Annotated in this window: 50 protein-coding genes and 2 pseudogenes (1 of these 52 cut by a window edge); 37 read left to right on the forward strand and 15 right to left on the reverse strand. The window is 71.1% G+C overall.

What is annotated here, in order from left to right:
* Positions 1–228: 228 nt before the first annotated feature.
* The 6 genes from ACFY16_RS35995 to ACFY16_RS36020 all read left to right on the forward strand — a co-directional run bounded on the left by ACFY16_RS35995 (position 229) and on the right by ACFY16_RS36020 (position 5,899).
* Entirely contained in the window at positions 229–1,665 is a 1,437-nt protein-coding gene (locus ACFY16_RS35995) for an NAD(P)H-hydrate dehydratase (protein ID WP_390651421.1), read from the forward strand.
* Between the two features lie 157 nt (positions 1,666–1,822).
* Positions 1,823–2,506 carry a L,D-transpeptidase family protein gene (locus ACFY16_RS36000; protein ID WP_390651422.1) on the forward strand — a complete coding sequence of 228 codons (684 nt, stop codon included), beginning with the start codon at positions 1,823–1,825 and terminating at the stop codon, positions 2,504–2,506.
* 71 nt (positions 2,507–2,577) lie between these two features.
* Positions 2,578–3,858 carry an alanine racemase gene (gene alr / locus ACFY16_RS36005; protein ID WP_390651423.1) on the forward strand — a complete coding sequence of 427 codons (1,281 nt, stop codon included), beginning with the start codon at positions 2,578–2,580 and terminating at the stop codon, positions 3,856–3,858.
* Positions 3,855–5,102: an alpha/beta fold hydrolase gene (locus tag ACFY16_RS36010; RefSeq protein ID WP_390651424.1), complete on the forward strand. Its 1,248-nt coding sequence runs from the start codon at positions 3,855–3,857 to the stop codon at positions 5,100–5,102. Before alr ends, ACFY16_RS36010 begins: the two co-directional genes overlap by 4 nt.
* Entirely contained in the window at positions 5,068–5,580 is a 513-nt protein-coding gene (tsaE, locus tag ACFY16_RS36015; protein WP_390651425.1) for a tRNA (adenosine(37)-N6)-threonylcarbamoyltransferase complex ATPase subunit type 1 TsaE, read from the forward strand. The genes ACFY16_RS36010 and tsaE overlap by 35 nt, the downstream gene beginning before the upstream one ends.
* Positions 5,581–5,752: 172 nt before the next feature.
* Entirely contained in the window at positions 5,753–5,899 is a 147-nt protein-coding gene (locus tag ACFY16_RS36020) for a hypothetical protein (RefSeq protein ID WP_390651426.1), read from the forward strand.
* Positions 5,900–6,001: 102 nt separating this feature from the next.
* Here the strand turns inward: ACFY16_RS36020 and ACFY16_RS36025 are convergent, their stop codons facing one another.
* Positions 6,002–6,556: a hypothetical protein gene (locus ACFY16_RS36025; protein ID WP_390651427.1), complete on the reverse strand. Its 555-nt coding sequence runs from the start codon at positions 6,554–6,556 to the stop codon at positions 6,002–6,004.
* A 198-nt stretch (positions 6,557–6,754) separates the two neighbouring features.
* Between ACFY16_RS36025 and tsaB the strand changes: the two genes are divergently transcribed.
* The 5 genes from tsaB to ACFY16_RS36050 all read left to right on the forward strand — a co-directional run bounded on the left by tsaB (position 6,755) and on the right by ACFY16_RS36050 (position 9,552).
* Complete coding sequence (gene tsaB, locus ACFY16_RS36030) at positions 6,755–7,411, forward strand: tRNA (adenosine(37)-N6)-threonylcarbamoyltransferase complex dimerization subunit type 1 TsaB (protein WP_390651428.1); 657 nt, start codon at positions 6,755–6,757, stop codon at positions 7,409–7,411.
* Complete coding sequence (rimI, locus tag ACFY16_RS36035; RefSeq protein ID WP_390651429.1) at positions 7,408–7,923, forward strand: ribosomal protein S18-alanine N-acetyltransferase; 516 nt, start codon at positions 7,408–7,410, stop codon at positions 7,921–7,923. Before tsaB ends, rimI begins: the two co-directional genes overlap by 4 nt.
* Positions 7,916–9,001: a tRNA (adenosine(37)-N6)-threonylcarbamoyltransferase complex transferase subunit TsaD gene (gene tsaD / locus ACFY16_RS36040; RefSeq protein ID WP_390651430.1), complete on the forward strand. Its 1,086-nt coding sequence runs from the start codon at positions 7,916–7,918 to the stop codon at positions 8,999–9,001. The genes rimI and tsaD overlap by 8 nt, the downstream gene beginning before the upstream one ends.
* Complete coding sequence (locus ACFY16_RS36045; protein WP_390651431.1) at positions 8,998–9,261, forward strand: hypothetical protein; 264 nt, start codon at positions 8,998–9,000, stop codon at positions 9,259–9,261. The genes tsaD and ACFY16_RS36045 overlap by 4 nt, the downstream gene beginning before the upstream one ends.
* A 114-nt stretch (positions 9,262–9,375) precedes the next feature.
* A complete protein-coding gene (locus ACFY16_RS36050) occupies positions 9,376–9,552 on the forward strand; it encodes a hypothetical protein (RefSeq protein WP_390651432.1) in 177 nt (58 codons plus the stop codon).
* Between the two features lie 88 nt (positions 9,553–9,640).
* Here the strand turns inward: ACFY16_RS36050 and ACFY16_RS36055 are convergent, their stop codons facing one another.
* Positions 9,641–11,932, reverse strand: a complete 2,292-nt coding sequence (locus ACFY16_RS36055; protein ID WP_390651433.1) for a glycoside hydrolase family 3 N-terminal domain-containing protein — start codon at positions 11,930–11,932, stop codon at positions 9,641–9,643.
* 119 nt (positions 11,933–12,051) lie between these two features.
* Here ACFY16_RS36055 and ACFY16_RS36060 point away from each other — a divergent pair, with 119 nt between their 5' ends.
* From ACFY16_RS36060 to ACFY16_RS36080, 5 genes are all read left to right on the forward strand, one after another.
* Positions 12,052–13,107: a LacI family DNA-binding transcriptional regulator gene (locus ACFY16_RS36060; RefSeq protein WP_390651434.1), complete on the forward strand. Its 1,056-nt coding sequence runs from the start codon at positions 12,052–12,054 to the stop codon at positions 13,105–13,107.
* An 82-nt stretch (positions 13,108–13,189) separates the two neighbouring features.
* On the forward strand, positions 13,190–14,578 hold the full coding sequence (locus ACFY16_RS36065) for an endo-1,4-beta-xylanase (RefSeq protein ID WP_390651435.1): 1,389 nt from the start codon (positions 13,190–13,192) through the stop codon (positions 14,576–14,578).
* A gap of 61 nt (positions 14,579–14,639) precedes the next feature.
* On the forward strand, positions 14,640–15,725 hold the full coding sequence (locus ACFY16_RS36070) for an LCP family protein (protein WP_390651436.1): 1,086 nt from the start codon (positions 14,640–14,642) through the stop codon (positions 15,723–15,725).
* A 182-nt stretch (positions 15,726–15,907) separates the two neighbouring features.
* Entirely contained in the window at positions 15,908–16,264 is a 357-nt protein-coding gene (locus ACFY16_RS36075) for a YciI family protein (RefSeq protein WP_390651437.1), read from the forward strand.
* 46 nt (positions 16,265–16,310) lie between these two features.
* Positions 16,311–17,561 (forward strand): RNA polymerase sigma factor, encoded by a 1,251-nt coding sequence (locus ACFY16_RS36080; RefSeq protein ID WP_390651438.1) that lies wholly within the window; start codon positions 16,311–16,313, stop codon positions 17,559–17,561.
* Here ACFY16_RS36080 and ACFY16_RS36085 read toward each other — a convergent pair.
* A complete protein-coding gene (locus ACFY16_RS36085; RefSeq protein WP_390651439.1) occupies positions 17,558–18,727 on the reverse strand; it encodes a methyltransferase domain-containing protein in 1,170 nt (389 codons plus the stop codon). The two genes, ACFY16_RS36080 and ACFY16_RS36085, sit on opposite strands and share 4 nt — an antisense overlap.
* A gap of 90 nt (positions 18,728–18,817) precedes the next feature.
* Here ACFY16_RS36085 and ACFY16_RS36090 point away from each other — a divergent pair, with 90 nt between their 5' ends.
* From ACFY16_RS36090 to groL, 4 genes are all read left to right on the forward strand, one after another.
* The gene (locus ACFY16_RS36090) at positions 18,818–19,753 is read left to right on the forward strand and encodes a polysaccharide deacetylase family protein (protein WP_390651440.1); all 936 of its coding nucleotides are present in this window, start codon (positions 18,818–18,820) and stop codon (positions 19,751–19,753) included.
* Positions 19,750–20,613 (forward strand): polysaccharide deacetylase family protein, encoded by an 864-nt coding sequence (locus ACFY16_RS36095; RefSeq protein WP_390651441.1) that lies wholly within the window; start codon positions 19,750–19,752, stop codon positions 20,611–20,613. Before ACFY16_RS36090 ends, ACFY16_RS36095 begins: the two co-directional genes overlap by 4 nt.
* 258 nt (positions 20,614–20,871) lie before the next feature.
* Positions 20,872–21,180 (forward strand): co-chaperone GroES, encoded by a 309-nt coding sequence (groES, locus tag ACFY16_RS36100; protein ID WP_055493212.1) that lies wholly within the window; start codon positions 20,872–20,874, stop codon positions 21,178–21,180.
* A gap of 109 nt (positions 21,181–21,289) precedes the next feature.
* On the forward strand, positions 21,290–22,915 hold the full coding sequence (gene groL / locus ACFY16_RS36105; protein ID WP_390651442.1) for a chaperonin GroEL: 1,626 nt from the start codon (positions 21,290–21,292) through the stop codon (positions 22,913–22,915).
* 97 nt (positions 22,916–23,012) lie between these two features.
* Here groL and ACFY16_RS36110 read toward each other — a convergent pair whose 3' ends face one another.
* From ACFY16_RS36110 to ACFY16_RS36120, 3 genes are all read right to left on the reverse strand, one after another.
* Entirely contained in the window at positions 23,013–23,720 is a 708-nt protein-coding gene (locus tag ACFY16_RS36110; protein ID WP_390651443.1) for an ester cyclase, read from the reverse strand.
* A gap of 96 nt (positions 23,721–23,816) precedes the next feature.
* Entirely contained in the window at positions 23,817–24,590 is a 774-nt protein-coding gene (locus ACFY16_RS36115) for an SDR family NAD(P)-dependent oxidoreductase (RefSeq protein WP_390651444.1), read from the reverse strand.
* A 97-nt stretch (positions 24,591–24,687) separates the two neighbouring features.
* Positions 24,688–25,356, reverse strand: coding sequence for an MOSC domain-containing protein (locus ACFY16_RS36120; protein WP_390651445.1), 669 nt, complete (start codon positions 25,354–25,356; stop codon positions 24,688–24,690).
* Between the two features lie 80 nt (positions 25,357–25,436).
* Between ACFY16_RS36120 and ACFY16_RS36125 the strand changes: the two genes are divergently transcribed.
* Positions 25,437–26,333, forward strand: a complete 897-nt coding sequence (locus tag ACFY16_RS36125; protein ID WP_390651446.1) for a LysR family transcriptional regulator — start codon at positions 25,437–25,439, stop codon at positions 26,331–26,333.
* Between the two features lie 78 nt (positions 26,334–26,411).
* Here ACFY16_RS36125 and ACFY16_RS36130 read toward each other — a convergent pair whose 3' ends face one another.
* A complete protein-coding gene (locus ACFY16_RS36130; RefSeq protein WP_390651447.1) occupies positions 26,412–26,741 on the reverse strand; it encodes a WhiB family transcriptional regulator in 330 nt (109 codons plus the stop codon).
* Between the two features lie 381 nt (positions 26,742–27,122).
* Between ACFY16_RS36130 and ACFY16_RS36135 the strand changes: the two genes are divergently transcribed.
* The 4 genes from ACFY16_RS36135 (at position 27,123) to ACFY16_RS36150 (ending at position 31,516) form a co-directional block, all read left to right on the forward strand.
* Positions 27,123–27,734, forward strand: coding sequence for a response regulator transcription factor (locus tag ACFY16_RS36135; protein ID WP_003948568.1), 612 nt, complete (start codon positions 27,123–27,125; stop codon positions 27,732–27,734).
* A gap of 298 nt (positions 27,735–28,032) precedes the next feature.
* Positions 28,033–28,620, forward strand: coding sequence for a sigma-70 family RNA polymerase sigma factor (locus ACFY16_RS36140; RefSeq protein WP_390651448.1), 588 nt, complete (start codon positions 28,033–28,035; stop codon positions 28,618–28,620).
* Between the two features lie 142 nt (positions 28,621–28,762).
* Positions 28,763–30,265: an IMP dehydrogenase gene (gene guaB, locus ACFY16_RS36145; RefSeq protein WP_390651449.1), complete on the forward strand. Its 1,503-nt coding sequence runs from the start codon at positions 28,763–28,765 to the stop codon at positions 30,263–30,265.
* Positions 30,266–30,391: 126 nt separating this feature from the next.
* Positions 30,392–31,516 (forward strand): GuaB3 family IMP dehydrogenase-related protein, encoded by a 1,125-nt coding sequence (locus ACFY16_RS36150; protein ID WP_390651450.1) that lies wholly within the window; start codon positions 30,392–30,394, stop codon positions 31,514–31,516.
* Between the two features lie 310 nt (positions 31,517–31,826).
* Here the strand turns inward: ACFY16_RS36150 and ACFY16_RS36155 are convergent, their stop codons facing one another.
* Positions 31,827–33,035 carry a nucleotide sugar dehydrogenase gene (locus ACFY16_RS36155; RefSeq protein ID WP_390651451.1) on the reverse strand — a complete coding sequence of 403 codons (1,209 nt, stop codon included), beginning with the start codon at positions 33,033–33,035 and terminating at the stop codon, positions 31,827–31,829.
* Positions 33,036–33,308: 273 nt separating this feature from the next.
* On the opposite strand from ACFY16_RS36155, the gene ACFY16_RS36160 reads away from it, so the two are divergent.
* A complete protein-coding gene (locus ACFY16_RS36160) occupies positions 33,309–35,015 on the forward strand; it encodes a glycerol-3-phosphate dehydrogenase/oxidase (protein ID WP_390651452.1) in 1,707 nt (568 codons plus the stop codon).
* 193 nt (positions 35,016–35,208) lie between these two features.
* On the opposite strand, the gene ACFY16_RS36165 is transcribed toward ACFY16_RS36160, so the two are convergent.
* Entirely contained in the window at positions 35,209–36,252 is a 1,044-nt protein-coding gene (locus ACFY16_RS36165; protein WP_390651453.1) for a serine hydrolase domain-containing protein, read from the reverse strand.
* A 239-nt stretch (positions 36,253–36,491) separates the two neighbouring features.
* On the opposite strand from ACFY16_RS36165, the gene ACFY16_RS36170 reads away from it, so the two are divergent.
* The 4 genes and pseudogenes from ACFY16_RS36170 to ACFY16_RS36185 all read left to right on the forward strand — a co-directional run.
* Complete coding sequence (locus ACFY16_RS36170; RefSeq protein WP_390651454.1) at positions 36,492–38,549, forward strand: serine/threonine-protein kinase; 2,058 nt, start codon at positions 36,492–36,494, stop codon at positions 38,547–38,549.
* A gap of 165 nt (positions 38,550–38,714) precedes the next feature.
* On the forward strand, positions 38,715–41,297 hold the full coding sequence (locus ACFY16_RS36175; RefSeq protein ID WP_390651455.1) for a protein kinase: 2,583 nt from the start codon (positions 38,715–38,717) through the stop codon (positions 41,295–41,297).
* A 181-nt stretch (positions 41,298–41,478) separates the two neighbouring features.
* Positions 41,479–43,284: a protein kinase gene (locus tag ACFY16_RS36180; protein WP_390651456.1), complete on the forward strand. Its 1,806-nt coding sequence runs from the start codon at positions 41,479–41,481 to the stop codon at positions 43,282–43,284.
* A gap of 204 nt (positions 43,285–43,488) precedes the next feature.
* Positions 43,489–44,148, forward strand: a pseudogene (locus ACFY16_RS36185) (serine/threonine-protein kinase); the annotation flags it as partial.
* 119 nt (positions 44,149–44,267) lie between these two features.
* Here the strand turns inward: ACFY16_RS36185 and ACFY16_RS36190 are convergent.
* Complete coding sequence (locus ACFY16_RS36190) at positions 44,268–44,552, reverse strand: pentapeptide repeat-containing protein (protein ID WP_390651471.1); 285 nt, start codon at positions 44,550–44,552, stop codon at positions 44,268–44,270.
* Positions 44,553–45,140: 588 nt separating this feature from the next.
* Between ACFY16_RS36190 and ACFY16_RS36195 the strand changes: the two genes are divergently transcribed.
* Positions 45,141–46,775 (forward strand): serine/threonine-protein kinase, encoded by a 1,635-nt coding sequence (locus tag ACFY16_RS36195; protein ID WP_390651457.1) that lies wholly within the window; start codon positions 45,141–45,143, stop codon positions 46,773–46,775.
* 9 nt (positions 46,776–46,784) lie between these two features.
* On the opposite strand, the gene ACFY16_RS36200 is transcribed toward ACFY16_RS36195, so the two are convergent.
* Together ACFY16_RS36200 and ACFY16_RS36205 are read right to left on the reverse strand one after the other, a co-directional pair.
* A complete protein-coding gene (locus tag ACFY16_RS36200) occupies positions 46,785–48,776 on the reverse strand; it encodes a glycosyltransferase family 2 protein (protein WP_390651458.1) in 1,992 nt (663 codons plus the stop codon).
* 79 nt (positions 48,777–48,855) lie between these two features.
* On the reverse strand, positions 48,856–50,856 hold the full coding sequence (locus ACFY16_RS36205) for a glycosyltransferase family 2 protein (RefSeq protein ID WP_390651459.1): 2,001 nt from the start codon (positions 50,854–50,856) through the stop codon (positions 48,856–48,858).
* Between the two features lie 454 nt (positions 50,857–51,310).
* On the opposite strand from ACFY16_RS36205, the gene ACFY16_RS36210 reads away from it, so the two are divergent.
* Positions 51,311–51,946 carry an integrin alpha gene (locus tag ACFY16_RS36210; RefSeq protein ID WP_390651460.1) on the forward strand — a complete coding sequence of 212 codons (636 nt, stop codon included), beginning with the start codon at positions 51,311–51,313 and terminating at the stop codon, positions 51,944–51,946.
* Positions 51,947–52,183: 237 nt separating this feature from the next.
* A complete protein-coding gene (locus tag ACFY16_RS36215; protein ID WP_390651461.1) occupies positions 52,184–52,507 on the forward strand; it encodes an Imm53 family immunity protein in 324 nt (107 codons plus the stop codon).
* Positions 52,508–52,819: 312 nt separating this feature from the next.
* Here ACFY16_RS36215 and ACFY16_RS36220 read toward each other — a convergent pair whose 3' ends face one another.
* Positions 52,820–52,999 carry a DUF397 domain-containing protein gene (locus tag ACFY16_RS36220; RefSeq protein WP_390651462.1) on the reverse strand — a complete coding sequence of 60 codons (180 nt, stop codon included), beginning with the start codon at positions 52,997–52,999 and terminating at the stop codon, positions 52,820–52,822.
* 10 nt (positions 53,000–53,009) lie between these two features.
* Positions 53,010–53,720, reverse strand: coding sequence for a DUF5753 domain-containing protein (locus tag ACFY16_RS36225; RefSeq protein WP_390651463.1), 711 nt, complete (start codon positions 53,718–53,720; stop codon positions 53,010–53,012).
* 98 nt (positions 53,721–53,818) lie between these two features.
* Here ACFY16_RS36225 and ACFY16_RS36230 point away from each other — a divergent pair, with 98 nt between their 5' ends.
* Entirely contained in the window at positions 53,819–54,274 is a 456-nt protein-coding gene (locus tag ACFY16_RS36230; protein ID WP_390651464.1) for an ATP-binding protein, read from the forward strand.
* A 92-nt stretch (positions 54,275–54,366) separates the two neighbouring features.
* The gene (locus tag ACFY16_RS36235; RefSeq protein ID WP_390651472.1) at positions 54,367–54,975 is read left to right on the forward strand and encodes a Uma2 family endonuclease; all 609 of its coding nucleotides are present in this window, start codon (positions 54,367–54,369) and stop codon (positions 54,973–54,975) included.
* On the opposite strand, the pseudogene ACFY16_RS36240 reads toward ACFY16_RS36235, so the two are convergent.
* A pseudogene (locus ACFY16_RS36240) lies at positions 54,935–55,207 on the reverse strand (helix-turn-helix transcriptional regulator); the annotation flags it as partial. The gene ACFY16_RS36235 and the pseudogene ACFY16_RS36240 sit on opposite strands and share 41 nt — an antisense overlap.
* On the opposite strand from ACFY16_RS36240, the gene ACFY16_RS36245 reads away from it, so the two are divergent.
* Complete coding sequence (locus ACFY16_RS36245; protein ID WP_390651465.1) at positions 55,158–55,403, forward strand: hypothetical protein; 246 nt, start codon at positions 55,158–55,160, stop codon at positions 55,401–55,403. The pseudogene ACFY16_RS36240 and the gene ACFY16_RS36245 sit on opposite strands and share 50 nt — an antisense overlap.
* Positions 55,404–55,540: 137 nt before the next feature.
* A protein-coding gene (locus ACFY16_RS36250; protein WP_390651466.1) for a succinic semialdehyde dehydrogenase crosses the window boundary here: on the forward strand, positions 55,541–56,673 show its 5' portion. It continues 505 nt past the right edge of the window; 1,133 of the gene's 1,638 nt are visible here — the first part of the coding sequence; its start codon is at positions 55,541–55,543; the stop codon falls past the right edge of the window.

Genomic DNA, 56,673 nt, shown 5'->3' on the forward strand with positions numbered 1-56,673 from the left:
ATGGGCAGGCTGGAACCCGCGTGGCGCGGCCTGGGGCATGGGCAGGCTGGAACCCGCGCGGCGCGGCATGGGGCACGGGGAGGGCTGGAACCTGCGTGGCGCGGCATAGGGCATGGGCAGGGGCCGGTCCCCGCGTGGCGCGGCATGGGCAGGGCCGGCCCCCGCGTGACGCCTGTGGGGACGGTTAGAACCTGCGTGGTGCGTGTGGCGTAGGGAAGACTCGGTCCCATGCGTACTGCGTACAGCGTGGAGACGGTAAGGGCTGCCGAGCGTGAGCTGATGGCGCGGCTTCCGGAGGGTGCGCTCATGCAGCGTGCCGCCGCCGGACTGGCCGCCGCCTGCGCGGACTTGCTCGGGCGGGTCTACGGCAGCCGGGTCGTGCTGCTGGTCGGCAGCGGCGACAACGGCGGCGACGCCCTGTACGCCGGAGCCCGGCTGGCCCGGCGCGGCGCGGGCGTCACGGCGGTGCTGCTCGCGCCCGACCGCACGCATCCGGGCGGGCTCGCGGCGCTGCGCCGGGCGGGGGGCGTGACGGTTGCCCCCGGCGCGGCGAAGGAGCCGATCCTGCGGGCCGGCCTCGTCCTCGACGGCATCGTCGGGATCGGGGGCCGGGGTGGTCTGCGTCCGGACGCGGCGGCGCTGGCGTCGCTCGTCGAGGAGTCCCGGGCCGCCGTCGTCGCCGTGGACCTGCCGAGCGGGGTGGAGGCCGACACCGGGGAGGTGCGGGGGCCGGCCGTACGCGCCGACCTGACCGTCACCTTCGGGACGCACAAGCCGGGGCTGCTGATCGACCCGGCGCGGGAGTACGCCGGGTCCGTGCGGCTCGTGGACATCGGGCTCGGGCCCGAACTGCCGGACGAGGCGGAACTGGAGGCGTTGCAGCACGCCGACGTACGCGCGTTGCTGCCCTTGCCCGGCGCCGAGAGCGACAAGTACCGGCGCGGTGTCGTCGGCATCGCCGCCGGGTCGGCGCGCTATCCGGGGGCCGCCGTACTGGCCGTCGCGGGAGCGCTGCGGGGCGGCGCCGGGGCCGTGCGGTACGTCGGGCCCGCCGGGGACTCCGTCATCGCCCGCTTTCCCGAGACCCTCGTGTCGGACCGGGGGCCCAAGCACGCGGGCCGCGTGCAGGCGTGGGTCGTCGGGCCGGGGGCGGGGGACGACGCGGCGACCGTGGCGGAGGTGCTGGCGGCGGACGTGCCGGTGCTGATCGACGCGGACGGGTTGCGGCTGGCGGACGCCGGGGCGGTGCGGGCGCGTACGGCACCGACGTTGATGACGCCTCATGCGGGAGAGGCCGCGGCGTTGCTCGGGGTGGCACGTGAGGAGGTCGAGGGGGCGCGGCTGGAGTCGGCGCGGGAGCTGGCGGGGCGGTACGGGGCGGCCGTGCTGTTGAAAGGGTCGACGACGTTGGTCGCCGACGCCGCGGGCGGGGCCGTGCGGGTGAATCCGACGGGCACGTCCTGGCTGGCCACGGCCGGGAGCGGGGATGTGCTGTCGGGGCTGGGCGGGTCGTTGTTGGCGGCCGGGCTGAGTGCTGTGGACGCGGGGAGCGTGGCGGCGTATCTGCACGGGCTTGCGGGGAGGTTCGCGTCGGACGGGGCGCCGGCCGGGGCGCATGACGTGGCCGCGGCGATTCCGGGGGCCTGGCGGGATGTGCGGGAGTGAGCGCGCAGGGGACTGGCGGGAGTGAGCGCGCAGGGGAGTGGGGGACGGGTGCCGCCCCTGGCGGCACGACTGCCCGCAGCTGAGCGGGTTCCTCAATAAGGGTGACCCCTCCGCGCGCCACCCCTGCCCTGTCTTCTCCCCACGCTTCGCTGATTGCATGATCAGCGTACGAATGCGCAGTGTCGCCGTCTTGCTCACCGCAGTGACCGTCCTCCTTCCGGGGGCCGCCGCCCACGCCGCACCAGCCGCGCGCGTGAGGTGCAGCAAGCAGGCCGGGCCGTATCAGCGGCAGGTCGAACGGTGGCTGAAGCTGAAGGCGGACGGGAAGCAGTCGGCGGCCGACTGCCGGGCCGTCCGCGCGTTCCAGCGGAAAGAGAAGATCAAGCCCGCGACGGGGTTCGCCGGGCCCGTCACCTGGGCGCGGATGATGCTGAAGTCCGCGAGGAAGAACCCCAACGCGGCCAAGAAGTGCCCGGTGCGGACGTACCGTGTGGCCTGTGTGGACCTCAGCCGGCAGCTGACCTGGGTGCAGAGGGGCGAGAAGGTGGTCTTCGGGCCCGTGCCGATGCGCAGCGGGCGGGCCGGGTACCGGACGCGGACCGGATGGCACACCATCTACTGGCGGCACAAGAACCACTGGTCGACGATCTACCACACCTCCATGCCGTACGCCCAGTTCTTCAGTGGCGGGCAGGCCTTCCACGCCGTGCCCGACAGCATCTACACGACCGTCGGTTCCTGGGGCTGCGTGAATCTGAGGCCGGCCGACGCGCGCAAGCTGTGGGGCGTGTTGAAGAAGAACGACCACGTGTACGTGTGGGGGCGCAGGCCGGGGACGTAGCCCGGGGCCACAAGCCGGACCCGACCGGGGGCCGGGGGGCGGTCACACCCCTCTGAGACACTGGGGGCGCCATGAATGAGACAGCACCTTCGCCGACCGCGCCTTCGCCGACCGCACCCCTGCGTGCCCGCGCCGAGATCGACCTGGCGGCCCTGCGGGCCAATGCGCGGAGCCTGCGCGCCCTCGCGCCGGGCGCGGCCCTCATGGCCGTCGTGAAGTCCGACGCGTACGGCCACGGGGCGGTCCCGTGCGCCCGCGCGGCCGTCGAGGCGGGCGCGACCTGGCTCGGTACGGCCACGCCCGAGGAGGCCCTGGCGCTGCGTGCCGCCGGGCTGCCGGGGGACGTGCGGATCATGTGCTGGCTGTGGACGCCCGGCGGGCCCTGGCGGGCGGCGATCGAGGCCGACCTGGACGTGTCCGTCAGCGGGATGTGGGCGCTGCGGGAGGTCACGGAGGCGGCCCGGGCGGCCGGCGCACCCGCGCGCGTGCATCTCAAGGCCGACACCGGGCTCGGGCGCAACGGCTGCCAGCCCGGCGACGACTGGGCCGAACTGGTCGGCGCGGCCCTGGCCGCCGAGACCGAGGGGCTCGTCCGGATCACCGGGCTCTGGTCGCACTTCGCCTGCGCCGACGAACCCGGGCACCCCTCCATCGCCGCCCAGCTCACCCTCTTCCGGGAGATGGTGGCGTACGCCGAGGCGCGGGGCGTCCGCCCCGAGGTGCGGCACATCGCCAACTCGCCCGCCACGCTCACCCTCCCCGAGAGCCACTTCGACCTCGTCCGGACCGGGATCGCCCTCTACGGCATCTCACCCAGCCCCGAGCTCGGCACCCCCGCCGACTTCGGGCTGCGCCCCGTGATGACGCTGTCGGCGTCCGTCGCGCTGGTGAAGCGGGTCCCGGCCGGCCACGGCGTGAGCTACGGCCACCACTACGTCACCCCCGGCGAGACCACCCTCGGCCTGATCCCCGTCGGCTACGCGGACGGCATCCCGCGGCACGCCTCCGGCAGCGGCCCGGTCCTGGTCGACGGCAAGTGGCGCACGGTCGCGGGGCGGATCGCGATGGACCAGTTCGTCGTCGACCTCGGCGGGGACGAGCCCGGGACCGGCTCCCGCGCCGTGCTCTTCGGCCCCGGCGACCACGGCGAGCCCACCGCCGAGGACTGGGCGCAGGCCGCGGGCACCATCGCGTACGAGATCGTCACACGCATCGGAACGCGTGTTCCTCGCGTCTACCTGGATGAGGAACCGGCAACCAGTACTACGACGACTGCGGCTACTCCGGCGACCGCGGCAGGTACGGCGACCGCGGCTGGTACGGCCGACACGGCAAAGAGGAGCGGTACGTGAGCGAGAGCAGTGCGGAGGCCGTCGGGAGCGCCACAGCGGCCATCGCCTCCGCCGCGGCGGCGTCCGGCGGCTGGCGCAGGACGACCGGCCTCGCGGGCGCCGCGATAGGCGTGCTCGCGGCGGGAGCGGCCGCCGGTGTAGCCATCGAACGGATGACGGTCGGCCGCGGGATGCGCAGGCGGGCCCGGCTCGCGCTGGACTCGACGGGGCCGTACGGCGCACTGCGCGGCACGCCCGGCAAGGCGTACGCCGACGACGGCACCGAGCTGTACTACGAGGTCGACGACGTCGAGCCCGAAGGCGGCCCGGCACCCCGCCGACGCCGGCTCTTCGGCCGCAAGGCGCCCCTCCCCGTCACCGTCGTCTTCAGCCACGGCTACTGCCTCAACCAGGACTCCTGGCACTTTCAGCGGGCGGCGCTGCGCGGCGTCGTACGGACCGTGCACTGGGACCAGCGCAGCCACGGCCGGTCCGGGCACGGGGCGGCGCAGGTCCGGGACGGAGTGCCGGTCACCATCGACCAGCTCGGGCAGGACCTGAAGGCCGTCATCGACGCCGCCGTGCCCGACGGGCCGATCGTGCTGGTCGGCCACTCCATGGGCGGGATGACGGTGATGGCGCTGGCGGCCCAGTTCCCGGAGCTGATCCGTGACCGGGTCGTCGCCACCGCCCTCGTCGGTACGTCGTCCGGGCGGCTCGGCGAGGTCAACTTCGGGCTGCCCGTCGCCGGCGTCAACGCGGTGCGGCGCGTACTCCCCGGTGTGCTGAAGGCGCTGGGGCAGCAGGCCGAACTGGTGGAGAAGGGGCGCAGGGCGACGGCGGAGCTCTTCGCCGGGATCATCAAGCGGTACTCGTTCGCGTCCCGGGACATCGATCCGGCGGTCGAGCGGTTCGCCGAGCGGATGATCGAGGGCACGCCGATCGACGTGGTCGCCGAGTTCTACCCGGCGTTCACCGACCACGACAAGACCGAGGCGCTCGCCCTGTTCCAGGAGATGCCGGTGCTCGTGCTGGCCGGGGTGCAGGACCTCGTCACCCCCAGCGAGCACAGCGAGGCCATCGCGGACCTGCTGCCCGAAGCCGAGCTCGTCCTCGTACCGGACGCCGGGCACCTGGTGATGCTGGAGCACCCGGAGGTGGTCACCGACCGCCTCGCCGACCTGCTCACCCGCGCGGGTGCCGTGCCCGCAGGAGCTACCGTGGGTGGCTATGGAAGCACCAGCAGCACCGCACAGCCCGGCTGACCTCGAACTGACCATCATTTCGCCCGACCAGATGCGGGAACTGGGCCGCCGTCTGGCCAAGCTGCTGCGCGCGGGCGACCTGGTGATGCTCAGCGGGGAGCTCGGCGCGGGCAAGACCACGCTCACCCGCGGGCTCGGCGAGGGCCTCGGCGTGCGCGGCGCCGTCACGTCCCCGACCTTTGTGATCGCCCGCGTGCATCCCTCCCTCGGCGACGGTCCGCCGCTCGTGCACGTCGACGCCTACCGGCTGGGTGGCGGTCTGGACGAGATGGAGGACCTCGACCTCGACGTCTCGCTGCCCGAGTCGGTGATCGTCGTGGAGTGGGGCGAGGGCAAGGTCGAGGAGCTGACGGACGAGCGGCTTCAGGTTCAGATCCACCGGGCCGTGGGCGACACGACCGACGAGGTGCGGCATGTGACGGTGACCGGGCTGGGAACGCGGTGGGAGACGGTCGATCTGAGCGTGCTCGCGGCCTGAGACCGATCTGAGACGGTCGTAGCGGTGCGAGGGTTCCGCGGACGTTCGTATGAACGTTCCGACAACCTGTCGGCAAGATATTGCGCCAGGTGCTCCGAGCGTGATCACATGGTATCCAGTTCGTAGTTAGGTGTACCTAACTACGTCCGCCCCCGACCCTCAGGAGGCGTCCATGCCGGCTTCGGAACCCCAGACGCAGCCCATGCAGCCCGGGCTCTCCATGCGCGAGTTGCTGGCGTCGTGCGCGGCGGCGGACGCGATCTCCACGCCGCCGCGTGAGCCGGACGAGCTGGTCGAGGACCACCGCGAGGCCGCATAGGTCTCCGCCGGATCGGAGGATCCGCCGGATCCGCCGGATCCGGAGGACCCGGCGGTTCTACCGGTTCTACCGGTTCTACCGGATCCAGCGGATCCAGCGGATCTAGCGGATGACGACGATCTTCTGGCCGATCGTCGCGAACACCCACATCGCGTCGCCGTCCTTGCGGGACTCCCGGATGCCGCCCGTCTTCACGGTCGAGTCGGGGGCCGTCGTCGTGCCGTTCACCGCCGCGCTGAAGCCGATGACCACGCCACCCACGCTGGTGAAGCGGACCACGTGCTCGATGGGGGTGCCGTCGGTGCCGGTGACGGCTTTCGAGCGGGAGGTGACGGCGTAGGTGCCCGGAAGCGGGTCGACGCTGCCCGGCGTGACCTTGAAGGTGCGCTCGACCCTGCCGGTCGCGCTGACCAGCCACACCCGGTCGTCGTCCACCGAGTACACGACACGTTCACCCGTACCGGAGCTCCCGGGCAGGGCGGTGGGGTTCTTCTTGTCCCGGGGCGCCTTCGCGGCCGCCGTGGCGGACGTGTTCGCGCGGGACTTGCCGACCAGGGCCGCCGGGATGTTCGCCGAGGCCTGGTAGGTGAGGAAGCCGACCGTCACCACGGCCGCCGCGGTGAGCCCGGCCACGAATCCCGCGCTGCTGCTTGCCACCGCCGCCACCTCTGCATCTGTACTACGCGCCGTACCTCGTGCCTCCTGGCGACGTTAGCAGCCGCGACCTGCCCGACCGGGGCGACCGCGCGCCCGCCGCCAGGCCATTCCCCCGCCGGGCCCCGTCGGCCCGCCCCCGAGGTCCCGAGCTGACGGCCGTGCGTCCGGCACCCCCCTTCGGAGCCGTAGGCTGTTTGCGTGCTCTTGCTCGCTCTGGATACCGCCACCCCCGCCGTCACCGTCGCGCTGCACGACGGTACGGACGTCATCGCCTCGTCGAGCCAGGTGGACGCCCGCCGACACGGTGAGCTGCTGCTGCCGGCCGTCGACCGTGTGCTCGCCGAGGCCGGGCTGAAGCTCGACTCCGTCACGGCGGTCGTCGTCGGCACCGGGCCCGGCCCGTACACCGGGCTGCGCGTCGGCCTGATGACCGCCGACACCTTCGGGCTCGCTCTCGGCGTCCCCGTGTACGGCCTGTGCACGCTGGACGGCCTCGCCTACGCCGCCGACATCGAGAAGGGCCCCTTCGTCGTGGCCACCGACGCCCGCCGCAAGGAGGTCTACTGGGCGACGTACGCCGACTCCCGGACCCGGCTGACCGGCCCCGCCGTCGACCGGCCCGCCGACATCGCCGACCAGGTGGCCGGACTCCCGGCCGTCGGTGCGGGCGCGCTGCTCTACCCCGACACCTTCCCGGTCGCCCACGAGCCCGAGCACATCTCCGCCGCCGCTCTCGCCGCCCTCGCCGCCGAAAAACTGGCGGCCGGCGAGGAACTGCAGCCGCCCCGGCCGCTGTACCTGCGCCGTCCCGACGCCCAGGTGCCCAAGAACTACAAGGTGGTCACCCCGAAGTGACCGGACCCGTGACTCCTGGCCTGCGCGAGATGCGCTGGTGGGACATCGACCCCGTGCTGGACCTCGAGAAGGACCTCTTTCCCGAGGACGCCTGGTCGCGGGGCATGTTCTGGTCCGAGCTGGCCCATGCGCGGGGCCCCGAGGCGACCCGGCGGTACGTCGTGGCCGAGGCCGGCGACCGTGTCGTCGGCTATGCGGGCCTCGCCGCCTCCGGCGACCTCGCCGACGTCCAGACCATAGCCGTCGCCCGCGACCACCAGGGCACCGGACTGGGCGGACGCCTGCTGACCGAGCTGCTGCGGGCCGCTACCGCCTTCGAGTGCGCCGAGGTCATGCTCGAGTGCCGGGTCGACAACCTCAGCGCCCAGAGGCTCTACGAACGCTTCGGCTTCGAGCCCATCGGTTTCCGACGCGGCTACTACCAGCCGGGCAACGTCGACGCCCTGGTGATGCGTCTGACCGACCCCTCCACCTCCGTACAAGGAACCCGAGGAACCGAGATCAATGGCTGACGAACCCCTGGTCCTGGGGATCGAGACCTCCTGCGACGAGACCGGTGTCGGCATCGTCCGCGGCACCACCCTGCTGGCGGACGCCGTCGCGTCCAGCGTCGACGAGCACGCCCGGTTCGGCGGGGTCGTGCCGGAGGTGGCGTCCCGGGCGCACCTGGAGGCGATGGTGCCCACCATCGACCGCGCGCTGAAGGAGGCGGGGGTGAGCGCGAGGGACCTGGACGGCATCGCGGTCACCGCCGGTCCTGGCCTTGCGGGCGCCCTGCTGGTCGGCGTCTCGGCGGCGAAGGCGTACGCGTACGCGCTCGGCAAGCCGCTCTACGGCGTCAACCACCTCGCCTCGCACATCTGCGTCGACCAGCTGGAGCACGGCGCACTGCCCGAGCCGACGATGGCCCTGCTGGTCTCCGGCGGCCACTCGTCCCTGCTGCTCTCCACCGACATCACCTCCGACGTGCGCCCCATGGGCGCGACCATCGACGACGCGGCGGGCGAGGCCTTCGACAAGATCGCCCGCGTGCTGAACCTCGGCTTCCCCGGCGGCCCGGTCATCGACCGGTACGCGAAGGAGGGCGACCCGGCCGCGATCGCCTTCCCGCGTGGGCTGACCGGGCCGCGCGACCCCGCGTACGACTTCTCCTTCTCCGGGCTGAAGACGTCCGTGGCCCGCTGGATCGAGGCCAAGCGGGCGGCGGGGGAGGAGGTGCCGGTGCGCGACGTGGCGGCCTCCTTCCAGGAGGCGGTCGTGGACGTGCTGACCCGCAAGGCCGTACGGGCCTGCAAGGACGAGGGCGTCGACCACCTGATGATCGGCGGTGGAGTCGCCGCCAACTCCCGGCTGCGGGTGCTGGCCCAGGAGCGTTGCGAGGCGGCCGGCATCCAGCTGCGGGTGCCGCGGCCCAAGCTGTGCACCGACAACGGCGCCATGGTGGCCGCGCTCGGCGCGGAGATGGTCGCACGAGGCCGGTCCGCGTCCAGCTGGGACCTCTCGGCGGACTCCTCGCTGCCGGTGACGGACCCACATGTCCCCGGGCACGACCATGTGCACGAGATCGGCGAGGAGAACCTGTACTCGTGACGGTCGCTCTGATGTGGGAGGCCCGCGCCGCCGACGGGCGAGGGGCGGAGCTCCTCGCCTGGGCCCGGGAGCAGGAGCTCCCCCTGCGTCCGTTGCGCCGCGAGACCTTCCGCGCCCCCGGCGACCGGGTCCTCGTGATCACCTGGTGGGACGCGCCCTACGGCGCCGAGCTGCCCGAACTGCCCGATCCGGCCGGGGAGCTGGTGACGCGGGCGGTGCACCGGTGGCAATTCGAGTCGGTGGACGCCGAGCCGGCGTGACGGTTCGCTTCCGTGACTCCCGGAAGCCCGCCGCTGATGGACCCTCCACCGCATCCGGGCGACGTTCGTAGGCTGGTGATGCGCATGATCCGGCAGACCCTCGGGAGGACATTCGTGAAGCGTGCGGCTTTGTCCTTCGTCTGCGCCGCGGCGGGCATGACGATCGCGTCCCTGATCACCCGTCACGCGCTCCCGTCGCCGGCGGAGGTCGTGGCGTTCCTCGTCGTGGCGCTCCTGGCGCTCGGCGCCCTGACCCCGGCCCGCGCCGGCCGGCGGAAGGCGAGGAGGTAGCCCACCGACGGCCGGGGGCGGCACCGGGACACCCGGTGCCGCCCTCCGGCCCTGTCGCCCCCACCACCCGGGCCGGTTTCCTCACACGTCAGCTGACCTCACACCGCAGTAGCCGGTCGGGACCCAGCACCCGTACCGGACCCGTGACCGTCAGCCGAGCCGTGTGCCGTGCCTCCGTGCTGGACACGCCCAACCGCAGTTCCAGCGCCCCGGGTTCGACCACCCGACGCCCCTTCCGGTCGGTGAAGGCGGACAGGTCCGCGTGGAAGTGGAACGTCACGCGTCGCGCCTCACCCGGAGCCAGCTCCAGCCGCTGATAACCGACCAGGCGGACGTCGGGGCGCGTCACGGACGCCACCGGGTCGTGCAGGTACAGCTGCACGACCTCCGCGCCCTCACGGTCACCGGTGTTGCGGACGGTCACCGAGACGTCGTACGAACCGTCCGTGTCGATCTCCGCTGCGGGTCCCTCGAAGTCCTCCCACGCGAACGCCGTGTACGACCTCCCGTGTCCGAAGGGGTAGAGCGGGGTCGGGTCCAGGCTGCTGACCTCGTCCGCCAGCCCCAGCGGAGGCTGGAGGTACGTCCACGGCTGGCCCCCCGGCACGCGCGGCACGCTCACCGGCAGGCGACCCGACGGATTCACCCGGCCCGAGAGCACTCCCGCGACCGCGGGGCCGCCCTCCTCGCCCGGGAAGAACGCCTGGACCACCGCGCCCAGCCTGCCGTGCCAGCGGCCGAGCGCGTACGGGCGGCCGGTGAGCAGGACCAGGACCACCGGGACCCCCGTCGCCACCAGCTGGTCCAGCAAGTCGCCCTGTATGCCGGGAAGTTGCAGGTCCGCCACGTCGCAGCCCTCGCCCGACGTGCCCCGGCCGAACAGGCCGGCCCGGTCGCCCAGGACCGCCACGCACACGTCCGCCTCCGACGCCCGGGTCACCGCCTCCTCGAAGCCGGAGTCGTCCGGATCCGAGACGCCGCAGCCCTCCGCGAACGTCACCTTCGCGTCCGGGAGTTCGGCGCGCAGGGCCTCCAGGACCGTGGGGATGTCGATCCCCGTCGGCACCTCCGGGTGGTGCGTGAGGACGTGCGACGGGAACGAGTAGCAGCCCAGCATCGCCAGCGCGTCCGCCGCCCTCGGGCCGACGACCGCGATGCGCGCGTCGGGGGCCAGCGGGAGGACGCCGTCTGGGTTGTCCAGCAGGACCACCGACTCCTCGGCGAGGCGGCGGGCCAGGGCGCGGTTCTCCGCCGAGTCCAGGTCGATCGACTCCGCCGGCTCCGGGTCCCAGTCCTCGTCCAGGAGGCCCAGTTCGCACTTCTGGAGCAGGACGCGACGGACCGCCCGGTCCACCAGGTCCGCCGGGACCGTACCCTCCCGTACCGCTGCCACCAGGTCCGGCCCGTAGCACTTCACCGTCGGCAGTTCGACGTCGATGCCGGCCGCGAGGGCCAGGTGGGCCGCCTCGGTGGGCGAACCGGCGACCTTGTGCAGGGTCTCCAGGAAGCCGATGCCGAAGTAGTCGGCGACGACCGTCCCCGTGAAGCCCCATTCCTCCCGCAGGAGTTCGGTCAGCAGCCCGGGGTCGGCCGACGCCGGTACGCCGTCCGTCTCGTTGTACGCCGCCATCAGCGAGCGCGCTCCGCCTTCGCGCAGGGCCATCTCGAAGGGCGGCAGGGTGATGTCGGCGAACTCGCGGACACCGGCCCGTACGGGTGCCAGATTGCGGGCGCCCGCCGAGGACGCGTACCCGGCGAAGTGCTTGAGCGTGGCGACGATCCCGGCCGACTCCAGACCGCGCACATAGGCGCTGCCGACCGTGCCGACCAGATACGGGTCCTCGCCGATCGTCTCCTCGACCCGGCCCCAGCGGGGGTCACGGACCACGTCCAGGACCGGCGCCAGCCCTTGGTGCACACCCACCGAGCGCAGGTCGCGGCCGATGTGCCGGGCCATCTCCTCGACCAGCGGCGGGTCGAAGCTCGCACCCCAGGCCAGCGGCACGGGGTACGCGGTGGCGCGCCAGGCCGTGAAGCCGGCCAGGCACTCCTCGTGGGCGACGGCCGGGATGCCGAAGCGGCCCGCCGCGGCGATACGGCGCTGGGCCAGGGCCAGGGCCCGGGCGCCGAGGTCCGGGTCGACGGGGGCCGTGCCGAAGGAACGGGTGAGCTGACCCAGGCCGAGACCGATCAGCTCGTCCCAGTCGTAGTCGGCGGTCATGTCGTGCTGATGGGGAGCGACCCCGTCGCCGTCCGTGGCGGCGCCCACCCACACGCCGTAGAGCTGGGCGGTCTTCTCCTCCAGGGTCATCCGGGCGAGGAGGTCGTCGACGCGGGCGGCCGCGGGGAGAGCGGGGTCACGCCAGGGGGCGGTGGTCATGAAACTCCACTCGGTTAGGAGGCCGAATCGAATGTTTCGATAAGTAATCCGAATGTTCCGGGAACCTATGGTGCGCCAGGGGGTTCGTCAAGAGGTCGCGCAGGGATACGATCGCCGCCATGACAGCCTCGGAGTCCGCTGAAACCCACACGACAGGGCGGTCCACCCAGACCGCCACCCTCGCTGAGATCGCCCGCGAGGCCGGCGTGTCGGCGCCGACTGTTTCGAAGGTCCTCAACGGCCGTGCCGACGTCGCCCCGGCCACCCGGACCCGCGTGGAGGAACTGCTGCGCGCCTACGGCTACCGGCGCCGCCGGGCCGAGGCCAGCCGCTCGCCCCTGATCGACCTGGTCTTCCACGAACTGGAGAGCGCCTGGGCGATGGAGGTCATCCGGGGCGTGGAGAACGTGGCCCGGGACGCCGGGCTGAGTGTCGTGCTGAGCGAGAGCGCGGGGCGGCTCACCCCGGGGCGGACCTGGGCCGACCAGGTCGCCGCCCGCCGTCCGCACGGCGTGATCCTCGTCCTGTCCGGCCTCGACGAGTCCCAGCGGGCGCTGTTGACCAGTCGGTCCATCCCGTTCGTGGTGATGGACCCGGCCGGCGACCCGGGCTCCGACGTGCCGTCCATCGGCGCCACCAACTGGCAGGGCGGTCTCGCCGCCACCCGGCATCTGGTCGACCTCGGCCACACCCGCATCGGCGCCATCAGCGGACCGGCGAGCATGATGTGCAGCCGCGCCCGGGTGGACGGCTACCGGGCCGCCCTGGAGACGGCCGGGCTGCCCGTCGACCCGGGACTGATCAAGACCGGGGACTTCCATCACGAGGCCGGCTACCGCCTCGGCCGCGAACTGCTGAGCCTGCCGGACCGGCCCACGGCCGTCTTCGCCGGCAACGACCTCCAGGCGCTCGGACTCTACGAGGCCGCCCGTGAGCTGGGACTGCGCATCCCGGACGACCTGAGCGTGGTCGGCTTCGACGACCTGCCGGTGGCGCGCTGGGTGGGGCCGCCGCTGACGACCGTACGGCAGCCGCTGATGGAGATGGCGGAGGCGGCGGCCCGGCTGGTGCTGGAGCTGGCGCGCGCGGAGGGGGCGCCGGTGGCGACCCGGGTGGAGCTGGCCACCAGTCTGGTGGTGCGGTCGAGTACTGGGGCGCCTGTGGCCAGAAGTTGACGTATTGACGGGTGAGGTCGGCGCCTCCACACTCCTCCGAAGTCAATCGGTTGAACGACCGAAACTTTCGGAGGCACCCGCAATGAGCCCCTCCAGATCATCATCCGTCAGATCGACATCCTTACGAGCTCGCCTTGTCGCCGTGCTCACCGGCGTCACCGCCGTCGGCGCTCTCCTCGCGGCCGGCATGACGTCCGCGCACGCCGCCGACACGCCCCTGCGCGACCTCGCGGCCGCCAAGGGCAAGATCATCGGTACGGCGGTCACCGGCTCCAAGCTCACCGGCACCTACGGCGACATCGCCGGGGCGCAGTTCAACTCGCTGACCCCGGGCAACGCCATGAAGTGGGGGTCGGTCGAGCCGACACAGGGCACCTTCAACTGGACGGAGGCCGACCAGATCGTCGCCTTCGCGCAGGCCCACAACCAGCAGGTGCGCGGCCACACTCTCGCCTGGCACAACCAGAACCCGAGCTGGCTGACCAACGGCAGCTGGACGTCCGCCCAGCTCAGCAGCCTGCTCCAGAACCACATCGGTACCGAGGTCGGCCGCTACCGGGGCAAGATCGCCGCCTGGGACGTGGTCAACGAGCCCTTCAACGAGGACGGTACCTACCGCTCGACCCTCTGGTACAACGGCCTCGGCGTCGACTACATCGCGAGCGCCCTGACCTGGGCGCGGGCCGCCGACCCGGCCGCCAAGCTGTACATCAACGACTACAACGTCGAGGGCGTCAACGCCAAGAGCACCGCCCTGTACAACCTGGTCAAGTCCCTGAAGGAGCGCGGCGTCCCGATCGACGGCGTCGGTCTCCAGGCCCACCTGATCCTCGGTCAGGTGCCGTCCACGCTTCAGCAGAACATCCAGCGCTTCGCCGACCTCGGCGTCGACGTGGCGATCACCGAGCTGGACATACGGATGGCGCTGCCGGCCGACAGCACGAAACTGGCCCAGCAGGCCGCCGACTACAAGTCGGTCACCGCCGCCTGCGTGGCCGTGACGCGCTGCGTCAACCTCACCGTCTGGGGCTTCACCGACTCCGACTCATGGGTCCCGGGCACCTTCTCGGGCTACGGGGCCGCGACCCCGTACGACGAGAACTACGCGCCGAAACCGGCGTACTACGGCATCGCCGAGGCGCTCGGCGGGACGACGACCACGCCGCCGCCCACGACCGGCGGCTGCACGGCGACGTACAGCGTGGTGAGCCAGTGGGACGCGGGCTTCACGGGCCAGGTGAAGATCGCCTGCTCCGGCGCCTCGCTGTCCTCGTGGAAGGTGGGCTGGACGTACGGCGCGGGCCAGCAGATCAGCCAGGCCTGGAACGCGACCTGCACGCAGTCGGGCGCGGCCGTGTCCTGCGCGAACGCCTCCTACAACGAGGCGGTCGCGGACGGCGGTTCGGTGACGTTCGGGTTCAACGCGTCGTGGAGCGGGAGCAATCCGGTGCCTACCGTGACGCTGCGCTGAGAAATATGAGATTTTCCGAAGAATGGCATCGTGAGCATCACCGCCGTAATAATTCGGACTTATGTTCCTCTCCGTGACCGGAGACGACAAGGACCAGAACGGGGACGCGGGCAGACGCGGAGGCCGGCGGTCGACCATTCTCAAGGCCGCCGGCCTCACCCTCGCGGGCGCCCTGGTGCTGGGCGCCGCGACGGCGGGCTGGGCCTACTGGCATCTGAGCAGCAACATCAAGAGCGTCGACATCAACAGCGCGCTCGGCGACGACCGCCCGGCCAAGTCGGTGACCACACCGACGCCCACCGGATCGGCGTCCCCGTCGGCCGCCGCCTCCCCACTGCCGACCGAGGCCCTGAACATCCTGGTCCTGGGCTCCGACTCGCGCAGTGGCGAGGAGAACCAGGAGCTCGGCGGCGGCAGCAGTTCCGGCGCCCGCTCCGACACGGCGATGGTCGTGCACATCGACGCGGGCCGCACGACGGCCACCGTGGTCAGCATCCCGCGCGACACACTCGTCACGCGTCCGTCCTGCCCGTTGTCGTCCGGGGGGTCGACGGCGGTGGCGTACGGCGCGATGTTCAACAGCGCCTACTCGGTGGGCGGTCCGGTCTGCGCGGTGAAGACCGTCGAGTCGATCACGGGCGTCCGGATGGACCACTACATCGAGATCGACTTCTCGGGTTTCGCGAAGCTCGTGAACGCGCTCGGCGGAGTCACCCTCACCACGGACGAGGACATCGACGACGACCACAGCCACCTGCACCTGAAGGCGGGCACCCACCACCTGAACGGCAAGCAGGCCCTCGCCCTGGCCCGCACCCGGCACGGCATAGGCGACGGCAGCGACCTCGGCCGCATAGGCCTCCAGCAGAAGCTGGTGAAGGCCCTGCTCGAACAGATCGCCTCGACCGACCTGCTGACCGACCCCGCCAAGCTCTACGAGGTCGCCGACGCCGTCACCGGCAGCCTCACCACCGACACCGGCCTCGACTCGCTGGGCGAGCTGAGGAACCTGGGCGCGAGCCTGAAGGCCCTGTCGGCCGACAGCGTCAAGACGGTGATGATGCCGGTGGTGACCGCCCCGTCGGACCCCAACCGGGTGGTGGCTCAGGAACCGGCGGCGAGCAAGCTGTGGGCGTCGCTGCGCTGACCGCCCACGCCCGCGCCTGGGCCCGGGCCCGGGAGAACTCGGCTCAGGAAAATTCTTCGAAGAATTCCGGCGGTCGTGTCGATCCGCCCGTCTCCCGTTCGACGCACAGGTGAGAGGCGGGGAGAGGCCCCGCCCGGGAGACTCGTCACCGTACGGGTCGCTCACCGCCGTAAGGAGTCACCATGCCGCGCTATCTGTCGCTCGTGCAGATCGACGAGTCCACCGCGCCCGCCGAGGGCCCCAGCCCCGAGCTGATGCAGCGGATGGGGGAGCTGATCGAGGAGATCACCAAGGCCGGCGTCATGCTCGACACCGCCGGGCTGACCCCCTCCGCGCAGGGCACCCGGGTGCACTGGGAGGGCGGAAAGATCTCCGTCACCGACGGGCCGTTCACCGAGGCCAAGGAGGTCGTCGGCGGCTACGCCGTCATGCAGTGCAAGGACCTGGCCGAGGCCATCGAGTGGACCAAGCGGTTCCTGAAGGTCCACGAGGACCACTGGACGGTGACCTGCGAGGTACGGGAGATCGCCGAGGGCTGAGCGGCTCCTTGGCCGGAACGCGGTCCGGGGTGTTCGATGGGGGGCTGTGAGCCCGCAGCCCCCCGCCGACCCGCGCGGCGCCATCGAAACCGTCTTCCGCCTGGAGTCCCCCCGCGTCATCGCAGCCGTCGCCCGTGTCGTCCGCGACGTCGGCATCGCGGAGGAGCTGGCGCAGGACGCGCTGGTCGCGGCCCTGGAGCAGTGGCCGCGGGACGGGGTCCCCGACAATCCGGGCGCCTGGCTCGTCACCACCGCCCGCCGTCGCGCCGTCGACCTGGTCCGCCGCCGGGAGAACTACGCCCGCAAGCTCGCGGAGATCGGCCGCGACCTGGAGACCACGGTCCCGCCGGAGGAGCCCGCCGACCCGGACGACATCGACGACGACCTGCTCCGCCTCGTCTTCACCGCCTGCCACCCGGTGCTGTCCGCCGAGGCCCGCATCGCCCTCACCCTGCGTCTGCTCGGCGGCCTGACCACGCCCGAGATCGCCCGTGCCTTCCTCACCCCGGAGCCGACGATCGCCCAGCGCATCGTCCGCGCGAAACGCACGCTGGCCACGAAGAACGTGGCCTTCGAGGTGCCGTACGGCCAAGACCGCGAAACCCGCCTCGCCTCGGTCCTCGACGTCATCTACCTGATCTTCAACGAGGGGTACGCGGCCACGGTCGGCGACGACTGGCTGCGCCCGGCACTGTGCGAGGACGCCCTGCGGCTCGCCCGGCAGCTGGCGGCGCTGATGCCCAAGGAGCCGGAGGTGCACGGCCTGGTGTCGCTGCTGGAGTTCCAGGCCTCCCGCACGGCCGCCCGCACCGGCCCCGAAGGCGAGCCGATCCTCCTCCGCGACCAGAACCGCCGCCGCTGGAACCGCATGCTCATCGCCCGCGGCATCAACGCCCTCGCCCGCGCGGACACCACCACCCCCGGCCCGTACGTCCTCCAGGCCACGATCGCCGCCTGCCACGCACACGCGTACACCTACGACGAAACCGACTGGCCGGCCATCGCCACGCTCTACGGCCTCCTCGCGGCCCGCGCCCCCTCCCCGGTCGTCGAACTCAACCGGGCGGTGGCCGTGTCGATGGCGGAGGGGCCGGACGCGGCCCTGGAGATCGTCGACACCCTCGCCGCCGAACCCGCGCTACGGGACTACCACTTGCTGCCCAGCGTGCGGGGCGATCTGCTCGCACGGTTGGGCCGTGCGGCGGAGGCGCGGGCGGAGTTCGAACGGGCGGCGGCGCTGGCACGCAACGAACGGGAGCGGGAGTTGCTGCTGCGGCGGGCGGCAGAGGTGTCCTAGGTGTCCTGCGCCGGGTGGCCGATCAGCATCGTCGGTGCCCCCGCGACCCGGGTGAGGAACACCGTCGCCGAGTGGGGCCCGTGCGGCTTGACCTTGCGGCGCAGCTCCTCCGGCTCCACCGCCGACCCGCGCTTCTTGACGGTCAGCACCCCGACCTCCCGCTCTCGCAGCAGCGCCTTCAACTTCTTGACGCTGAAGTGGAGTTGGTCGGTGATCTCGTACGCCGAGGCGTACGCCGTCGGGCGCGCTTCGTCCGCCGTGACGTACGCGATGGTCTCGTCGACGAGTCCGCCGCCGACCTCCTCGGCGACCTCGGCGACCAGGTGGGCGCGGATGACGGCGCCGTCGGGTTCGTACAAGTAGCGGCCGACGGAACGCACTTCGGGGTTCGGCAGACCGCGGGAGAGCAGGGTGCGCGGGCCGGGCAGCAGGGTGGCGCGCACCGCGCCCGGGGCCGTGCCGAACCACAGCACCGCCTCCTTCACGTCTCCGCCGTCCGAGATCCACTCGGCCTCGGCCTCGGCGGGGACCGCCTCGTGCGGAATGCCGGGCGCGACCTTCAGGGCGGCGTGCGGGGACTTCAGGGCCGTGTCCACCGCCCAGGACAGCGGCGGCGAGTACGCCTCCGGATCGAAGATACGACCGCGACCGCCCCGGCGCGCCGGGTCCACGAAGACGGCGTCGTACGGCGTCGCGTCCACCTCCGTGACATCCGCCTCCCGCACCTCGATCAGATCGGCGAGCCCCAGCGCGTCGGCGTTCGCCCGCGCCACGGCCGCCGTCAGCGGGTCGCGGTCCACGGCGAGGACCCGGATGCCGACGCGGGCGAGCGCGATCGCGTCGCCGCCGATGCCGCAGCACAGGTCGGCGACCGAGGCCACGCCGAGTTCCTTGAGCCTTCGGGCGCGATACGTGGCCACCGTCGCCCGGGTGGACTGCTCCACCCCGTTGGGCGTGAAGAACATCCGCTGCGCGTCCTCGGCCGCGAACTTCGCCGCCGCCCGCTGCCGCAGCCGCGCCTGGCCGATCGCCGCCGACACCAGTTCGGCGGGGTGCTCGCGGCGCAGCCGGGTGGCGACGGCGAGCTCGTCGGCCGGGGCGGTGTCGCGTACCTCGTCGAGGAGGGCGCGACCTTCGGGCGTGAGGAGGGCGTCCAGGTCGTTCACCGGCTCATTGTGGGCCAGTCGGTGGATGGTGCGCCTCCGGTGGCGGTGTCGGGCCGGGTGCGGCGGCGTGGGCTGGGAGGATCCGGCAGCATGCGAGTAGTCGTACAAGATGACAAAAATGGCGCGTTTCGGGTCTCTCGGGTCCGTTGCGTCATCGCCGCGCTCGCCGTCGCCGCCATCGCTTCGGGCTGTGCGCAGGGTGGCGACGGGACGGCGGTCCGTCCGGCCCCCGGACAGCCGAATCCCCTCCACGCACCCCCGGCCCGCGCCCTCGACTCCTATGCCGGCAAGCTGCGCGCCGAGTACGCGGCCCGGGCCGCCGCAGCCAGGCGCTGGGGCCTGGAGAAGGTCCCGCTGACACCCCCGCGGCCCCCGGCGAGGAAGCCGGAGATCACCGCACGCGACGGGTTCGAGGTCCATGGCCAGGAGGAGCTGAACCTGCCCCCGGTCTTCACCACGATCCCCACCGAGCAGAAGGTCGTCTTCCTCACCATCGACGACGGCTCCGAGAAGGACCCGGCGTTCCTGCGCATGATGAGCGACCTGAAGATCCCGTACACCGCCTTCCTCAGCGGCTACCTGATCAAGGACGACTACGGCTACTTCAAGAAGATGCAGGGCAGGGGAGTGGTCCTGAACAACCACACCCTCCACCACCCGTACCTGCCCGGCCTGTCGTACGAGGAGCAGAAACACGAGATCTGCGGCATGCAGGACGTGATCGAGAGCCACTACGGCAAGCGCCCGACCGTCTTCCGCCCGCCCTACGGCAACTACAACCAGGACACCCTGCGCGCCGCGAAGGCCTGCGGTATCAAGTACGCCCCGATCTGGGACGAGGAGGTCTTCGTCGACCACTGGGAGTACCGCGAGTGGGACCAGGGCCTGCACCCCGGAGACATCGTCCTCACCCATTTCCGGGGCCCGACCGACTGGGCGGGCACGATGCCCGACATGATCCGCCGGTTCCTGAAGAAGGTCACCGACGAGGGGTACGCGGTGGCCCGCCTGGAGGACTACCTGTGAGGCTGAGGGCGCTGACCGCGGGAGTGCTGGCGTCGGCCGTACTGCTGACCGGCTGCGCCCAGTCCGTCGACCCGATCGAGCGGCTGGGCAAGAAGGCGGCCCAGCGGGTACGGCCGCACAGCCCTGCCGGGCAGCAGGCGTACCGCCACTGGGGCCTCACGGCTCCACTGACCCCGGCCCCCGAGCCGGCGGTCCGGCCGCTCACCGATCGCGCCGGTCCGGCCGATCCCGCTGGTCCCGCCGGTCCGGCCGATCCCGCACGTCCCGCCGGTCGCGGCCTCCCGCTCGTGGTCGACCACGTCCCGACCCGCGACAAGGTCGTCTTCCTCACCTACGACGACGGCGCCGAACGCGATCCGCGGTTCGTCGACATGGTCCGTGAACTACGGCTTCCGGTCAGCATGTTCCTCACGGACAGCGTCGTCGGACCGGCGTACGGCCACTTCGCCCGGCTGCGGTCGGTCGGCGCGAGCCTCCAGAACCACACCCTCGACCATCCCTCCCTGCGCGGTCTGCCCTACGCCGGTCAGCGCGCGGAGATCTGCGGCCAGCAGGACAAGCTCCGGGCCCGTTTCGGCGTGCGCCCGCGCCTGCTCCGGCCGCCCTACGGCACGTACGACGCCGCCACGCTGCGTGCCGCCGCCGACTGCGGTGTCTCCGCGGTGGTGCTGTGGCGGGTGTCGATGGGAGCGGACGACCTGACCTACGCCAAGGGCTCCCACCAGCTCCTCCCCGGCGACATCGTGGCCGTCGGCCCGGACGAGACGACGACCCCGACGCTCAGGCAGCGCACGACCCGCCTGCTGCGCCGGATCCAGCGGCAGGGCCTGACGGTGGGACGTCTGGAGGACTACCTGTAGCCCGAGCGGCCCCCCGCCCGACTCGGTTGACCGGCGGTCAGTCCGACCAGGGCGCACCCGGATTCCCGCGCCGCGCCGCAGCGCAATTGGCACTCCGCTTGACCGAGTGCTAATCGCGGTCATAGTCTCGGCCCTGGCACTCCCCCCTGGAGAGTGCCAACACGCGACGGGCAGGTCCGGCACCCGCGACGACGGATCGACCTGGTCGCCACCTCAGACAGTTAACCCCGTGAGATCTCCGAAGGGGGAGGTCGGATCGTGACGACCGCCAGCTCCAAGGTTGCCATCAAGCCGCTCGAGGACCGCATCGTGGTCCAGCCGCTCGACGCCGAGCAGACCACGGCCTCTGGCCTGGTCATCCCGGACACCGCGAAGGAGAAGCCCCAGGAGGGCGTCGTCCTCGCCGTGGGCCCGGGCCGCTTCGAGAACGGCGAGCGCCTGCCGCTCGACGTCAAGACCGGCGACATCGTGCTGTACAGCAAGTACGGCGGCACCGAGGTGAAGTACAACGGCGAGGAGTACCTCGTCCTCTCGGCTCGCGACGTGCTCGCGATCATCGAGAAGTAGTTCACCCGAAGATTTGCTTTGTGAGCTGCGCCCCTGGCCACCCCGCTGACGCCGGGCGGCGAGGGGCGCAGTTCTTTCATACGAGTTCCGAGAGGGCTGAAACGCTCCCATGGCGAAGATTCTGAAGTTCGACGAGGACGCCCGTCGCGCCCTCGAGCGCGGCGTCAACAAGCTTGCCGACACGGTGAAGGTGACGATCGGCCCCAAGGGCCGCAACGTCGTCATCGACAAGAAGTTCGGCGCCCCGACCATCACCAACGACGGTGTCACCATCGCCCGCGAGGTCGAGATCGACGACCCGTACGAGAACCTCGGCGCCCAGCTGGTGAAGGAGGTGGCGACCAAGACCAACGACGTCGCTGGTGACGGCACCACCACCGCCACCGTGCTCGCCCAGGCGCTGGTGCGCGAGGGCCTGAAGAACGTCGCCGCCGGTGCCTCCCCGGCCGCCCTGAAGAAGGGCATCGACGCCGCGGTCAAGGCCGTCTCCGAGGACCTCCTCGCCTCGGCCCGTCCGATCGACGAGAAGTCCGACATCGCCGCGGTCGCCGCGCTGTCCGCCCAGGACCAGCAGGTCGGCGAGCTCATCGCCGAGGCGATGGACAAGGTCGGCAAGGACGGTGTCATCACCGTCGAGGAGTCCAACACCTTCGGTCTGGAGCTGGACTTCACCGAGGGCATGGCCTTCGACAAGGGCTACCTGTCGCCGTACTTCGTGACGGACCAGGAGCGCATGGAGGCCGTCCTCGACGAGCCGTACATCCTGATCAACCAGGGCAAGGTCTCCTCCATCCAGGACCTGCTGCCGCTGCTGGAGAAGGTCATCCAGACCAACTCCTCGAAGCCGCTGCTGATCATCGCCGAGGACGTCGAGGGCGAGGCCCTGTCGACCCTGGTCGTCAACAAGATCCGCGGCACCTTCAACGCGGTCGCGGTCAAGGCCCCCGGCTTCGGTGACCGCCGCAAGGCGATGCTGCAGGACCTGGCGATCCTCACCGGTGCCACGGTCATCTCCGAGGAGGTCGGCCTCAAGCTCGACCAGGTCGGTCTGGACGTGCTGGGCTCCGCCCGCCGCGTCACCGTCACCAAGGACGACACCACGGTCGTCGACGGTGCCGGCAACGCCGAGGACGTCGTCGGCCGCGTCGCCCAGATCAAGGCCGAGATCGAGAACACCGACTCCGACTGGGACCGCGAGAAGCTCCAGGAGCGCCTCGCCAAGCTGGCCGGCGGCGTGTGCGTGATCAAGGTCGGCGCCGCCACCGAGGTGGAGCTGAAGGAGAAGAAGCACCGTCTGGAGGACGCCATCTCCGCGACCCGCGCCGCGGTCGAGGAGGGCATCGTCTCCGGTGGTGGCTCCGCGCTGGTGCACGCCGCCAAGGTCCTCGAGGGCAACCTCGACAAGACCGGCGACGAGGCCACCGGTGTCGCCGTGGTCCGCCGCGCGGTCGTCGAGCCGCTGCGCTGGATCGCCGAGAACGCCGGCCTCGAGGGCTACGTCATCACCTCCAAGGTCGCCGAGCTCGACAAGGGCCAGGGCTTCAACGCCGCCACCGGCGAGTACGGCGACCTGGTCAAGGCCGGCGTCATCGACCCGGTGAAGGTCACCCGCTCCGCCCTGGAGAACGCCGCCTCCATCGCCTCCCTCCTCCTCACGACCGAGACCCTGGTCGTCGAGAAGAAGGAAGAGGAAGAGCCGGCCGCCGCGGGCCACGGTCACGGCCACTCCCACTGAGGCACGCGCCACCGCACCACCGGAAGAAGCCCCCGTTCCGAATACGGAACGGGGGCTTCTCCCCCTCGCGGGCGGCTTGTCGCTCCTTGGCGCGCTGTCAGAGCTCCAGCGAGTCCAGCACCCCGAGCTGCGCCATCAGCCCCAGCCTGTCGTACTGCCACCACCCCTCGACGATCTTCGCGTCCTCACCGCACCGGAAGACGGTCGTGCCGGTCATCGACACCTGCTTCCCGGTGGCCGGAATCCCCAGGAAGTCGCCGCGGTGCGTGCCCTGCCAGGTCCAGCGCGTGGACACCCGGTCGCCCTGGGCGATCTGGTCCTCCACGGTGAACGCGAAGTCGAACGCGCCCCGCCACATCTCGATCTCGCGCCGCATGTTGTCCAGCCCGAGCGTGTCCTGATCGTTGGCGGGATCGTGGTCGTGGTAGTTCTCCGCCAGCACGTCGTTCAGCGGCGGAAGTTCACCCCTGGCGGCCACCTGCTCGAAGAACCTGCGCGCGTTGCCCGCGTACAACTGCTCGTCCCGCACCACTTCGAGGTCCGTGAACGTCGGCATCTCGTCGCAGAGGGCGACCATCTCCTGGAAGATCTTGTCGGTTTCGGGGAGATTCGAGTTCCGCATCGCGTCCTCGTACGACGGGAACTCCACGATCTCGATGATGTGCGACGCGTCGGACCTGTCCCTGCCGAGCAGGTCGTGCGTCGCGGTCCGCTTCCCCTTGGTCTGTTCGACCCACGTGTCCATGAGCCGGTTCATCTCGTCGAACCGACTCGTCCTGCACTCGATGAGCTGTACGAACGTCATGACGCCGCCTCCGGCCCCCCTGGGTCCGGTCCCTCACGCCCATTCTCCCACCGGAGTGGCGACGTCACCCCCTTCGTACCGAGCCTCGCCCGAGGGTCACTGCGGCCCGTACTTGCGCCCCGTCTTCGAGGTGACCCCGCCCAGCAGCCCCCGCGGTGTCACCTTCACCAGCCCCATCAGTGCCTTGTAGCGCGGGTCCGGAACGGACAACGACTTCCCGCGCGCCAGATCGTTCAGCGCCGCCGCGACCAGCTTGTCGGCATCCAGCCACATCCAGCCCGGAATGTTGTCCGTGCCCATCCCGGCCCGCTCATGGAACTCGGTCCGCACGAAGCCGGGGCACAGCGCCATCAGCCGCACGCCGCTGCCCGCCAGATCCCGCGCGGCTCCCTGCGTGAACTGCACGACCCACGCCTTGGACGCACCGTACGTACCCCGGGGGACGAAGGCGGCGACCGAGGCGACGTTGACGACTCCGCCGCGACCGCGCTCCCGCATTCCCCCGGTCGCCGCCGCCGTCAGCCGCAGCACCGCCTCGCAGTGCACCTTGAGCATCTTCAGCTCGTCGGCCATCGACACGTCGAGGAAGCGGCCCTTGTTGCCGAAACCGGCGTTGTTGATCAGCAGGTCGACGGGGTTCCTCCGGTCGCCGAGCCGGTCGGCCACCGCGTCGATGCCGTCGTCCGTCGCGAGGTCCGCCGTCAGCACCTCCGCCTCGATGCCGTGCCGGTCGTGCAGTTCCGTCGCCTGCTCCCGAAGCCGCTTGGTGTCGCGTGCCACCAGCACGAGGTTGTGCCCGTCCGCGGCCAGCCGCCGCGCGAACGCGGCACCGATGCCCGCGGTCGATCCCGTAATCAGAGCCGTTGTCATGGCGCAAGCGTAGTTACCCGGACGGTGTGCGTCCGCTCTCTGCACAGGGCCTCCCGCTGGTGAACAGCGGTGTGCGCCGGACTTGCCTGACGAAGATTCAGACCTTGTGCTGCTCCGCGTACTTCCGTGCCGCCGCCAGCGACTCCGGATGCAGCGCCTCGCCCGCCGCGAGCAGCCGCGGCAGCAGTTCCCGCTCGGTCGTGACCGCCCTGAACTGGAGGGCCACCGTCACCTCGTGGGCAGGCCGGTGCACGATCTCGACCCGGTCGCCCGCCCGTATCTCACCCGGCTCGATCACCCGGAGGTAGGCGCCGGGCGCGCCCTTGCGCGTGAACCGCTTCACCCACCCCCGCTCACCCAGATGGTCCTGGAAGGTGCGGCACGGAATCCGCCCACAGGTGACCTCCAGCACCAGCTCACGCCCGATGCGCCAGCGCTCGCCGATCCGCGCGCCGGACACGTCGAGGCCGGAGGTCGTGAGGTTCTCGCCGAACGCGCCGTTGCCGAGCGTCCGGCCCAGCTCGCGCTCCCAGTCGTCGAGGTCCTCGCGCGCGACCGCGTACACGGCCTGGTCGTCGCCGCCGTGATGGCGGGTGTCGCACACCGCGTCCCCGGCCAGCCCGCTCGCGCCGGTCCCCTTGGGCCCGGGCGCGGACACCCGCACCGGCCCGTCCGACGGCTGCTTGTCGATGCCGGTCAGACCCTCCGGCTGGTCCGTGTAGGGCACGGCCCGCGGGCGGCCCAGGTTCACCGAGAGAAGCTTCATGGACGCAGGCTAAAAGGCCGACCCCCAAAGCGTCGACGCAATATCGGGCGCCGCACCCAAGGCCGACTTATGCTTGAAGGGTGATCGAGGCCCGTCATCTCCGCGTCCTGCGCGCCGTCGCCGCCACCGGCTCCTTCTCGGCGGCGGGGCGTGAACTGGGCTGCACCCAGCCCGCCGTGAGCCAGCAGATGAAGGCACTGGAGGCGTCGGCCGGCACCCCGCTGCTCATCCGCAGCGGCCGCGAGATGCGTCTGACCCAGGCGGGCGAGGCCCTCGTCCGGCACGCGGCCGGCATCCTCGCCGGACTCACCGCGGCCGAGGAGGAGATCGCCGCCATCGCGGGCCTGCGGGCGGGCCGGGTCCGGCTGGTCTCCTTCCCCAGCGGCAGCTCCACGCTCGTGCCCACCGCCCTCGCCGCCCTGCGCGCCGCGCACCCCGGCACCCGCGTCTCCCTGGAGGAGGCCGAGCCGCCCGAGTCGGTCGAGAAGCTCCGGGGCGGCGACTGCGACGTCGCGCTCGCCTTCCGCTACGAGAACGCGGCGGGCGCGGAGGAGTGGGACGACCTCGTCGTACGGCCCCTGCTGACCGACCGGCTGGTGGGCCTGGTGCCGGAACGTCACCGGCTCGCGCGCGCGGAGTCCGTGGCCATCGGCGAACTCGCCCGGGAACCATGGATCGCAGGCTGCCCGCGCTGTCGTGGCCAGCTGGTGGAGGTGTGCGAGAGCGCCGGCTTCTCCCCGCGCATCGATTTCGCCACCGACGACTACCCGGCGGTGGTCGGCCTGGTGGGCGCCGGTCTCGGCGTCGCCGTCCTGCCCCAGCTCGCCGTCGAGTCCGTACGTCCCAGGGGCGTACGCACAGTGACGGTGGAGCCGCCGGTGCGGCGGAAGATCGTCGCGCTCACGCTGCCCGACCTGGCTCAGGTGCCGGCGGTGGCGGCGACGCTGGAGCAACTGGAGCGGGCTGCAGTCCGCTAGCGGACGCTCCCCGAATGGTCAGGGGCAGGCGTACCGTGCTCTGCGGTTTTGCTTGCAGATGCTTGCAGAAACGTTCCTTCAGGTGTTCGAAACGCTGTTCCCTCCAGTGGCGGACGCCGACACCAGCCGGTTGCGTGCCCGGCCCATGAGTTCCTCGCGCTCGTCCTCGGTCAACCCGCCCCACACGCCGTACGGCTCACGCACCGCCAGTGCGTGCGCCGCGCACTGTGCGCGGACCGGGCACCTCATGCAGACCTCCTTGGCCGAGTTCTCACGAGCACTCCGGGCCGCCCCGCGCTCGCCCTCCGGATGGAAGAACAGAGAGCTGTCCACCCCGCGACAGGCGGCCAGGAGCTGCCAGTCCCACAGGTCCGCGTTCGGTCCGGGAAGGCGGGAGAAATCTGCCATTACGTGACCCCTTGCAGCCGTTCTGAGCGGATACGGTGCTCACGACCGTACATCTACGATCTAAGGAGATGAAAATATGACTCATTGCGAATCTAGCCTCAGACACCAGCAGAAGGGAAGAAATAGGGCTAAATGGGGCACGGGTTGTGATGAAAGCTTGAGGGTCTGCCGCGCGTGTCTGCGCTGTGTCCGACCCCTCACGTAGAGTGCCGAAGATGGCACACGGCCCCGTAACTCTTTCGAGTGACCGTCGTTGAGAGTGCGGAGGCGGTTGAGAACACAAGCGCTCGGGCAGGCGTCCGAGACGGTCGACCGCACAGGTGACGATTTCGTACCAGCCTGGAGGCACAAGGTGACGCGCATCAGCTGCGGAGGGCGGCCATGACATCCGTCCTCGTCTGCGACGACTCCCCGCTTGCCCGAGAGGCGCTCCGCCGCGCGGTCGCGACCGTGCCCGGCGTCGAGCGCGTGACGACGGCGGCCAACGGCGAGGAAGTCCTCCGCCGCTGGGGTGCCGACCGCTCGGACCTGATTCTGATGGACGTACGCATGCCCGGCCTGGGCGGCGTCGAGACCGTACGGCGACTGCTGTCCGCCGACCCAGGTGCGCGCATCATCATGCTCACCGTCGCCGAGGACCTGGACGGAGTCGCCCTCGCGGTGGCCGCCGGCGCCCGCGGCTATCTGCACAAGGACGCCTCACGCGCCGAACTGCGCGCCACCGTCACGCAGGCCCTCGCCGACCCGACCTGGCGCCTCGCCCCGCGCCGTCTCCGCTCGGCCGAGATGGGCGCCGCGCCCACCCTCACCGCGCGTGAGATCCAGGTACTGGAGGGCATGAGCCACGGCCGCTCCAACGCCGAGATCGGCCGCGAGCTGTTCCTCTCCGAGGACACCGTCAAGACCCACGCCCGACGTCTCTTCAAGAAGCTCGGCGCCTCGGACCGGGCACACGCGGTGGCGCTCGGGTTCCGCTGGGGCCTGGTGCGCTAGGCGTGCCGGGTGTGTCGTCGCGGGGGTAGGAAGACCCGTAGGGAGACCCGTAAGAAGTCCCAGGTGATCCCCGTCCGCCTCATGGTGGGCGGGGGTGGCGACCGGGCTCGCCCGGTGCCCGCTGCTCGTTTCGCCGCGGATGCCGCATCCTTGAGGTGTGGAGTTCCTCGGGGACGAGTCGGTCAAGCGGAAGGGGAGGGCGCACGGGATGAGTTCCAGCGCACCTGCTCATAACGCTTCGGTGCACAACGATGGACGCGGTGCCACGGATCAATCGGCCGCAGGGCACCATGGTCCGATGCGCGAGGACGACGTGGCCACTGCGCCAGGGGCGATCGGTGCACTGGTCCACCGCGCCGTCGACGGGGACGAGCAGGCCACGCACGACCTGCTCGCCCATGTTCACCCCCTGGCGATCCGGTACTGCCGCACCCGGCTGTCCCGGCTGCCCGGCGACGCCCGCCACTTCGTCGAGGACCTGGCGCAGGAGGTCTGCGTGGCCGTCCTCCTCGCCCTGCCCCGCTACCGGGACACCGGCCGCCCCTTCGAGGCGTTCGTCTTCGCCATCGCCGCGCACAAGGTCGCCGACCTCCAGCGCGCCGCGATGCGTCACCCGGGCTCGACGGCCGTCCCGTCCGACGAGATGCCGGAGCGCCCCGACGACTCGCTGGGCCCCGAGGAGCGGGCGCTGCTCAGCAGCGACGCCGAGTGGGCCAAGCAACTGCTGGCCAGCCTCCCCGAGAACCAGCGCGAGCTGCTCCTGCTGCGTATCGCGGTGGGGCTGACGGCGGAGGAGACTGGACAGATGTTGGGAATGTCACCCGGTGCGGTCCGGGTGGCCCAACACCGAGCGCTGAACCGGTTGCGGGCGCTCGCCGAGCAGTGACAGCTCCTTGGGTGAACAGGGCGCTCGCCGTCTCCGTACGAACATACGAAGCCCGGAGTCACGCTCGACCGCGGAATTCGGGAGCCCCGCTTCCCGTTAGCATGGACATCCGCACCGATCAAGGCCATTTGGGGAAGGTGTCATGACTGCAAACGTCGACGGAGTGCCCGGTAAATTCGCGACACTCGGGCTGACCTACGACGACGTGCTGCTGCTGCCGGGTGCATCCGAAGTGCTCCCCAACGCGGTCGACACCTCGTCCCGGATCTCCCGCAACGTCCGGGTCAACATCCCGCTGCTGTCCGCCGCCATGGACAAGGTCACCGAATCGCGCATGGCGATCGCGATGGCCCGCCAGGGTGGCGTCGGTGTACTGCACCGCAACCTGTCCATCGAAGACCAGGTGAACCAGGTCGACCTGGTGAAGCGGTCCGAGTCCGGGATGGTCACCGACCCGATCACGGTGAACCCGGAGGCGACGCTGGCCGAGGCCGACGCACTCTGCGCCAAGTTCCGCATCAGCGGCGTCCCGGTCACCGACGGCGACAAGAAGCTGCTCGGCATCGTCACCAACCGCGACATGGCCTTCGAGAGCGACCGCTCGCGTCGGGTGCACGAAGTCATGACGCCGATGCCGCTGGTCACCGGCCATGTCGGCATCTCCGGCGCCGACGCCATCGAGCTGCTGCGCCGCCACAAGATCGAGAAGCTTCCCCTGGTCGACGACGCGGGCGTTCTCAAGGGCCTCATCACGGTCAAGGACTTCGTGAAGGCCGAGCAGTACCCCCACGCCGCGAAGGACGCCGAGGGCCGTCTGCTCGTGGGCGCCGCGGTGGGTGCCAGCCCCGAGGCGCTGGAGCGCGCCCAGGCCCTCGCCGAGGCCGGTGTGGACTTCCTGGTCGTCGACACCTCGCACGGTCACAACAGCAACGCCCTCAGCTGGATGGCGAAGATCAAGTCGAGCGTGCACGTCGACGTGATCGGCGGCAACGTCGCCACGCGTGACGGCGCCCAGGCGCTGATCGACGCCGGTGTCGACGGCATCAAGGTGGGTGTGGGCCCCGGCTCGATCTGTACCACGCGTGTCGTCGCCGGCATCGGCGTCCCGCAGGTCACCGCCATCTACGAGGCCTCCCTCGCGGCCCGGCCCGCCGGCGTTCCGCTGATCGGCGACGGCGGTCTGCAGTACTCCGGTGACATCGGCAAGGCGCTCGCCGCCGGCGCCGACACGGTGATGCTGGGCAGCCTCCTCGCGGGCTGTGAGGAGTCGCCCGGCGAGCTGCAGTTCATCAACGGCAAGCAGTTCAAGTCGTACCGCGGTATGGGTTCGCTCGGCGCCATGCAGTCCCGGGGCCAGGGCAGGTCGTACTCGAAGGACCGCTACTTCCAGGCGGAGGTCGCCTCCGACGACAAGCTCGTGCCCGAGGGCATCGAGGGCCAGGTGCCCTACCGCGGCCCGCTGGCCAACGTGCTGCACCAGCTCGTCGGCGGTCTGCGCCAGACCATGGGTTACGTGGGAGCGGCCACCATCGAGGAGATGGAGTCCAAGGGCCGCTTCGTCCGGATCACGTCCGCGGGTCTCAAGGAGAGCCACCCGCACGACATCCAGATGACGGTCGAGGCGCCGAACTACAGCCGTAAGTGACACACACGCGCGCGTGAAGTGTGCCGATGTACTGCCGAGGGCGGTCCCGGAGGGTTCCGGGGCCGCCCTTGTCGTACCCGTCGGCGATACTGGAGACGCTGAAACGCAGAGGGAAAGGCCACAGACGTGACTGAGATCGAGATCGGGCGCGGCAAGCGCGGCCGCCGGGCGTACGCCTTCGACGACATCGCCGTCGTCCCCAGCCGCCGTACGCGGGACCCGAAGGAGGTCTCGATCGCCTGGCAGATCGACGCCTACCGCTTCGAGCTGCCCTTCCTCGCCGCCCCCATGGACTCGGTCGTCTCCCCGGCCACCGCGATCCGTATCGGCGAGCTCGGCGGCCTGGGCGTGCTGAACCTCGAGGGCCTGTGGACGCGGTACGAGGACCCGCAGCCGCTGCTCGACGAGATCACCGAGCTGGACGACGAGACCGCGACCCGGCGCCTCCAGGAGATCTACGCGGCGCCCATCAAGGAGGAGCTGATCGGGCAGCGCCTCAAGGAGGTGCGCGACTCCGGCGTGGTCACGGCGGCCGCGCTCTCCCCGCAGCGCACGGCCCAGTTCTCCAAGGCGGTCGTGGACGCCGGCGTCGACATCTTCGTCATCCGCGGTACGACGGTGTCGGCGGAGCACGTGTCCGGCGCGCACGAGCCGCTGAACCTGAAGCAGTTCATCTACGAGCTCGACGTCCCGGTGATCGTCGGCGGCTGTGCCACCTACACGGCGGCCCTGCACCTGATGCGCACCGGCGCGGCCGGCGTCCTGGTCGGCTTCGGTGGCGGCGCCGCGCACACCACGCGCAACGTCCTGGGCATCCAGGTCCCGATGGCCACGGCCGTCGCCGACGTGGCGGCGGCCCGCCGTGACTACATGGACGAGTCCGGCGGCCGGTATGTGCACGTGATCGCGGACGGCGGTGTCGGCTGGTCCGGCGACCTGCCCAAGGCGATCGCCTGCGGCGCCGACTCGGTGATGATGGGCTCCCCGCTCGCCCGCGCCACGGACGCGCCCGGCAAGGGCCACCACTGGGGCATGGAGGCGGTCAACGAGGAACTGCCGCGCGGCAAGAAGGTCGACCTCGGCACGGTCGGCACCCTCGAGGAGGTCCTCACCGGCCCGTCCCACACCCCGGACGGCTCGATGAACCTCTTCGGCGCCCTGCGCCGCGCCATGGCCACCACCGGCTACAGCGAGCTGAAGGAGTTCCAGCGCGTCGAGGTGACGGTGGCGGACTCCCAGCACAAGCGGTAGGTCCTACGTCGTAGGACGTCGGCAAGGGCCGGTCATCTCACATCGGTGAGGTGACTGGCCCTTTCCACCGCAAGCCCACCCGCTGGGACCGACTCCGTCTTCGGACGGTGCAGTGCCGGAGGAGGTGGATCTTGCAGCTTTTCGGATGGTGAGCGGCCGCCCCCATGAGACGTAGGGGCGGACACCCGTGAACCATCAGGAGCCTGCCGCAGTAGCCCCTGCGGTGGCTCCACCTGTTTCGTACGTTACCGGCGGGCAATGCCGTACGCCACCACCCCCCGGAGCCCGGCCCGCACCCGTGCGCCCCCGTTCACAACCGGTGCGCCGCACCCGTGGGTGTCGCGCCACGCGTGTCCAGCAGCAGCTGCGCCTTCACCGACAGGCCCTGCAGGTCGTACGTGCGGTGCTGCTGGAGGAGGATCGTCAGGTCGGCGTGGGCGGCGGCCTCGTAGAGGGAGTCCGCGCGGGGTACTGGGCGGTCCAGGACGCTCCAGGACGGGATGTGCGGGTCGTGGTAGCTGATGGAGGCGCCGAGCTCCATCAGACGGATCGCGATCTCCTGGGCCGGAGTGGCCTGCTGGTCGGCGAGGTCGGCCTTGTAGGTGACGCCGAGCAGCAGTACGCGCGCGCCGCGCGCCGACTTTCCGTGCTCGTTCAGGAGGGCCCCGGCGCGCTGGACGACGTACCGGGGCATCCGGTTGTTGACCTGCTGGGCCAGCTCCACCATCCGCAGGGTGCGGCCCGCGTGGGCGGTCAGGTCCTGGGGGACGGCGTGGCCGCCGACGCCGGGGCCGGGGCGGAAGGCCTGGAAGCCGAACGGCTTGGTCTCCGCGCAGCGGATGACGTCCCACAGGTCGACGCCCAGGTCGTGGCACAGGACGGCCATCTCGTTGACGAGGGCGATGTTGACGTGGCGGTAGTTGGTCTCCAGGAGCTGCACGGTTTCGGCTTCGCGGGGTCCACGCGCGCGTACCACCTTGTCGGTGAGCCGGCCGTAGAAGGCGGCGGCCGACTCGGTGCACGCGGGTGTGAGGCCGCCGATGACCTTGGGGGTGTTGGCCGGGGTGAAGTCGCGGTTGCCGGGGTCCACCCGGCCGGGTGAGTAGGCGAGGTGGAAGTCGCGGCCGGCCCGCAGCCCCGAGCCCTCCTCGAGCAGCGGGCGCAGGAGTTCCTCGGTCGTCCCGGGGTACACGGGCGACTCCAGGATCACGGTGGTGTGCGGGCGCAGGCGTTCGGCCAGGGTGCGGGTGGCCGTCTCCACCTGGCTCAGGTCGAGCCCGCCGTCGGCGCCGCGTGGGGTGGGCGCGCAGATGACCGCGGTGCGGACGCGGCCCAGCTCGGCCGGGTTGGTGGCGGTCCGGAAGCCCCCCGAGAGCATCCGGCGCAGTTCGGCGGGGCTGAGGGAACCGGCCTCCGGCCCGGTCCGGTACCCGAGCGTGGCGACGCCGGCGGCGACGGCTGCCTGGGCCAGGGGCAGGCCGAGAGGACCGAGTCCGATGACGGCGAGATCTGCGGGCATGGCGTGGGCCGTCCTTCCCAGTAGCCGAAGCGGGACAGGTGCGCAAGCCCTGTGGACAGGACGAGCGGAGCGCGATGTCAGACTAGGAGTAAATATGACCGTTATGCGGGATTGACTGGCTGTGTTGTTCGGTAGTCCCGCGAATGTTGTCCACAGGCTGGGGGTGACTGGTGGCTGAAGTCGGGCATCCCGGTCAGGATTGGGGCATGGGGGATATGAACCGGGCCTCGCCCCACGGGTGCGGCCGGCGCGACCGATGAGCGGGAGGCAACGGTGAGGACAGCGACACTGGGACCGGCGCAGCGCGTCGAGTCACTGGCATCCATGGCCGAGCGCGAGCTGGACGTGCTGGTCGTCGGCGGCGGTGTCGTCGGCGCGGGCACCGCGCTCGACGCCGTGACGCGCGGCCTGTCCACGGGACTTGTCGAGGCGCGTGACTGGGCGTCGGGCACGTCGAGCAGGTCCAGCAAGCTCATTCACGGCGGGCTGCGCTATCTGGAGATGCTCGACTTCGCGCTGGTCCGGGAGGCGCTGAAGGAGCGCGGCCTGCTGCTGGAGCGGCTCGCGCCCCACCTGGTCAAGCCGGTGCCGTTCCTGTATCCGTTGCAGCACCAGGGCTGGGAGCGCCTGTACGCCGGTTCGGGCGTCGCGCTCTACGACGCCATGTCGACGGCCCGAGGCCGCGGCCGCGGCCTGCCCAGGCACCGCCACCTGACCCGCAGTCACGCCCTGCGCGTCGCCCCGTGTCTGAAGAAGGACGCGCTCGTCGGCGCGCTCCAGTACTACGACGCCCAGATGGACGACGCCCGGTACGTGGCCACGCTGGTGCGCACGGCCGCCTCGTACGGCGCCCATGTCGCCAACCGTGCGCGCGTGACGGGCTTTCTGCGCGAGGGCGAACGCGTGGTCGGCGCCCGGGTCAAGGATGTCGAAGGGGGCGTGGAGTACGAGGTCCGCGCCAAGCAGATCGTCAACGCGACCGGCGTGTGGACCGACGACACGCAGGGCATGGTGGGGGAGCGCGGACGGTTCCACGTCCGGGCGTCCAAGGGCATACACCTGGTCGTACCCAAGGACCGCGTCAACTCCTCGACCGGCCTGATCCTGCGCACCGAGAAGTCCGTCCTCTTCGTCATCCCCTGGGGCCGGCACTGGATCATCGGTACCACCGACACCGATTGGAACCTCGACAAGGCCCACCCGGCCGCCTCCAGCGCCGACATCGACTATCTGCTGGAGCACGTGAACTCGGTGCTCTCGGTGCCGCTGACCCGCGACGACGTCGAGGGTGTGTACGCGGGACTGCGCCCGCTGCTGGCGGGCGAGTCGGACGCCACCAGCAAGCTGTCGCGCGAGCACACCGTGGCGCATCCCGTACCGGGGCTCGTGGTCGTGGCGGGCGGCAAGTACACCACCTACCGGGTGATGGCCAAGGACGCGGTCGACGAGGCCGTGCACGGGCTCGACATGAGGGTCGCCGAGTGTGTCACCGAGGACGTTCCGCTGCTGGGCGCGGAGGGTTACCGGGCGCTGTGGAACGCGCGGGCGCGGATCGCCGCGCAGACCGGGCTGCACGTGGTGCGCGTGGAGCACCTGCTGAACCGCTTCGGTTCGGCGGCGCAGGAAGTGCTCGACCTCATCGTGGCCGATCCCTCGCTGGGCGAGCCTCTGCAGGCGGCCGACGACTATTTGCGCGCCGAGATCGTCTACGGGGCCTCGCACGAGGGCGCCCGCCACCTGGACGACGTGCTGACCCGGCGCACCCGCATCTCCATCGAGACCTTCGACCGGGGCACGCGCAGCGCCCGCGAGGCCGCGGAGCTGATGGCGCCGGTGCTCGGCTGGGACAAGGGTCAGATCGAGCGCGAGGTCGAGCACTACGAGAAGCGGGTGGAGGCGGAGCGGGAGTCGCAGCTCCAGCCGGACGACCAGACGGCGGACGCGGCGCGGCTGGGGGCGCCGGACATCGTGCCGCTGTAGTTGTGGCGCTGCGGCCATGCCGCCGTGGTTGTGCCGCTGTGGTCGTGCCCTGGTGGTCGTGGCCTTTGGTCGCGCCGTCGGGGAGGTGGTGTCGCTGTGGTCGTGCCCTTGTAGTGGTTCCTCGGCCGGGAATCTGCCGACATCACCCGAACGAGTGTCGTGAAGCGGGATATCCGCTCGAACCCCGCGCGTTCTACGGGGTGCGAGGGCAGAACTCGGCGGCGAGCAGGGCCGGTTCGAGGTCGGGGTCTGCGATCGCGGTCGTGTTCACCCGGAAGGTGAGGACGCGACGGCCGTCCACGGTGGCTGCGGTGCGCACGTAGCTGCCCGAGATGCGCCCGTTGTGCCCCCACACCGTGATCCCGCAGGGCAGCTTCACGGGGAACAGCCCCATGCCGTACGAGCCGTGTGCGGCACGGGTGTCGAGCATCTCGCGCAGCCGGTGCGAGGGCAGCAACTCACCGCCGAGCAGGGCCGCGTAGAAGCGGTCCAGGTCGGCGAGCGTGGTCACCAGCTCGCCCGCGGCCCCGGCCACCCGCGGGTCGAGTTCGGTGACGTCGGACCCGTCGGCGGCGTAGGCGCGGCCGTGCGGGGAGGGGAGGGACGTGCGGGATCCGGGAAAGGAGGTGCCCGTCAGACCCAGCGGAGCGATGATGCGGCGCCCTGCCTCGGTGGCGTACGAGTGGCCGGTGACCTGCTCGACGACCAAACCGAGCAGGACGTAGTTGGTGTTCGAGTAGGCGAAGCGGCCGCGGACGGCCGGAGAGTGGGTGAGTGCGATTCGGACGGACTGAAGAGGAGCGACGGGGACGATGCCCCCGGTGTCCCGGGTGAAGTCGTACAGGCCGCTGGTGTGGGTGAGCAGGGAACGAAGGGTCAGCGCGCGCCCGTCGTTGCCCGCTCCGCGCACCAGGCCGGGCAGATGCTGCTCCACGGTGTCGGACAGGGACAGCAGGTGTTCGTCGGCCAGTTGCAGGACGACCGTCGCGACGAAGGTCTTCGTGATGCTGCCGGCGCGGAAGTGGTCGGCACGGGAGATTCCCGGACCGGCCTGGGCGTAGCGGGTGTCCGTCTCCTCGCGGGCCAGCAGGGCCGCGGCGGGTGCCGCGCCCCGGCTGACCAGCAGCGGAAGGACCGCGTCCGTGGGCGGGGCGGAGCGCGCCTGTGAGTCGGCCGGGGCCAGCCAGAGGAGGGCCAGGGACACAGGCACGGCCAGTAGTGTCCGTAGCGGCGGCATCGCGGTCCTCCCTTGTCGCGGCCCATCATGCAGGGCCGGGGAACGCTGGCTTCACCGGGTCCCCCGGGCAGGCGGGAGCCCGGCCGGGGGACCGCGTCCGGGATCAGTGACCGGGATCCGTGGGACCCTGGCGGGAGTCCGCGGACTCGGTGGCGCCGTGAGGGGCACCCTGGGCGTCGAGCACTTGTCGGGTGAGGGACAATGGAGGCTCTGTCAGGGCGGGTTGCATGAGGGGACGCATGTCGGAGGCGGAGCGGGCGGGGACATCCCGTCAGGACAAGAGCGCACGTCTCCTCGCCGGGCGATACCGGCTGGGAGGAGTGCTCGGCCGCGGCGGCATGGGTACGGTGTGGCGCGCCGAGGACGAGACCCTCGGCCGGACGGTCGCCGTCAAGGAGCTGCGGTTCCCGTCGAGCATCGACGACGAGGAGAAGCGCCGGCTGATCACGCGGACGCTGCGCGAGGCCAAGGCCATCGCCCGGATCCGTAACAACAGCGCGGTGACGGTCTTCGACGTGGTCGACGAGGACGACCGGCCATGGATCGTGATGGAGCTCGTCGAGGGCAAGTCGCTCGCCGAGGCCATCCGCGAGGACGGCCTGCTGGAGCCGAAGCGCGCGGCGGAGGTCGGCCTGGCGATCCTGGACGTGCTGCGTTCGGCGCACCGCGAGGGCATCCTGCACCGTGACGTGAAGCCGTCGAACGTGCTGATCGCCGAGGACGGCCGGGTCGTGCTCACCGACTTCGGCATCGCCCAGGTCGAGGGCGACCCGTCCATCACGTCCACCGGCATGCTCGTCGGGGCCCCCTCCTACATCTCCCCGGAGCGCGCCCGCGGCCACAAGCCCGGTCCCGCCGCCGACCTGTGGTCGCTCGGCGGGCTGCTGTACGCGGCGGTCGAGGGCGCACCGCCGTACGACAAGGGCTCCGCGATAGCGACGCTCACGGCCGTGATGACCGAGCCGCTGGAGGAGCCCAAGAACGCGGGGCCGCTGAGGGACGTCATCTACGGGCTGCTCACCAAGGACCCGGCGCAGCGACTCGACGACGCGGGCGCGCGGACCATGCTGAACAAGGTGATCCACGCACCCGAGCCCAAGGACTCCGCACCCGAGCCCGCGGACGCGACGAAGGTGGTGCCGCTGCCGGCCCAGCCGGACGCGCCTGCGGGCAAGGGGAGTTCGGCCGGGGCCGGGAGCAAGCGCGGCGAGGAGGCGGCGGAGAAGCTGCGTGGGGCGTTGCGGTCCGTCCGCAAGGCCGCCGTCGCGGCCGGTGCGGCCACCTCGGCGGCCGCGACGCGCACCAAGTCCGCCGACAGCGGGACGGCCACGGAGGGCGCGGCAGGGGCGAAGGCGACGGCTGCGTCGGCATCGGCTTCCGCGCGGGTGTCCGGAGGTGCGGCGGCCAAGACGGCGGCCGGTGCCGGTGCTGGTGAGCCGGGTGCTCAGGGGAGCGGTAACGCGGGTGCGGGTGGGCGCAGTTCGGGGTGGCCCGTGATGCCGCCGCCGGATCTGCCGCCGCGGCCCGTGCCCAGGGCGCCGCTCACCGACGTGGTGCCGAAGCGGACCTTGGTGATCATCGCCGTGGTGGTGGTGCTCGCGGTGATCGGCATCGTGCTGGCCTTCACGCTCGGCGGGGACGACAGCAGTGCCGACGGCTCCAAGGGCGGCGGCGGTTCGAAGGCCGTGGCCAGTGAGAGCGCGAGCGCCGACACCAAGGAGGACACGAGCGGCGGGACGCGCGCGGATGACGACGCGGCCCAGTCCGCGGCGGCGGGCGCGGGGTCGGGCTCCACGGCCGGCTCGACGTCGGGCAGCTCGTCCGACACCGGCACGAGCACCAGCACCTCCGGTGCCACCGACAGCGCGGTGGTGTCGACGCACAAGGGCGGGCAGGGGTACTCGATAGGGCTGCCCGAGGGATGGAAGTTCCAGTCCTCGGACTCCGCGGGGGATCGTTTCACCGGGCCCGACGGGCAGAAGCTGCTGGTCGCCTGGACGACCACACCGAAGGACGACCCGAAGGCGGACTGGGAGAACCAGGAGCGCTACATGACGCGCTCGCAGTACAAGAAGATCGACATCAAGAAGGTGGAGTACCGAGGCTGGAACACCGCCGACTGGGAGTTCACCTACGTGGAGAGCAGCACGAAGTACCGGACCGTCGACCGTGGGTTCGTCATCGACGACCACCTCGGATACGCGCTCATGTACACGGCGAAGGCGTCGGCCTGGGACGGCGAACTGCGCAAGAACACCTGGCAGACGCTGACGGAGACCTTCGAACCGAAGAAGTGACCACTGCGGCCCCCGGGTTTGGGGCCTGAGATCGGTCAACCCCTCTTTGCAGGTTGCCTCCGGCACGTATCGTGAGTGCTTGCGGACCGTACGCAGCCGCCCATGCGGCCGGAACGGGCCGCGAGGCGAACGGAATTGACCAACCGGGCGGCCGAGGGAGGCACAGTGGACGACTACGCGGGCCGGGTACTCGCCGACCGCTACCGCCTGCCGCTGCCGCCGTCCGACGAGTACGAACTCACCGAGACCCGCGCCTTCGACACCTACAGCGGACAGGAAGTCCTCGTCCGGCAGGTGCCGTTGCCGGAGGTCGTCGAGGCGGAGGTGCTCGACGCGGAGGGGCTGCCCGCGGGGTTCACGGCGCGTGACGGCGGGGCACGACGACCGGCGGCGCGCACGGGCGCGAGCACGCGACGGCCGGCCGATCCCGTCGTACGACGGGCGGTGGAGGCCGCGCAGGCCGCCGCCCGGATTCCCGACCATCCGCGGCTCGACCAGGTCTTCGACGTGTTCGCCGAGGCCGGTTCGCTCTGGATCGTCAGTGAGCTGGTGGCCGCGCGGCCGCTGGCGGCGCTGCTCGCCGAGAAGCCGCTGTCGCCGTACCGGGCGGCCGAGGTCGCCTCCGATGTGCTCATGGCCCTGCGGGTGCTGCACGCGCACGGCTGGGTCCACCGCAACATCACCGCGCGCACGGTGCTCGTCTGCGACGACGGCCGAGTCATGCTGACCGGGCTCGCGGTCGGCGCGGCGGAGGAGGCACTGTGCGGGTACGACCCGGTGCCCACCGAGGACGGGGACGCGGGCGGCGACGAGGGCAGCGGGCCCGATGGGGCCGCTGGGCCGGGAGCCATGGACGGGACAGGTGGCTCCACGGGCCCGAGGGCCCGCCTCGGTGGGCCTGATGGCGCCGGTACCGGCAACGGTGCCAGTGCTGCCGGTACCGGTGCTGTGGATGCGGAGGCGGCTCGGCGAGCCGCCATCGAGGCGCGGGCTGCCGGAGGGCTGCCCGCGGCCGGTGCCGCCGGTACGGACGGGGCAGACGCGACACGCGGGGCGACGGCGGCCTCGGCCGCCGTAGCCCGCAGGGCGGCCGTGGAGAGCGGCGGAGACATCAGGGCCGCCCGCGCCGGGGCGATCGCCGCGTATCGCGCGGGCGCGCGGGCGGCGGCCCGTGTGCAGGAGGCGCAGCAGAACGGCCGGGCGGCACTGCCCGGGGCCAGGTCGGCCCCCGACCGCGACGCCGCGGCCGACGGCCGGCCGCAGTCGCCGTACGTCGCCGGGGGCAGTGAGCGGAGCACGACCGGCAGCGTGCCGCCGGCCCGGACGGCCGACCCCTACGGGGTACGCGGCGCGCCCTGGCAGGAGGCGGCGCCCCGCGCCGCGGCCCCGTCGCCCGGCGGCAGCCTTCCCGTCGACACCGCACAGCCTCCGGCCCGTTGGGACGACCTCGCCGCCGGTGTCCCCGCGCGTCGCGGGCCGGCGACCGCGCTGGCCGCCGAGCGGGCGCGGCAGGCGCGGATGGCGCTCGTGGGGCCTGTGACCGAGCGATGGGCCCCGGAGCAGGCGGGACCCGTGCACGAGAACTGGCAGCTGGCCGCGCCCATCGGGCCCGCGACCGACCTGTGGGCGCTGGGTGCGCTGCTCTTCAGGGCCGTACAGGGGCATGCGCCGTACCCGGAGGAGTCGACCGCCGAGCTGGTGCAGATGGTGTGCGCGGAGCCGCCCGCCTTCGCCGAGGAGTGCGGACCGCTCCGGCCGGTCGTGGAATCGCTGCTGCGTCAGGACCCCACCGAGCGGCTCGACTTCGAGGAGCTGGGCGGCTGGCTGCGTTCGCTGGTGCGTTCGGCGCCCGAGCCGGACGCCGGCCTGCACGTCGTCGCCGCGCCGCCCGTCGACCCGAGCCGGCTGCCGATCGTGCGGCGGCGGGGCGAGCTGGTGCGCAGGCGGCGCGCCGGACTGCCCGCCACCAGTCCGCACGGGCGGCACAAGCGGGCCAAACAGGAGGCCTCCCGCTCACCGCGCAGCCTGGGCCGCGTCCTGCTCCTGCTGATACTGCTCGTGCTGGCCGGGGCGGTCGCGTACGCCGTGCTGTTCATGCCGAAGGCCGAGGACACCAAGTCGGCCGGCGCCGGCCGACCGGTGACGCCGGTACAGACCGAGGGGGACGCGGACCCCGACGCGAGCAGCGAGCCCCGGACCGAGCAGACGTCGCCCGGGCAGACCTCGCCCGGGCAGGACAACAGTGCCTCCGCGTCCGCCGGTTCCACCGAGACGCAGACCACCGGAACCGACGTCGCCGACGGCTTCACCCTCCGCAAGGACTCCGAGGGCTTCCGCGTCGCCGTGGCGAACGGCTGGGACCGCACGCCGAAGAACGGTCTCGGGCAGGTGGTGTACGCGCACGGGGACTTCGAGCTGATCGTGGTCCCCGGCCGGGACCGAGCGTCGACGTACGGCACCGATCCGATGGTCTACCAGCGCGAGAAGGAGTACGAACTGGGGCCGTACCGCGAGTCCAGCTGGGCCACCTCCGGCGGGCTGCGCACGATCGAGGTGGGCGGACGCACCATGGCCGAGGGGCAGTTCACCTGGACCGACAACAGCGGGCGCGAGCTGTTCGTGCGCAACCTGGCGATCCTCATCGACGGCCGGTACCACGTCGTGCAGGTGCGCGGTCCGGAGGCCGAGCGGGACGAGGTGACGCGGCTGTACGAGCAGGCGTCGGCGACTTATCAGTTCACCGGCTGATCCGGTACGCGGCTCACCGGCCGGATCCGGTCCGCAATCGATCACCTGACGTCGGTTCCCACTCTCTGCCAGAAGCGACAACCGTCACAGTGCGGTTTCCTTGGCGCCCCGCTGGTTCCCTGGACGCTGACCGGTCCTTAGTCTGAGCCTGTCAAGAGCATTGCGGGGCAACGTGAATCAGATGCAGGGCCTGCTCCTCGCGGGCCGGTACCGGCTCGCCGAATCGATCGGCAGCGGCGGCATGGGCCGCGTGTGGCGCGCGCACGACGAGCTGCTGCACCGAGCTGTCGCGATCAAGGAGCTGACGGCCGCGCTCTACGTCTCCGAGAGCGATCAGGGCGTGCTGCTCGCGCGCACCCGCGCGGAGGCGCGGGCGGCCGCGCGGATCAACCACTCGGCCGTCGTCACCGTGCACGACGTCCTCGAGCACGACGGCCGGCCGTGGATCGTGATGGAGCTGGTCGAGGGCTGCTCGCTGGCCGATGCCGTCAAGGAGCAGGGGCGCGTCGAGCCGGCCGAGGCCGCCCGGATCGGCCTGTGGGTGCTGCGCGCCCTGACCGCCGCGCACACCGCCGGCGTCCTGCACCGGGACGTCAAGCCCGGCAACGTCCTGCTCGGCCACGACGGCCGCGTCCTGCTCACCGACTTCGGCATCGCCCAGATCGAGGGCGACACCACCATCACCCGCACCGGAGAGGTCGTCGGCTCGGTCGACTACCTGGCCCCCGAGCGCGTCCGCGGCCACGACCCCGGGCCCTCCTCCGACCTGTGGGCGCTGGGCGCGACGCTGTACACGGCGGTGGAGGGGCGGTCGCCGTTCCGCCGCACCTCACCGCTGACCACCATGCAGGCGGTCGTCGAGGAGGAGGCCGCCGCACCGCGGTACGCCGGCCCGCTCGAGCCCGTCATCAACGCTCTCCTGCGCAAGGATCCGGCCGGCCGGCCGGACGCGGCCCAGGCCGAGCACATGCTCGCCGAGGCGGCAGAGGGGCGGCGGTCCAGCGCCGCGCAGGCGTTCGTGCCGACGCAGCACGGCGGGCCCCGACAGGCCCTCCAGCACGAGACGGGGACCAGCGCGGCGTCGTACGGGCCGTCCGCCGGGACGTCGTACGGTCCGTCGACCGGTGTGCCGTACGGTCCGGAGACGGCCACGCCGCACCGCTCCGTGACCGGTCCGACGGCCACCGGCCCGACGGCCACCGGCCCGACGTCGATCGGCCCGACGGCGATGGGTCCGACGGCGATGGGGGCGACGGGCACCGGGGGAGACCCCACGGGGCCGACCGGGATCGGCCCGTCCGCGTCTCAGCGTCCCAAGCGCCGCCTGCGCTCGCTCGCTCTGGTGGTCGTGCTGGCCGCCCTCGTCGGCGGGGCCACGGCGGTGGGCCTCCAGAAGTGGGACGAGGGACGGCAGCGGCAGGGTGGTGCCTCCGCCTCCACCGCTTCCGACCCGACGGCGACGGCCACCGCGACGGGGACGGCGCCGGGCACCCCGAGCCCCGAAGCGGAGACGGACCCGGCCAACTGGAAGCACATCACCGACCCGCTGGGCTTCAGCCTCTCGCTGCCCAAGGGCTGGGAACGGCAGGTCTTCAGCGACGACGGCGACCTGCAGCAGATCGACTACACGCCCGACGGCGGCGAGCACTTCGTCCGTATCGCCGTCGACGAGCAGCCCGACTTCGCCGACCCCTACCAGCACCAGCGTGACCTCGACCAGCAGCTCACGCGGCTGGTCGACTACAACCGGCTGCAGTTGGAGGTCAACACCTACCGCGACCGCAGGGCTTCGCTGTGGGAGTACACGTGGACCGCGCAGGCGAAGGACACGAAGTTCCCCGGGCCGCGCCGCGCGATCGACGAGACGTACATCGCCCGGGACGGCGTCGAGTACGCGATCTACATGTCCTCGCCCGCCGAGGACTGGTCGACCACGCGGAAGCAGTTCAAGGCGGTGCTGCAGAGCTGGCAGCCCGAGGCGTCGTAACCGGCCCGTGGTAACCCGCCTGGCGTAATCGGCTCGTCGAGACCGACCTGTCGTAACCGGTCGGCGTCGCGGGGCTTTGGCCGGTCGGCTACCCGGAGGGCGGTCGTCCGGTGCGGCATGATGGGCCTCATGGGGACCGAGGGGGACGACCTCCGCCTGATCGCGGGCCGGTACCGGCTGGAGGCACGGCTGGGGCGCGGAGGCATGGGCGTCGTCTGGCGTGCCACCGACCAGTTGCTCGGCCGGCAGGTCGCGGTCAAGGAGCTCGCCTTCGACGAGGCCCTCTCCGCGGAGGAGGCCCGACGGCAGCGCGACCGGACGTTGCGCGAGGCCCGCGCGGTCGCCCAGCTGCGTCACCCGCACATCATCGTGGTGCACGACGTAGTCGAGCAGGACGAACGCCCGTACATCGTCATGGAGTCGATCGACGGCGGCTCGCTGGCCGACCGGATCTCCCGGCGCGGCCCGGTCGACGTCGGTGAGGCCGCCCGGATCGGCATCGCCCTGCTGAGCGCGCTGCGCGCGGCGCACGCGGCCGGAGTGCTGCACCGGGACATCAAGCCCGCGAACGTCCTGGTCGCCGAGGACGGTCGGGTCGTCCTCACCGACTTCGGCATCGCCCAGGTCGCGGGCGCCACCACGATCACCGACACCGGCGCCTTCGTCGGCTCGCCCGAGTACACCGCGCCCGAGCGGATGTCCGGCGCCGGCACCGGACCCGCGTCCGACCTGTGGTCGCTGGGCGCGCTGCTGTGCACGGTCCTCAGCGGCGAATCACCGTTCCGGCGCGACTCGTTGGGCGGCATCCTGCACGCCGTGGTCATCGCCGACATCCGTACGCCCGCGCAGGCCGAGCCCCTGCTTCCCGTCGTACGGGGGCTGCTCGAACGCGATCCGGAACGGCGGCTGGACGCGGCGGAGGCGGAGCGGATGCTGCGAGGCTTCCTGGAGTCGGGCCGTACGCCGCAGGCGGCGCCGTCCGGCTACACGCCGACCCAGCGGGACGCACCCCTCCAGCCGGCCCCCGCCCCGGCGCGTGCGGCGCCCTCCACGCGGGGTGTGCTGGTGGCCGCGCTGCTGGTCGCCGCGATGGCAGGGGCGGGCGTGTCCGCGGCGGCGCTGCTGATGCACCGGGGTGATGACGGGGCCGGGACGCCGGTGAGTTCGGCACCACGCAGTTCGGCACCGCGCAGTTCGGCGCCACGGAGCTCCGCGCCGTCATCCGCCGTGACGGGCACCCCGTCCAACGCGTCCGAGGACCGACCCACCGCCCCCTCCGGCTACCGCGTCGCCGACGACCCCGCCGGCTTCTCGCTCGCCGTGCCGGAGGACTTCACCCGCAAACCCCAGGGCGAGCGGATCTTCTACATGTCGGCGGGGGAGATCTTCCGCATCGGCATCAGGGTCGCCGACCCCGAACAGGGCGGCCCGCTCGCGGTGATGCGGCGCGCGGCCGCCAAGGGCCCGGACACGAACCCGGGTTACCACGACGGCCGGGTCACCGAGACCGCGCACGACGGACGGCCCGCCGCCCTCTGGGAGTTCACCTGGAAGGGCTTCAGTACGACGGAGGGCCCCCGGCACACCTACGACCTGTGCTGGGAGGAGAACGGGCGCATGTACGACGTGTGGGTGTCGGCGCCGGTCGGGAAGGTGCGGGAGGCCCGGGAGTACTTCGACGTCGCGGTCGACACGTTCGTACGGGCCTGAAAGAAGTTGGTACGGGCCCGAAAAGGGTTCGTACGGACCTGGGAATCCGCACAAGTGGGAGATAAGTGACCGCTTGGGTCACGGGTCTGTGACCGGTGTGCGATCGATGTGGATGCGGGAACTCATGGCGCGATATGGATGGACTCATGAGCAGCAACGGGGGAGCCCGCCAGGGAGCTGATGATCCGACGAGTTTCGGTCTGCAACCGCCGAACCCACCTGCGGCGGTGCCGCATCCCAACAACCCGTACGCGGCGGCGCCGACCGAGGTGGTCCCGCCGCAGGCCCTGGACGGCGGCGCCGGGCGGCTCATCGGCGGCCGGTACCGGCTGCTGGCCAAACTCGGGCACGGCGGCATGGGCACCGTGTGGCGGGCCAAGGACGAGACGGTGGACCGCGAGGTCGCCGTGAAGGAGCCGCGCGTCCCGGACCATCTTCCCGAACGCGAACGCGCCAACGCCTTCGAGCGGATGCGCCGCGAGGCGCGCGCCGCGGCCCGGCTGGACCATCCGGCTGTCGTGAACGTGTACGACGTGGCGGTGGTCGACGACCGGCCCTGGATCGTGATGGAGCTGGTGCGGGGACGTTCGCTCGGCGACGCCCTCCAGGAGGGCACGCTCGGCCCACGCGAGGCCGCCCGGATCGGCCTGGAGGTGCTGGGCGCGCTGGAGGCGGCGCACGCGGCGGGCGTCCTGCACCGGGACGTCAAGCCGGACAACGTGCTGCTCGGCCGGCACGACCGGGTCGTCCTCACCGACTTCGGCATCGCCCGGATCGAGGGCGAGACGAGCCTGACGGACACCGGTGGCTTCGTCGGCTCGCCCGAGTACATCGCGCCGGAGCGCGTGCTGGGCCAGCGGCCCGGTCCGGCGAGCGACCTGTGGTCGCTCGGCGTGGTGCTGTACGCGGCCACGGAGGGCGTCTCGCCCTTCCGCCGCAGCAACACGCCCGCCACCCTCCAGTCCGTCCTCAACGCCACGCCCGCCCCGCCCGCCTCCGCGCAGGGCCCGCTCGCCGAGGCCATCAACGGCCTGCTCCAGAAGGACCCGGCCCGCCGTCCGGGCCCCGCCCAGGTCCGCGCGCTGCTGGCAGCGGCCGCGAACCCGCCCACGCCCGAGCCCACACAGGTCGTGCGCTACCAGGAAGCCCCGAAAAAGGGCCTCCGGCTCGGCCGTACGGCATGGCTCGGCCTCGGCGCGGCGGTGGTCGCGGCGGCGGTGGTGACGTATCTGGTCGTCGCCGACCCGTTCGCGGGCCCGCTGCCCGATGGTTGGAGCCTGCACAAGGAGAAGGACGTCGCCGCGACGCTCGCGGTGCCCGACGACTACCGGCGCGGGCTCCCTGACCGCAAGACGGACCGGAGCCACTGGGTCACGTACACCGACTGGAGCGGCAGCATCTCGATCGGCCTGTTCCTCGACAAGAAGGCCGAGGACACGAGCAAGATCATCGCCGACTCCGCGGCCGCCGAGATGTACGACGACGACGCCAAGTTCAAGCAGCAGGGCGACTACGACCTCGACATGCCCCAGGGCCCGAGGACCACCACCGAGGACGGCAAGACGTACCACGGCAAGAAGGCCGCCGAGAACACGATCGTCTACACCACCGACGACACCCAGAACCCGCGCCCCCGCGAGCTGAAGATCTTCTACTACCGGAATTCCGCCGGCGACATGTACAAGCTCACCGTCAGCTATCCGGGCAAGGGGGACTTCACGGAGCGGGGGCGGGAGGTGGCGCGGGTGGCGATCGCGAATCTGGACGTCAACGAATTGTGATCCGCTCCGTCACCTCAGCTTGCCGGTGACTGCCTTGAGGAGGTCGGTCTTCGCCACCAGCAACGCGAACCGCTTCCCGCCGGACTCCGGTGCCGGCTTGGCGTACCAGGGCAGGCCCCGGCGGCGCCACTTGGCCGCCGCGAGCTTCTTCGGCAGTGCCGGAAGAGGTACCGACCACTCGCCCAGGTGGAGTGCGCCGGTCCAGAGGCCGCGGGACAGCTCTTGGACGGGGACGCGGGCGGTGAAGGCGTTGGAGCCCGGCGTGCGTTCGGCGGGGAAGGCCGCCCGTGTGCCGGAGTCTCCGGTGAGCGTGACGCTCAGCTCCCCGTCGGGGTAGGCGGCGAGCTTGCTGCGCCCGGTGATCACCAGCTCGGTGGGGTTGTCGGCCGACCAGCGGAAGCCGTCGACCGACAGGCGCGACGCCACCTTGTGCTTGCGCTCACCGAGGTCGAGGGTGAAGTTGCCGTACGGGGTGGTGTAGAGGCCGACCGCCCGCCGGGTGCCGTCGGGCAGGGCGGTGACCCGGACGGTCGTCTCGCCGGAGACGTCGTCGGCCCGTCTGCTGCCGATGCGGGTCTCGCGGGAGACGCCCTGGGCGCCGACGGCGAGGGAGATGTCCCACAGGCCGTCGGACAGCGGGGATCCGTCCGCCGCCTTGGTGATGTCCACCGCCGCCTCGAAACCGGCGTGGTCATAGGCGAAGTGCCCGTCGTCCTCGGCCGCGCCGAGACCGGGGGTCGCGGTGTGGGTGACGGGGAGACGGTGCTCGGTGCCGCTGTCACGCTCGCGCAGGACCAGTTCGGTGGTGACGTCGCGCGTCTCCACGCGGTGCAGGTAGGCGTGGCCGGCCAGGTGGAGGGTGGTGCCGTCCAGGTCGGCGCGGGTGAGGTGGTGGCGGAAGCCCAGCTTGTCCGTGACGTCGTAGAGCGCGTCCGGGATCTCGCGGGCCGGGTCACGGAGGAAGGGGTAGCGGGCGTAGGCGCGGCCCTTGTCGAGGAGGAGGGGGGTGGAGACCTTGGCTGTCGCCAACCCCTTCTCGAACTGCACGAGTTCCAGTGCCTCGTCGAGCATCCGGTGGCGTACGAGGTGCAGGCGCAGCCGGGCCATCGCCGAGAGCTCGTTGTTCATGCCGTCGTGCCAGAGGGGGGCGATGACCTCGGCGAGGCGGGCGAGGTGCTTCTCCTGCTCCGGACGGGGCTCGTGCACCAGGTAGTCGAGGAAGAAGGGCACTTCGACGGTGAGGTGCCGGTGGGCGAGGTGGTCGCGGCCGGGGCCGGGTGGCACGTTCTCGAGGATCATGTCGGCCACGTGCGGAATGAACTTCCAGCGGGACTCGATGTCGGCGGTTGTGGTGATGTTGCCGCCGTCGTCGCGGTTGACCCAGTAGATGCAGTCGTAGTCGGCCACGACGGAGATGCCGGCCGCGCGAATGTAGGCCAGGCCCATGAACAGCTGGTCCTCGCCGTACCGCAGGTCCGTCGCGAACCGCATCCCGTGGCGTTCCAGGAGCTCCCGGCGTATCAGCTTCATCGGGTTGAGCGTCCAGTACACCCGTGAGTTGAAGACGTCCGTCTTCGGCTGGTTGCGCTGGAACATCGACTTGGGCGCGCCGCGGCCGCCGACGCCGACCATCTTGCCGAGGACGATGTCCGTGCCGTTCTCCTCGGCCATGGCCACCATGCGTTCCAGGGTCTCCGGGCCCAGGTAGTCGTCGGCGTCCAGGAAGAACACGAACTGCCCCTGCGCGTGGTCGAGTCCGACGTTGCGCGGCACCGACGGGCCGCCGGAGTTCTCCTGGTGGATGACGTGCAGCAGGCCCTGATGTACCTCGCTCAGCCGGTCGAGTTCCGCCGCCGTGCCGTCGGTCGAGCCGTCGTCGACGACTATGACCTCCAACGCGTCCTGCCCGATGCTCTGCTCGGCCACGGACGTGATGCAACGGGTCAGGTATGGCATCGCGTTGTACGCGGCGACGATGACCGAAACAGTGGGGCGTTCCATTGCCACGCTTTCTGAGAGATCCGAGAGATCCGAGAGACCGGAGAGATCTGAGAGAGGAGGGTGGTGGATCCGGTGGACCTCAGGGCTTGAGCCGGTTCGCGATCGCCTTGACCACGCTGGTCTGGGCCACCCGCAGCCCGAACTTCTTCCCGTCGCCACCGGAGGCCGGCTTGGCGTACCAGGTCCGGCCGAGCCGGCGCCACTTGGTGGGCGGCAGCGTCTTCGGGAGCGCCGGAAGCGGCGCTGCCCAGTCGCCGAGGCGGAGTTCGCCGCGCCAGAGGCCGGCGGGCAGCTCGGACACCTGGACGCGGGCGGTGAAGGAGTCGGTGTACAGGGTGCGTTCGGCGGGGAAGGCAGCGGTGGACTTGCCGTCCCCGGTGAGTACGACGGTGAGGTCGCCGTCCGGGTAGGCGCCGAGCGTGCTCTGTCCGGTGACCACCAGCATGCCGGGGTCGCTCGCCGACCAGCGGAAGGCCTCGACCGGCAGGCGTGACATGACCCGGTGCTTCTGCTCGCCCAGGTCGATCGTGTAGTTGCCGTACGGCTTGGTGGTGTACAGGGTGACGGCACGGGCACCCTGCGCGGTGTCCACGACCCGTATGTCCGGCTTGCCGTCCAGGTCCTTGTCGCGCTTGCTGCCGATCCGGGCCTCACGGGACAGGCCCTGCGCGCCGACGGTCAGATAGATGTCCCAGAGGCCGTCGGTCAGGGGCTTGCCGTCGGCCGCGGTGTCGATGTCGACGACGGCCTCGAAGCCGGCCTGCTCGTAGGCGAAGTGCCCCGCGTCCTGGTCGGCACCGAGGCCCGGCGTCGGGGTGTGCGTGACGGGCAGCCGGTACTCGACCTTGCTGTCCCGTTCGCGCAGGAGGAGAGCGGTGGTCACCTCGTCGGTCGCCACGCGGTGCAGGTAGGCGTGTCCGGCCAAGTGCAGTTCGGTGCCGCGCAGTTCGGCGCGGGAGACGTGGTGGCGGGTGCCGAGCCGGTCGGTGACCTCGTAGTAGGCGTCGGGGACGGAGCGGGACGGGTCGCGCAGGAAGGGGTACCGGACGTACGCGCGGCCGTTGTCGATCAGCAGCGGGGTGGCGGCCTTCGACGCGCTCTCCCGGATCTCGAAGCGGTCGACTTCGAGGAGTTCGTCGAGCATCCGCTCCCGGATGAAGTGCAGCCGCAGCCAGGCCGCCCCCGTGATCCGCTCGCGCAGGCCCTCGTGGAGCAGCGGGTCGATGATCTCGGCGAGCCGGGCCAGGGTCTTCTCCTGCTGCTCGCGGGGCTCCCGCGAGAGGTGCCAGCGGACCAGGGTGCGCACCTCGACGGTCAGGTGCCGGTGTGCCAGGTGGTCGCGGTTCGGGCCGGCCGGGACGCTGTCGATCATCATGTCGACCATGCGGGCGAGATAGCGCAGCCGGGGCTCGGAACCGGAGGTGGTTTGGGTGACGTTGTTGCCGTCGTCCCGCAGCACCCAGAACACGCAGTCGTAGTCGGCGACGATGGAGATGCCCGACGCCTCCAGATACGCCTTGCCCACGAACGGCTGGTCCTCGCCGGTGCGCAGGTCGGTCGGGAAGCGCAGTTCGAGCCGCTTCAGGAGGCTGTGGCGGAACAGCTTCATGGGGCTGAGGGTCCACCAGGCGCGGGAGTTGAAGACGTCGGTCTTCGGCTGGTCGCGCTGGAACATCGACTTCGGCGCGCCGCGGCCGCCGACGCCGACCATCTTGCCGAGGACGACGTCGGTGCCGTTCTTCTCGGCCATGGCCACCATGCGCGCCAGGGCCTCGGGGCCGAGGTAGTCGTCGGCGTCCAGGAAGAAGACGTACTTGCCGCGCGCGAGTTCGAGACCGGCGTTGCGGGGGGCCGCGGGGCCACCGGAGTTCTCCTGGTGGACGACGCGCAGCAGCTTCGGGTACACGGTGGCCAGGCGTTCGAGTTCGGCCGGGGTCGTGTCGGTGGAACCGTCGTTGACGGCGATGACTTCCAGCTGCTCACGGCCGATGGTCTGGTCCGCGACGGACTCGATACAACGCGTCAGATAGGGCATCGCGTTGTACGCAGCGATGATCACCGAAACGGTGGGGCCAGCCATCGTCACGCTCTCCAAGAATACGGGGCACGCCCCGGATCATGGTCGGCTTCGCAGGTGCTGGCTCAGCCTCCGTTTGCTTGGGGGAAGGTGCCGGAAGGAATGTGAAGATACCATGAGCCGCCGACGGCTACCCGATGACGGGGAAGTGAAACCTCTTGTTCACCAATGCGTGACGCGGGCCACTCGGCAGCGCCTGACTTGTCCGTTGTTTACGCTGATATTGCATTCCGAAACATTGCACCGAGAAGGCGCCGAAAGGTTACCGCCTGTATGCGTGCTGTGTGCAGTCGGTTGATCGAAAGTCATTGACACCCTTTACCTAGGACATATTTAGTCAGCGCTTATAGCGTTCACAGACGGGCCATCAGGTCCCGTCCGGGGTGGGAACGGGGTGGAGTGTGCGTACGCGTACACGGCTGGCTGGAGCTCTGGCTGCGCAGCAAGCGCTTTCTTGATGGCTGAGGGGGTGGTGTCGCTCGGTGCGCACCCTGCCGCGGCGGCCACTTGCGCGGCGGGATCGGCGGGCGACTTCAACGGCGACGGCGTGGGTGACACGGTCATCCCCGACCCGACTGCCACAGTGAACGGAGCGAAGAAGGCCGGGCTGGTGCGCGTGGTGCTCGGGAACAATAAGGGCGCTTTCGAGATCTCCCAGGCCACCAGCGGTATGCCCGCCGCGCCCGAGGCCGGGGACGGCTTCGGGACCTCGTACGCGACATATGACGCCGACGGTGACGGCTGCGGCGACCTGGTGGTCGGCGCCCCGTACGAGAACATCTCCAGGAACGGGACCCAGATCTATGACGCCGGGGCGATCTATGTCATTCATGGCACGCCCACCGGCATCGGTGCGGGCTCCACGATCGAGGGCTACAGCCAGGACGGCTACGACTCGGCCACGACGACCGAGGCGTACGACTGGTTCGGCTTCTCGATGATGTCGGGCACGGCCGCGAGCGGTGACCCGTACCTGATCGTCGGGGTCCCTGGCGAGAACGTCACCACGGACGGCAAGACCTACGCGGACGCCGGCTGCATCGAGTACTGCGACGGGGCCGGGACGGGTCCGGCACACTGCTGTCGTGGCTAAGTGCATATCAGAGGCTGTATAGCGCTACTGGCTGCTGGAAGCGTTGGGCTACGACCCCTTCCAACGTTGGGACGGCGGCCGCAGCCGGCGGCTCGCCTCGACCTGGTCCACGTGGTGCCTGCGCCCTCCGCTCGACCGGTTGGGCACATGCGAACGCGGACGGATCAGTTGTGCCGACACCGCACATCAACGAAGCCGACGGCAGTGCGAGGCCGTTGGACGACTGGGAGAAGGCCGATGGCTGCCCGTGACGGTAGGGACTCCGAGAGGGATCCGCTCAACACGCTCGTTCGTTGGTACGCGGCCCAGTGCGACGGCGACTGGGAGCACGAGTTCGGGGTACGGCTCGCAAGCCTGGACAACCCCGGCTGGAGCATCGAGGTCGACCTCCTGGGGACAGCGGCGGAGGCTCGGCTGATGCCCAAGCAGCGCACGGACGACGACCGGGGAAGGTGGATGATCGCTTGGTCCGACGGTGAGATGTTCCGTGCCTCGTGCGACCCCGGATCGCTCGAAAGGATGTTGGAGGTGTTCCAGGAGTTCGTCTCTCGCAAGGAGTGAGCGGCCTCCTGGTGGACTGGGGCCCGTCAGTCGCGATACTCGCGATACTGGCGGGCCCTTTTCCGTGTATTCATCGTCTGCGCTCCCGATACCTCCGCGGCGGCAACTGGCTCTACGAGAGCCGTCGCAGGGTTGGTAGATCTGTTCCGCGCGCAGTCCCGGAAGGGCCTGGTCACCGCCGACGAGACTGGAACGAATCCGCCAATCACTGGCCCGCAGTAGCGGCCAAAGGATGCACCGCTCAAGCCGCAGTCGCCCACCAGGCCGCAGCCTGCGCTTGTCACGGGCCCTCTGCGGTACGGCGTGGCTGGTTCAGGAGCAACTTCGCAGGGCGGATATCAGGGCGCTGAGCTGGCGGGGGCCGGTGGTGAGGATCGTGTCGAGTTCGTCGCTCTCGCGGAGGAGGATCGTTCCCGTGGGGGTGGTGGCGAGGTAGACGCAGGAGGAGGCCTCCTCGCTGTATGTGGATTTCTGCCAGATGAGTTCGGTCACGGCTCGGCTCTCAGATGTCTTGGGCGGTGCGGTGGATGAGGCGGCGGGAGTCGTCGGGTTCCAGGGTGGCCTCCTCCATGCGGTCCAGGATCAGTCGGTATTTCTTCAACTGTGCAACGGCATCGATCAGTTCACTGCCGTGCGCGGCGTCCAACTGTGCCGTGTCCAGCGCGGGCACCGGTCCGTACGCGTAGTCCAGCCCATGGCCCACGGTGGGGAACGCGGTGCCGTCGAAGGGGATCACCCGCAGGGTGATGTGCGGCTGCTCGCTCATCTTGACCAGGTGGTCGAGCTGGGTACGGGCCACTTCCCGCCCACCGAACCGCATGCGCAGAGCAGCTTCGTGGATGATCGCCGTGTACTGCGGGGGCCGCTCGCGATGGAGGACAGCCTGACGCTTGATCCGATGGGAGATGCGGTACTCGATCTCGTGCGGGCGCAGAGTCGGGACCGCCTGACGGAAAAGTGTGCGGGCGTGCTCCGGTGTCTGGAGCAGGCCGGGGATGTTGATGACCTGCGCCACGCGCAGGGCGGCCGCATGGTGCTCCATCTCCGCCACGTCCAGGAAGCGGGGCGGCAGCGTGTCCCGGTACTCCTCCCACCAGCCGCGTTCGCGGTACGCCGCCATGGCCACGAGTGCGTCGATCAAGGCATCGTCGGTGCAGTCGTAGTTGTGGGCGAGGGTGCGGATGCGCTGCTCGCTTAGCGCACCGCGCCGCACCGCGACGTGCGCGGCACTGCCACCGCCCGGCCGAGCCGTCGAGCGAGCCGACTTCCCCCACCGCAGGAGGCATTCATGGTCACCGTATCCCCGTCGGAGTGCGAAGGGCCCCAACGTGGGCGTACGCCCTCCAACTGCCCCACGACCCGCTCGCCCCGCGCATCGCCCGAACCACCCTCCGTGCCGTCCTCGCCGGACACGGCCTCCCTCAACTCACCGACAGCGCCGAGCTGTTGACCTCCGAACTCGTCACCAACGCCTACCGCCACTCCACCGGCCCCGCCACCCTCCGCCTCCGCGCCCTGCCCGGCACCCGTCTGCGCGTGAGCGTGTGGGACGCCAACCCGCACATTCCGCCTCCCTTCGACAAGGGCCGAGGCCCGCTCCGGCCCGTGCCGACCGAGGCGGACAGCGGGCGCGGGCTGTTCCTCGTAAGTCATTACGCGGACGCGTGGGGCGGCTACCCGCTCGGGGGCGATCTCTTCGGGCGGGGCGGGAAGCTGCTGTGGTGCGAGGTGGGAGTGCAGGCCATGGGTCGGACGGCTGCGGCATGAGTGCGGTCGAGGGGCGGGCGACCGGAGTGGCCCGGCGCTATCGTAGGAAGGGCGACACGCTCTGTAACCAATGGAGGACCGTGGTGACCACCATGACCGAGCGCCCGGCGGCCATAGACGCTCCTCCGGCCGGATCCTTCGAGGACATGCTCCGGATCGTCGAGGAACTGAACACGCCTGCCGGCTACAAGGCCGAGCTCATCCGGGGGAAGATCGTCGTGTCGCCGTGGTCGAAGTTGCGCTACCTGCGTCCCATGCGAAGGCTGCGCGCGCAGGTGGAGGCCCATGCTCCCGAGGGGCACGTCACTGAGACCTCGCCCTTCCTCTTCGTGTTCCCTCCCTCTGAGCGAGGCTTCGGCCCCGATCTCTTCGTCGCCGACGAATCCGCCTTCGACGAGGACGGCCGCCACGCCGACGGCTCCGCCCTCTCCCTCGTCGCCGAGCTGACCTCGGACTCCACCAAGGACGTGGACTGGATCGACAAGCTGGACACGTATGGGCGGATCGTGCCCGTGTATCTGCTGCTCGACATGAAGATCCAGGAGATCAGCGCGTTCTGGGACCCCTCTCCCAAGGGATACCGGTCGCGCACGAACATCCCCTTCGGGCGGCCGTTGCACGTGCCCGCGCCCTTCGACTTCGAGCTGGACACGTCGGAGTTCATCCTGCCTGAGCCGGAAGCCGGTACTTCCCCGGAGTGACGCCGAACTCCCGGCTGAACGCGTGTGAGAGGGCGTACGGACTGCTGTAGCCGGCCTCGCGTGCCACCGAAGCCAGTGACGCGTCCGAGTTCCGGAGCAGAGCCGCCGCCAGGGTCAGCCGCCACCAGGTCAGATACGCCATCGGCGGCCGGCCCACGAGGGCGGTGAAGCGGCGGGCCAGCGTGGCGCGGGAGACGCCCGCCTCGGCGGCCAGGCGGTCGTTGGTCGACGGCTACGAGGCCGCCCTCGTCGACACCGCATACGGCTTCCAGGCCACCCCGACCCGGGTCATGGAGCTGATGATCCTCACCGACGACGACCGCATGTACGAGCTGCGGGTCGACATGCCCAAGGGCACGGCCGACGAGAAGAAGGGCACCGCGGTCTTCAAGGGCGCCCGCGACCGCCTTGAGATCGGAATTGACTGAACGGTGGCTGACCATCGCCGAACAACGGCCTGATCAGCACGTTCGTTGCCAGTGATCACTGGCTGTGTGTGAGCACTCGGTGAATCCCGATTACCGACGGGTACCCAAAGTTTCCGCTCCGGCATACCCTGCGGCTCATGACGGACTCGCAGGCCCCGGAGAAGACCGGCACGGGCACACCCGAACAGACCGGCACCAACCCTCTCGCCCCCGCTCCCACGGGCGCCCGTACCGCCGCCGACGTGGTCACCCCCGAGCTGGTCGCGCAGCTCACCAAGGGCGTGGTCGGCTCGGGCCGGACCGCCAACCACACGCCGTTCACCGGCGAGAAGCTCGCCGACCTGCCCGAGTCCACCCCCGAGGACGTGCGAGAGGCCTTCGAGGCGGCCCGCGCCGCCCAGGCCGTCTGGGCGCGGACTCCCGTACGGCAGCGCGCCGCCGTCCTGCTCCGCTTCCACGACCTCGTCCTCGCCCGCCAGGCCGAGGTGCTCGACCTGATCCAGTTGGAGACCGGCAAGGCACGCCTGCACGCCCACGAGGAGGTGCAGGCCGTCGCCGTCGCGGCCCGCCACTACGGCCGCAAGGCCCCCGCCTACCTCAAGCCGAAGCGGCACGCGGGCGCCATGCCCACCCTCACCAAGGTCACCGAGCTGCGTCACCCGCGCGGTGTCGTCGGCCAGATCGCCCCCTGGAACTACCCCCTCGAACTCTCCGTCGGCGACGCGCTCCCGGCCTTCGTCGCGGGCAACGCCGTCGTGATGAAGCCGGACACCGAGACGTGCCTCACCGCCCTGTGGGCCCGTGACCTCCTCATCGAGGCCGGGCTGCCCGCCGAGGTGTTCCAGGTCGTCATCGGCGACGGACCGGTCGTCGGCCCCGAGATCGTCAAGCACGCCGACTACGTCTCCTTCACCGGCTCCACTCGCACCGGCCGCGAGGTCGCCCAGGGCGCCGCCGCCCGTCTGGTCGGCGTCTCTCTTGAACTCGGCGGCAAGAACGCCATGCTGGTCCTGGAGGACGCCGACATCGAGAAGGCCGCCGCGGGCGCCGTCCGTGCCTGCTTCTCCTCCGCCGGGCAACTCTGCATCTCCATCGAGCGGTTGTACGTCCACGCCTCCGTCGCGGACGCCTTCCTCGAGCGCTTCGCCGCCCGCACCAAGGCCATGCGGCTCGGCACGTCCCTCGCGTACGGCGCCGACATGGGCTCGCTGGTCGGCGAACGCCAGCTGGAGACCGTCAAGCGGCATGTGGAGGAGGCCGTCGCCAAGGG

Origin of the sequence: Streptomyces sp. NPDC001315 (assembly GCF_042896175.1) — a bacterium.
GTDB lineage: Bacteria > Actinomycetota > Actinomycetes > Streptomycetales > Streptomycetaceae > Streptomyces.

What these genes read in the sequence shown, in the direction of transcription:
- ACFY16_RS36210 (WP_390651460.1), top strand. Translation starts at nt 51,311, where the DNA reads ATGGCTGAGGGGGTGGTGTCGCTCGGTGCGCACCCTGCCGCGGCGGCC.
- ACFY16_RS36195 (WP_390651457.1), top strand. Translation starts at nt 45,141, where the DNA reads ATGAGCAGCAACGGGGGAGCCCGCCAGGGAGCTGATGATCCGACGAGT.
- ACFY16_RS36065 (WP_390651435.1), top strand. Translation starts at nt 13,190, where the DNA reads ATGAGCCCCTCCAGATCATCATCCGTCAGATCGACATCCTTACGAGCT.
- groL (WP_390651442.1), top strand. Translation starts at nt 21,290, where the DNA reads ATGGCGAAGATTCTGAAGTTCGACGAGGACGCCCGTCGCGCCCTCGAG.
- ACFY16_RS36205 (WP_390651459.1), bottom strand. Translation starts at nt 50,856, where the DNA reads ATGGCTGGCCCCACCGTTTCGGTGATCATCGCTGCGTACAACGCGATG.
- ACFY16_RS36120 (WP_390651445.1), bottom strand. Translation starts at nt 25,356, where the DNA reads ATGAAGCTTCTCTCGGTGAACCTGGGCCGCCCGCGGGCCGTGCCCTAC.
- ACFY16_RS36135 (WP_003948568.1), top strand. Translation starts at nt 27,123, where the DNA reads ATGACATCCGTCCTCGTCTGCGACGACTCCCCGCTTGCCCGAGAGGCG.
- ACFY16_RS36130 (WP_390651447.1), bottom strand. Translation starts at nt 26,741, where the DNA reads ATGGCAGATTTCTCCCGCCTTCCCGGACCGAACGCGGACCTGTGGGAC.
- ACFY16_RS36165 (WP_390651453.1), bottom strand. Translation starts at nt 36,252, where the DNA reads ATGCCGCCGCTACGGACACTACTGGCCGTGCCTGTGTCCCTGGCCCTC.
- ACFY16_RS36090 (WP_390651440.1), top strand. Translation starts at nt 18,818, where the DNA reads ATGCGAGTAGTCGTACAAGATGACAAAAATGGCGCGTTTCGGGTCTCT.
- ACFY16_RS36200 (WP_390651458.1), bottom strand. Translation starts at nt 48,776, where the DNA reads ATGGAACGCCCCACTGTTTCGGTCATCGTCGCCGCGTACAACGCGATG.
- tsaD (WP_390651430.1), top strand. Translation starts at nt 7,916, where the DNA reads ATGGCTGACGAACCCCTGGTCCTGGGGATCGAGACCTCCTGCGACGAG.
- ACFY16_RS36170 (WP_390651454.1), top strand. Translation starts at nt 36,492, where the DNA reads ATGTCGGAGGCGGAGCGGGCGGGGACATCCCGTCAGGACAAGAGCGCA.
- ACFY16_RS36110 (WP_390651443.1), bottom strand. Translation starts at nt 23,720, where the DNA reads ATGACGTTCGTACAGCTCATCGAGTGCAGGACGAGTCGGTTCGACGAG.
- ACFY16_RS36140 (WP_390651448.1), top strand. Translation starts at nt 28,033, where the DNA reads ATGCGCGAGGACGACGTGGCCACTGCGCCAGGGGCGATCGGTGCACTG.
- ACFY16_RS35995 (WP_390651421.1), top strand. Translation starts at nt 229, where the DNA reads ATGCGTACTGCGTACAGCGTGGAGACGGTAAGGGCTGCCGAGCGTGAG.
- ACFY16_RS36155 (WP_390651451.1), bottom strand. Translation starts at nt 33,035, where the DNA reads ATGCCCGCAGATCTCGCCGTCATCGGACTCGGTCCTCTCGGCCTGCCC.
- tsaE (WP_390651425.1), top strand. Translation starts at nt 5,068, where the DNA reads ATGGAAGCACCAGCAGCACCGCACAGCCCGGCTGACCTCGAACTGACC.
- ACFY16_RS36235 (WP_390651472.1), top strand. Translation starts at nt 54,367, where the DNA reads ATGACCGAGCGCCCGGCGGCCATAGACGCTCCTCCGGCCGGATCCTTC.
- ACFY16_RS36055 (WP_390651433.1), bottom strand. Translation starts at nt 11,932, where the DNA reads ATGACCACCGCCCCCTGGCGTGACCCCGCTCTCCCCGCGGCCGCCCGC.
- alr (WP_390651423.1), top strand. Translation starts at nt 2,578, where the DNA reads ATGAATGAGACAGCACCTTCGCCGACCGCGCCTTCGCCGACCGCACCC.
- ACFY16_RS36070 (WP_390651436.1), top strand. Translation starts at nt 14,640, where the DNA reads ATGTTCCTCTCCGTGACCGGAGACGACAAGGACCAGAACGGGGACGCG.
- ACFY16_RS36020 (WP_390651426.1), top strand. Translation starts at nt 5,753, where the DNA reads ATGCCGGCTTCGGAACCCCAGACGCAGCCCATGCAGCCCGGGCTCTCC.
- ACFY16_RS36215 (WP_390651461.1), top strand. Translation starts at nt 52,184, where the DNA reads ATGGCTGCCCGTGACGGTAGGGACTCCGAGAGGGATCCGCTCAACACG.
- ACFY16_RS36115 (WP_390651444.1), bottom strand. Translation starts at nt 24,590, where the DNA reads ATGACAACGGCTCTGATTACGGGATCGACCGCGGGCATCGGTGCCGCG.
- ACFY16_RS36060 (WP_390651434.1), top strand. Translation starts at nt 12,052, where the DNA reads ATGACAGCCTCGGAGTCCGCTGAAACCCACACGACAGGGCGGTCCACC.
- ACFY16_RS36075 (WP_390651437.1), top strand. Translation starts at nt 15,908, where the DNA reads ATGCCGCGCTATCTGTCGCTCGTGCAGATCGACGAGTCCACCGCGCCC.
- guaB (WP_390651449.1), top strand. Translation starts at nt 28,763, where the DNA reads ATGACTGCAAACGTCGACGGAGTGCCCGGTAAATTCGCGACACTCGGG.
- ACFY16_RS36000 (WP_390651422.1), top strand. Translation starts at nt 1,823, where the DNA reads ATGATCAGCGTACGAATGCGCAGTGTCGCCGTCTTGCTCACCGCAGTG.
- ACFY16_RS36180 (WP_390651456.1), top strand. Translation starts at nt 41,479, where the DNA reads ATGCAGGGCCTGCTCCTCGCGGGCCGGTACCGGCTCGCCGAATCGATC.